This is a genomic window from Nonomuraea sp. NPDC050786 (genome assembly GCF_040654115.1).
Taxonomy (GTDB): Bacteria; Actinomycetota; Actinomycetes; order Streptosporangiales; family Streptosporangiaceae; genus Nonomuraea.
Genome location: NZ_JBFAHJ010000001.1, coordinates 386028 through 441052, shown reverse-complemented (window position 1 = coordinate 441052; position 55025 = coordinate 386028). Strand labels below are relative to the sequence as shown.

Below are 55025 nucleotides of genomic sequence, written 5' to 3'. Positions count from 1 at the left end.
CTCCACCCAGGCACGCCAGCCGATGCCACGCCTGTACATCTCCCCGACGGTCCAGCCGAACGCCTTCGCGACCGGCAGAAGCCCTCGCCAGGCCGCGGTGTGCGTGACGTACGGTCTGACGCGGCTGCTCGACGAGGCGGAGCTGCGCGGAGTGATCGGGCATGAGCTGTCGCACGTGTACAACCGGGACATCCTCGTCTCCTCCGTGGCCGGAGCCCTGGCCACGATGATCACCTGGCTCAGCTATGTGGCCGTGTTCTTCGGCGGCTCGGACGACGACGAGGGGCCGGGCTTCCTGGGCGCGCTGCTGATGATGGTGCTCGGACCGGTGGCGGCCGGGATGGTGCAGATGGCGATCTCCCGTACGAGAGAGTTCCAGGCCGACGAATCGGGCGCCAGGCTCACAGGAGACCCGCTCGCCCTCGCCTCGGCACTCCGCAAGATCGAGATGGGCGCCCGCAGGCTTCCGCTCCCCGAGAACAGCCGCCTGACCTCCGCCTCCCACATGATGATCGCGAACCCGTTCAGCGGCTCCGGGTTCGGCCGCCTGTTCTCCACGCACCCGCCCACGTCCGAGCGGGTCGCCCGCCTCGAGCGCATGGCCGGCTACCGACGCTGACCACATGCGCCGATTGACCAAGGCGGAGCGGAGGCTCTGGAACGCGTTCCCCACCGGCGAGACCGTCGAGCTGGGCCCCTTCACGATCGGGACCAGCCGCGCGGCCGGGGCGAACGCGCCCACAAACGGTCACATGTGGGGCCGCGAACGTTCGATCAGGGCCGAGGTGATCGCCCAGCTGCTGCTCGGCGCCCACGACGCCGGCACCGGCTCCGTCCCGGCGGTTCGCTTACGCGGCGCCAGGATCATCGGCCAGCTCGCGATCGTCGGCGGCACGATCCCGCACCAACTCATCCTGAGCGGCTGCCATCTGGACGAACCCATCCGTTTCACCGACTCCACCACCCGCACCGTACGCCTGACCGACTGCCATCTCCCAGGGCTCAGCGGCGGCGGCATGCGGGTGGCCGGGCACCTCAGCCTGTCCGGCTCGAACATCACCGGCACCGTCCGCCTGAACCGGGCCCAGTTCGAGAGCGGCCTCTGGCTCGGCGGCACCAAAGTGGTCGCCGACGACGACGAAGACTGGGCGCTCTATGCGAACGCCGCCGTCGTGGACTCCGGCACCTATCTGCGCAACGCCGACTTCACCGGAGGAATCGGCCTGGCCGGCTCCCGCCTCAACGGCGGACTCTTCCTGCAAGGCGCGACTCTCCGCAATCCCGGCAAGAACGCACTCGCCGCCGACAACATGGTCGTCGAGGACATCATGCGCTGCACCGACGGATTCGAGGCAGCGGGCTGCGTACGGTTACGCGGCGCCCGAATCAACGGCACGCTCTCGCTCGGCGGAACCATCCGAAGTCCGGACACCCGCTACGCCCTCCACGCGAGTCACATGGAAGTTCGCGAGCTCTACCTCAAGCCCGCAGAGCCCATCGAAGGCGTGGTCACCCTCGCCCACACCACACTCGGCACGCTGCACGACGATCCAGCCACGTGGCCCGAGAAGCTACGCCTCAACGGCCTGACCTATCACCGTCTGCGCGGTTCAGGCGTGACCCGACGAATCGATTGGGTAAGGCGCGATCCGGAGGGGTTCAGACCGCAGCCGTACGAGCAACTGGCCGCCTGGTACCTCAGCGACGGCAACGACGCCCTCGCCCGCCGCACCCAACTCGCCAAACTCCGCGCCAGGCGGCAGACGCAGGGCCTTAGGGGCCGGGCATGGGGGCGGCTGCTCGACGTCACCGTCGGGTACGGCTACCGTCCCTGGCTCGCGGGCATGTGGTTCACGCTGCTGCTGGCACTCGGGACCATCGTCTTCACCGTCAACCCTCCCAGAGCGCTCAAACTCACCGAGAGCCCCGATTTCAATGCCTTCGCCTACACCTTTGACCTTCTGCTCCCGATCCCCGCATTCGGGCAACGAGAGCTGTTCGACCCGGGTGGGTGGACGCAGTGGCTCGCGTACGGACTGGTCGTTTCCGGCTGGATCCTGGCAACGGCCCTCATAGCAGGCGCTACACGGATCCTCCGCCCTCAGTGACCGGCGAACCGGCAGTGATCTTACGCATGATGGACACAAGATCTTCGGGATAGAAGACCTCGTCGGTGCTCTCGAGCTCCTCCGCGCTCCACCACCGATAGGCCGTCGTCGTATCCTTCTCGATCTGCTCCATGTGATCAAACGACACGACCGCGTCGTCGCCCACCCGGATCGCGAAGAACGTCTGATCCTGTGTGATGGCGTACTCGGCCCAGCAGAACTCGATCACGCTGCTGCCGTACGGACCGCTGAACTCGTCCGCATTCGCCCGGATCCCGACCTCCTCGAACAGCTCACGCGCCGCCGCCTCCTGCAGCGTCTCGCCGTCCTCCGCGGCCCCACCGATCGTGAACCAGAACGGCTGATCCGGCTGCGCCGGATCAAAGCCATAAAGCAGGAGAACTCGATCTTGGCCGTCAATGGGCAGGGCACGCGCCGTAAAGCGACGCAGGGGGATCTTCGTCACGATTACCGAGCTTACGGCCGAGACGGACGAGGCCCTGCGGCCGAGACGGCTCACGGTCGAGCGGCGGCACATCGAGGCACCACGCACCTCGGACGTGCCACCCGCCCGGCTCCGGCTCCACGCCGATCAGCGGTAGTTCACAAACTGCAGGGCGATGTCCAGATCCTTGCCCTTCAGCAGCGAAATGACCTCTTGGAGATCGTCCTTCTTCTTCGAGCTGACCCGAAGCTCCTCGCCCTGAATCTGCGCCTTGACCCCCTTCGGCCCTTCGTCGCGGATCAGCTTGGAGATCTTCTTGGCGTGCTCCTGGTCGATGCCCTCCTTCAGGCTGACCAGCATGCGGTATTCCTTGCCCGACAGCTTGGGCTCGCCCGCGTCCAGGATCTTCAGCGACAGACCCCTCTTGACCACCTTCTCCTTGAACACGTCGAGCGCGGCACTCGCCCGCTCCTCACTGTTCGCCTTGATCTCGATGTTGTCCTGCCCAGACCAACTGATCGCGGCCCCGGTCCCCTTGAAGTCGAAGCGGTGCCCGATCTCCTTCACCGTCTGGTTCAGGGCGTTGTCGACCTCTTGGCGGTCGATCTTGCTGACGATGTCGAAAGATGAATCGGCCAAAACACCCATCCTCTCAGCTGCGAAAGCACTACCCGGATCCTGCTTCGCCGCCGTACGCGAAACGCGAGGGATCCAGCGCACGAGCCTAGCCAGCATCGGCCCGCCGCGCAGGACGCCGCCCCCTTGCACGGCAGACCATCCCCCTTCGCCCCTCCCACACCCGCACCGTTTCGGCGCACCACGTAGCGGCCATCCGGCTGGGGACAAACTGGTGTCACGTCCACCCCTGAAGTCCGCTATTCTTCTGTGTGTCGCCGCGAGAGCGGAAGACAAGGCAGGTTGCCCGAGTGGCCAAAGGGAGCGGTCTGTAAAACCGTCGGCTCAGCCTACGCAAGTTCGAACCTTGCACCTGCCACACCAGCAGAAAGAGGCCCTTCATCAGCGGAAACGCGGTGAGGGGCCTCTCTCGTTGATCGCCCGTATGTGCCCGCGATTCCCCCTGTGTTCCCGTGGCATCTGGCACGGATCTGGCACGGCGATCACGGGTTCCCCCGTGCGGACGCACGCACCCCTCCCGCGGGAAGAGCCGGTCCGCCTCAGCCACTGACTACGTTCGGCTTGTCGAGATCATCTCGGAGCCTGAGGCCCCCGCCGGAGGCGTCTTTGGCTAGGGGGCGTTCCAAGGGGGCTGAACAGGCCGGCGCCGACCGAGGGACGCCACTGGTGCTACGACGAGGCGAGGTCGGGTGGTGGAAGCGGCCGTTTTGCTGTGGTGGCGCGGTGGTGCTGGGTATGCCGTTGCAGGAGATTCCTCCGCCTGTGGGGTCCCTACAATCCGGATGATCCGTTCTGGCGGGAAGTCTGGTCGGTGCTGGAGCGGGCGCGGGTTGCTTCTGGGGCTGGGCCAAGGGGTGAGTTCACTCGTGAGGAGTACGAGCGGGCTTGTGCTGAGCTGGAGCTGATCCCGTTGAGTGACGAGAAGTGTTTCAGCCCGGAGATCAAGGATCGTCGTGCCGGCCCGCCTGAGCACACCTTCGTTGAGACGGTCTTTCGGCGGCTGGCTCATGATCGTGGGTGGGGGATCCTGGCTCAGCTTCGTGAGGAGCGTAAGGAACTGCGCTGGGAGTTCGAGCGGCGGTTCCCGCGTGGGATGTCGAGGCAAGAGTATGAGCAGGTGTGCGTAGAGCTTGGGCTACAGCCTGCGCCGGATGAGTCCATTCGGGCCATGGCAGCCACCTACCTTGCACGGGAGGAGATCGAGGACCTCCCCGACATCAACCTATTCGTGGCGAACCGCCGGGACATGGGTTTTCGCAGCGAGAGACGCCGCGGAGATTCGGGAGCGTAATCGCAAACGGGTTGACATCCTGCTTGCAAAGACGTACGACGATCTTACTCGGCCTGCTGTAGCGCAGCTCAGCACACTGATCGCACTCCACGTGGCTCCCCGCTGTTCCCTCTGATCTCCCGCCTTGTCGGGGACGCAACGGGCACGCTGAATGGGACAGCGATCACGGCTCTGAGCTGTGGGGTCGCTTTGACTCGCGTTCTCGGTGGCACCTGAGTACGACTTGTGGTTATCGTCTCGCCAGGCGATGGGGTCGATCGCACGGTAACGGGCGGGGCCTCTGGGTGCACGGACTGAGCCTCCGAACCTCATCGCCGTTCAGCGTTACGGTCACCCACTACGATCAGGCCATGGGTATCCAGCTCGCGCAGTTTCGTCTATATCGGTACACGAGCGCCGAAGAATGTCAGCACCAATTGCTGGTCCGAGTGAATCGGCCAAGCTACCCGAACTACGATCAGTCGGCCGAAGACGCGGCTGAGGATTTCGCGGATTCCGCGGCCCATCACCTTCGGACCTGGTGGCAGCGCTGGCTGTTGCCCCGTGACTGCCGCCGTGAACACGAGTCCCGGCTGATGAACGTCTTACACGAGGCCATTTCGGAAGAACTCGACGGCCCTGGCTTGAGAGAAATGTTGGTATGGGAGACGGCGATCGATGACGATCCGGTCATCGGCGCGGCCTCTACGGAAGAAGAGTTCTGGCGCCAGCTGAACGACTACTACGGGCCGGACGATCTACCCACATCCGCGCGGCAGGTTGTCTGCCACTCCGTCTATTTCCTGACCGAACAGGACGGAGCAGGTGATCTCCGCGACGCCTGACACCCAAGCCAGCATCAGACTCCCGAGCGGGATTACGCGGTCGACCAAGGAGCGCGCCGTCGGTTCTACCCCGCCCCCACCGCGGCACGCGGGGAGCAGCCGTAAGACGTGCAAGCCGCGCCACTCCTCATCAGCCAGATCATGACCACTCGACATATGGACACCAACAACAAGACCGCAGAGACAGCCCCTAATACCCGCTCATGGCACAGCGCTCAGGCGGCTCTCCTCTCGCGCGACGCGCACCCCGCGTGCACATTCGCCCGCTGCGACGCCCTGGCCGAAGACTCCTTGTGACCTATGGGCGTACTCTCACCAGCACGGCGTTCAGCCACGTTTCCGGTGATCCAGGGTGAGGAACGAACCCTGGATCGTCGATCGCCCCCAAGCACATGCGTTGGCCAGCCATGCCGTGGCGATCGTAAGGGCCGCATCTGTGTGGCGGCGCGGCAACCACGCCAGCTGCCTCCGGTTCGTGCGGCGGGCGGCCCGGTGTCCCGCCGCCGTTCGGGACCGGCCCCCAGGCCGCACGCCCGGACGGCGGGCGGGCGGAGGGCCGGGGGTGCGGCGGCGCGCCGCGCCGCCGCCTTGATCCCTATGAGATCAATTCGGCAAGTTCTGTGAGTGCGCGTTTCCAGGGGTAGGCGTCGATGCGGTCGGCTCCCGAGTTCGGCGGATGCGGCTCGAATTGGCCTGGGCCGAACAGGACGCGCACGCCATCGGCGCGTAGGTCTTCGATGCTGCGGCGGAAGGGTGTGCGAGAGGCGAGGGCGCTGTTGACGAAGGGTAGGACGACAACAGGGATGCCCAAGCCTGGCGCTTCCGAGAGGACGCCTAGGGCGTAGGTGTCGGCGATGCCCTGGGCGAATTTGTTGATCGTGTTGTAGGTCGCCGGGGCAACAATGATCGCGTCGGCACGGGGTGACTTCGGTTCGTCCGGCTTGCGGTACTGGCTGCGGACGGGGTGGCCGGTCTGCTTCTCCAGGGCGGGGATGTCGATGAAGTCGAGGGCCGGCGGGGTGGCGATGATCTGGACGGTCCAGCGGCCCGGCGCTGGCCGGCCGCGGCGCCGAAGCCGTGAGGGACGCGATCACCAAAGAGATCACCGGGTTGCCCGAGCAGCTACGCCGCTCGCTGACCTGGGACCGTGGAACAGAGCTGGCCCAGCATGATCAACTACGCATCGACACCGGCCTGAAAATCTATTTCGCCGATCCTCATAGCCCCTGGCAGCGTGGCACCAACGAAAACACCAACGGCCTGCTGCGCCAGTACTTTCCCAAGGGCACTGACCTGTCACGATGGAACGCCGAGGAGTTGGCGGCCGTCGCGCTCGCGCTCAACACCAGGCCCCGAAAGAGCCTCGGGTGGAAGACGCCGGCAGAAGCCTTCAGCGATCATCTAAACTTGCTGCTGAGCAGCAGTGTTGCGACGACTCCTTGAACCCAAGCAATACCTGTCAATTCGCTATACCGAGCGCCTGGCCCAGGCCGGCGCCCTCAGCTCGGTGGGAAGCCGCGGCGATTCCTATGACAACGCGCTGGCCGAGTCCTTCAACGGCATGTTCAAGGCCGAGCTGATCCGCCGCCACGGCCCGTGGACCGGGCTCGACGCCGTGGAACTGGCAACGCTGGAATACGTCGACTGGTACAACCACCGCCGGCTGCACACAGCCTGTGGCTACCGCCCGCCTGCAGAGTTCGAAGCCATCTACTACCGTCACAACTACAACGCCGTCACGACAGCAGAAACCCAGTAGGCAGCTGTCCATCAAACCCGGACGGGTTCAACTGATGTCATCACAGTGATCCTTTCGAGAAGTACTTGCTGCTGAAGACCGTAGAAGCTCAAGCAGAGTTGAGGTCAAGTGGAGGATTTTTGGCGTCTTTCAGCGCATCCGCCGCTGAGCCTGGTCGTGAGTGCGACAGCCGGCGCAGTTGACCTCAACTCTGCTTGAGCTTCTAGCGTGGTCTGCAATTCCGATCCGAACGCTTAGGAGGATCATGATGCGGATCAGCACCACCCTGCCCATGACACAGGCCGGCGTGCCTGACATCGCGATGGCGCGTCACCTTGAAGACCTTGGCTATGACGCGGTCAGCATGGCCGATTTCATCGTCGGAGATGGGACGCCGGCCTTTGACGCCACGCTTGTTCTGGCGGCCGCCGCAACCGTGACCGACAGGATCGGACTGGAGTTCGGAGTGCTCAGCCTCCCGCTGCGCCCTACCGCTTGGGTCGCTACGCAGATGCAGACCCTTCAGCACCTGTCAGGCAACCGAGTTGTCCTTGGCGTCGGGATCGGGGGCTTCCCGGGCTCGCCGTTCTGGCGTGCGGTTGGGGCGCCACTTCAGGGTCGAGGGCGCTGGACCGACGAAGCGTTGCAAGCGTTGCCGGGCCTTATCCGTGGTGAGGCAACCAAGCTGGGCGAGGGTGAGGTCACCCTCGGCCCCGCCGCTCCGGTCCCGCCCATCCTCATCGGGGGGAACTCCGAGGCGGCGATGCACCGTGCCGTCCTTCATGGTGACGGTTGGGTACCCTCCTTGATCAGCCCTGCGGCTCTGGCCAAGAAGGTGGTACGGCTACGTGAGGTCGCCCATGAGCTCGGACGCCCGGTCCCATCGATCTCCGTGGGAGGTCATGCGATCCTCGTCGACAGCCCGACTGCCATCGAGTCCTTCATCCGCGTGCTGGTGGACGTGCATCGCATGGCGCCGGAGGAAGCAGAGGCTGTCCCGGTCACTGGCGGCCCGGAGCAGGTGGCGGAACGCCTCCACGCCTACTCGGAGGCCGGAGCCGACATGGTTGGACTCAGCCTTGACGGCGGGGACTGGACTCGGCAGGTAGAAACACTCGCAGAAGCCAGAGCACAGCTGAGCCGTGCCCGGACGGAGGAAGCAGATGAAGGATGATCGTCTGTGGGCACGTGAGGACAGCGGCGACGGTTTGACGTCTGTTCGCTTTGTTGAGCGGCGGCTCCGCGAGGCCTCGGAGTGGTCGCGCGCGTCTCCCACTTCAGATGCCGAACGGCCCGTAGATCACCCCGTCACTCGTCCACCAGCTGTGGCGTCCACTTCCAGGGGGCGCGTCGGCATACCCGGCCAAACGCCTTCGGCAAGCCATTCCTCGTGACGCAACAGCGCTGTCCCAGCCACCAGATGCAGGCTCGTCACCGACTCATGCTTCATGACCTTCCGCCACTTCGCTTGTCTTTCAAGTGCGCCACGAGGTTATGGTCCTTTGGGGGATGATCATCCCCATGGGGCGACGACTCGCCCGATCCGCGTCTCCCGAATCCGCCTGATGATCAGTTTGTACACGGGCACTTACCGGGCGCCGCCGAGGAGCAAGAGCAACTACCGGTGACGTGACTCGGCGCGGCGCCAGGGACCGGCGAAGGTGTGCTCTGGAGTGTCGAGCTGCACGACCTTGTGGATCAGGTAGAGCCCGCCGTGCTCGATTAGTTCGTAGTAGACCGCCGTACACGCGCAGGTGTGTTCATGGACGCGGTACCGATCAGGCGCGAGCGAGGTCCAGTCGAGGACCTTGTGGTTGTGGCGGGCGCGAGCCGGATGTGGTGACACTCCCGGGCACTCCCATTCGGGCGGAGCGGCGAGGTCGCAGGTCTGGTCGAGCGGCTCGGAGTTCATGTATTGAATATCTGCAGACGTATCTAGGCGTTTTTGCACGTCAGAGGGCATCTATGTTGTGCAGCGTGGCCGAGGAGAGCGAGTACCCGAAGATCGACAGTGAAGGGCCTGAACTCGTCTATATGGTCGTGGCGAACCACATCGCGGCCAGGATCGAACGTGGCGAGCTCAAGCCTGGGCAGCGGATCCCCTCGGAGCTGGACCTTGCGGAGCAGTATGGCGTCGCGAGGATGACGGTTCGTCGCGAGCTGAAAGAGCTACGAGAGCGCGGCCTGATCCGCAGCGTTCACGGGAAGGGCACCTACGTACAACAGCCCAACCCTCCTGCTGACAGCACCGAGTGATGAGGCCGCGCTGTACAGCAACGCCGACTCCCCAACCGGGCGAGCAGTCAACGCGCATTTGCTCGGTGAGTCTGGCCCGTAGGTCCTGCGCAACTTGCCGAATAGCTCTCTTAAGGATCAAGGCGGCGGCGCGGCGCGCCGCCGTACCGCCGGCCCTCCGCCCGCCCGCCGTCCGGGCGTGCGGCCTGGGGGCCGGTCCCGGACGGCGGCGGGACACCGGGCCGGGCGCCGCACGCCTGACGCACCGTGCGGACCGAACGCTCCGACCCGAGTTGCCGCGCCGCCGCACAGATGCAGCCCTTACGATCGCCACAGCGTGGCCGGCCGCCGTAGGTGCTTGGGGGCGATCGACGATCCAGGGTTCGTTCCTCACCCTGGCTCACCGTGCAAGGTAGCTGATCGCCGCGTTTGACTACCTGAACGGGCGGACGCAGGGTGACGAACTATGGGCAGGAGGCGTTACGTCGCCAGAGGCATTCCCGGCGGCTATCGGATCTGGGACAACAAGACGCGTCGCTGGTGGGGCGACCTCTACGAGTTATGCCCTGACGACCTGCTCGACGAGCTGAACGGCGCGCGTGACTACGACAAAATCACGGCGCTCCTCAAGCGGTACAGAGCTATGAAGCGATAGGTGGCGCTTCCACTCCAGGTGGACGTTCTGTCACATGCCTCGCGCAGAACTGACGGTGACGGTGACGGTGACGGAAAGATCCAACCGTGGGCCGAGCAAACTGAACCTGGGCTATGTGAGAAGATCCAAGCGGGGAACGTACACCCAGTGCTCGTGGGAGCCGAGGAGTCCAGCGTGTTACTCGCGATGATCCTTATGTACGCAATACCTGTCGTTATCGTCGTGGCATCGCTCTTTGTGACGTCACGTAGCCCGCGACGCAAGATCCTCTACTTGTCCACTACTCTCGCCGCCTTCATCGTGGCGCTCGCGATCGCCTGGACAGCGGGTCGGGATGCGTGGGGTTACTGGCTCTTCTTTGTTCTTCTGGCCGCACTCGTCACAGGGATACGGCTGATAGTCGCTACCGTCCTGGCTTCCTCGGACGCCGCCGATGACCTGCCCCAGAGTTGCAGTTCGGGTTGCAATACGACGCCGTCCAAGGGCGTTCAGGATGGACCGCGCACGTCCTCTGACCTGCATTGAACTGTCTGGAAGCATGATCGGCCTAGCTTTAGTCCGCAGGTTCCAGTGGCGCTCATGGCTGGCTCTGCCTCGCGGGATATACGCGGGATGATCTTCCCTGGTAGGGGGAAGGCGAGAGCCGTACACCGAGGTCAGAGGCCTGATGCGGTCAGGAACGTCAGCCCGCTGTAAAACCGTCGGCTCAGCCTACGCAAGTTCGAACCTTGCACCTGCCACACCAGCGGGAAGAGGCCCGTCACCAGCGGAAACGCAGTGAGGGGCCTCTCGCGTTGATTGCCCGTGAGTTCCCATGATTCCCCCTGGTTTCCCGTGGCATCTGGCACGGATCTGGCACGCGATCACGGCCGTCTTGCCCTGTGCGGACGCACACTCTGTACCCGCCGGATCTTCCCGTCGCCTCCAGCCCTTGACCCGCTCGGCTTGTCCTGGGCGACGGCGATGGGAAGATCCGGCTCCCAGCCACTGACTACGATGGCGTCCCATCGAGTGGTGTAGTTCGTGACGATCAGTCACCGGGGTCTGGCAGAAGGTGAGCCATCGTGTGACGGTCAAGGGAAGCGCTCATTCTTCCCGGAAGGACACGTTCACGATGGCTCTGTCCCAGTCTGACTTAACCGAGCTGCTGGAGTCACTACGCGCGGCCGACAGCGTGGAGATGGTCCGCCGCGCCCTGCAACGCATGCTGCAGGAACTCATCGAGGCCGAAGCCACCACGGTGATCGGCGCCGCCCCCTACCAGCGCACCCCGGAACGCACCACCCAACGCAACGGCCACCGCGAGCGGCTGCTGTCCAGCACCGCCGGCGACCTGGAACTGCAGATCCCCAAACTGCGCTCCGGCTCGTTCTTCCCCAGCCTGCTCGAACGCCGCCGCCGCATCGACCGCGCCCTGTTCGCGGTCATCATGGAGGCCTACGTCCACGGCGTATATACCCGCGCGGTCGACGACCTGGTCAAAGCACTCGGCGCCGACACCGGCATCTCCAAGAGCGAGGTCTCGCGCATCTGCCAGGGCCTGGATGCGGAGATCACGGCGTTTCGGGAACGGCCGCTGGACCACATCGCCTTCCCGTATGTGTTCCTGGATGCCACCTACTGCAAGGTGCGCGTCAACCATCAGATCGTTTCCCAGGCCGTGGTGATCGCCACCGGCATCACCGCCGACGGGCACCGCGAAGTGCTCGGCCTGGCCGTCGGCGACAGCGAGGACGCGGCATTCTGGACCGAGTTCCTGCGCTCGCTACGCGCCCGCGGCCTGCATGGGGTGCGTCTGGTCATCTCCGATGCCCACACCGGCCTGGTCGCCGCCATCCGCACCGTGCTGCTCGGCGCCAGCTGGCAGCGCTGCCGCGTGCATTTCATGAGAAATGTGCTGGCCAAGACCCCAAAAGGGTCGGGCGAGATGGTCGCAGCCACCATCCGCACCATCTTCGCTCAGGCAGATGCCGAGGCCGTCCGCACCCAGCTGCACACCGTCGCCGACATGCTCGGCCGCCAGTTCCCTCAGGTCAAAGACATGCTGCTGAACGCCGCCGACGACATCACCGCGTTTGCCGCCTTCCCAGTCGCGCACTGGAAGAAGATCTGGTCGACCAACCCGCTGGAACGGCTCAACCGCGAGGTCAAACGCCGCGCCGACGTCGTCCAGGTCTTCCCCAACGCCGCCGCCCTGGAACGCCTGGCCGGCGCTGTCCTGGCCGAACTCCACGACGAATGGCAAGTCACCGACCGCCGCTACCTCTCGGAGACCTCCATGGCCGAACTCCGCACCAGCATCGCCCCTCGCGATCCCGCCGAGCTCACTACGCAATCAGAGCCACGACATTCGATCACGTAGTTACACCACTCCACGGGAGTACGCCCAGAGATCTGGAGGTGATCGCAGATGCGATCATGACCTGATCGGAAGCTCGTCGTCGCCTGCCGGTGCAAGTCCGGTCCGGGTAATCGTCAGGGAGCCCGGTAGCAGGCTGGCGGTCTGGCCTGGAAACGGGTCGGGTCGGAGTCCAGCGTCGAAGGCCCTGTCAGGGGAGGCGACTGTGCGGTCCGCAGCGTCAAGCGAAGTCTGCCGCGTCGTTAGTGTGCCCGTCGTGTGCGGGGCAAAGGGAGAGCCGAGCCCGGTCCTTCAGGGCGAAGGCCATGGACGGGGTGAAGATCCTGAACGTGCAGCCCTCAAGAACTCCCCGGCGTAGAGGACGTGGAACGCACAGACGGTGACGGCGGGAACTGGGGAGGCCCTCCCCGGCCTGGCGGAGCTGCGAGACTCCGCCGGAGAAACGACGTCTTATAACCGGTGAGGAGCCGGGAAGTGGAGGTCGGGCCGGGAGGGAGTCGGAGGCGGCCATAGTGCTGATCGAGCCGGGCGGACAACATAACCCCCGGTGAGGGAAGGGCCGCTGCTTCGTCCATGCGCGTGGTGTCGAGGAGGGGCCCGGTGAGTGCCCAGGTGGCTAGTCCCGCCGCGTCGGGATCTGTGATGGATCCGGTCCGAGCCTTGCAGCATGCGCTCTACCGGGCGGCCAAGGCCGATCCCGGACGACGGTTTCACGCGCTGCATGACAAAGTCCTCCGCAGGGACGTGATGCGGCGGGCGTGGACCAACGTGCGCCGCAACAACGGCGCGGCCGGCATCGACCGGATCACCCTGGAAATGGTCGAGGAGTACGGCGTCGTCCGGCTTCTCGATGAACTGATCGCGGACCTGAGACAGGGGCGTTGGCGGCCACTGCCGACGCGCCGGGTGTTCATCCCCAAGCCCGGCAGCGCCGAACGGCGCCCGCTGTCGATTCCCGCGGTGCGCGATCGCATCGTGCAGGCGGCCGTGAAGATCGTGCTCGAGCCGGTCTTCGAAGCCGACTTCCATCCGTGCTCGTTCGGGTTCCGGCCCAGACGCGCACCGCACGATGCGCTCCAGGTGCTGCTGGATCAGTCGTTCCAGGGGCGCCGCTGGGTGGTCGAGACGGATATCGCCAACTGCTTCGAGGCGATTCCGCAGGAGAAGTTGATGCAGGCGGTCGAGGAACGCATCTGTGATCAGTCCGTCCTGAAGCTGCTGCGCGCGATCTTGCGAGCGGGAGTGATGCAGGAAGGACAGATCCGGCGATCGGTGACCGGCACCCCGCAGGGCGGAGTCGTTTCTCCGCTGCTGGCCAACATTTACCTGCACCGACTCGATCGGGCATGGCGGCATGGGGTTGATGGGGTGCTGGTGCGTTTCGCCGATGACCTGGTCGTGATGTGCCGGACCCAGGGTGAGGCCGAACGCGCGCTGGCGCGGTTGACCGAACTGCTGTCCGACCTCGGACTGCAGCCGAAGGCGGCCAAGACCCGGATCGTGCACCTGGTGGAAGGCGGGGAAGGGTTCGACTTCCTCGGTTTCCACCATCGTCTGGTGCGCGCCCGCGGCCGCACCGGGGCCAGGCGTGTCGTCTTCCTCGCCCGTTGGCCCTCGCGCAAGGCGGCCCAGCACGCCCGCGATCGGATCCGGGAATTGTCGGACCGGTCCCGGCTGCTGGTGCCAGTCGAGACGATCGTGCAGCAGGTCAACGCCTTCCTGCGCGGCTGGGTCGGCTACTTCCGCTATGGAAACTCCGCCCGTGTCTTCGACAAGATCAGGACTTTCGCCCTCGCGAGGCTCGCGTTATTCCTCGGTAAGAAGCACAAACGGGGGCGCAAGTGGGGTTGGCTTCAGGTCGTCTACACCGACCCGACCCAGCTCGGCCTGATCAACCTCAATGGAGCCGTCGTCGCTCCCAGGCCTTTCCGGTCTTGGCGGGCAACGGCCGAACGCCGTCGGTGAAGGGCGTCGGAGAGCCGTGTGCGGGAGAACCGCATGCACGGTTCGAAGTGGCGGGAGCTGGAAACGGAGCCAAGAACCTGGTCAAGGTCACTGGGGTGGCACACCCGTCCGGGAAACCGGCGGAATCAAAGGCCCCAGGCCCTACCACCAGGAGAAACCACCGCACCAGCTCCCGACCCTACCGCCATCCCCGGCCAGCGTCATGACGTCCTCGCGCACGTGCCAGACGCCACGCCGGTCGGCGGGTTCGCCGGCGTCCCGGCCGGCGACATAGTCCACCCGGGTAGCCGCAGACAGCTTCTGACCAGCCAGGGTCTCGGCGCTGACGTAGTGCTTGGAAGCAGGCGCGATGAAGGCCACATCCGCACCCTCCATGGCGGACAGGTTCGCATACGAGATCAGCTTGGAATCACCGACCATCAGCATCTGCTGCGGGCCGGCCAGCTTCTGCAAGCCCCGCATCGCGCCGATGACCTGGCCCACCTCACCGGCCGCACCGTCATAGGAACGGTGAAAGACCGGGATCGCGCCGTCAGCGGCCACCGCGATCCCGGCCTGGACCTGCTTCAGATCCGGCCGCCGGTCCTTGGGATGACCAAAACGCGGCTGGGCGAAACCGGGCTCCGCCTCGTCGTAGTCGCCGTGCAGCGAGATCGAGGTCATGTCCCAGTGCAGGCGTGTCACCTCCAGACCGAAGGCCTCGATCGCGGCCGGCCCGACCGACCCGGCCGGCAGGTCCAGATGCGGGGGCGATGGCATCCAACGCCCGGCCGATCCGGTCATCGTTGAGCAACTCCGGCTCTACGCCGAACGCCTCGCCCACCGCCCAGGAGCGCGCCCAGTCCTGAACGTGCACCACGGGGCGGGCGAGGTCAGCCGGTTGGCCACCAGCACCTCGATCACCTGACCGTGCGTCAGCTCCGCGACATCACGCACCGGACAGGCGGCATCCACCGGCTCCGGATCCGTAACCGCGAGCAAAACCCCGCGATCACCGGCAACGCTCCGAGCATCTTCTCGACACTGGCCTGGCCCCACTTCGCACCCTGTTTCACCAGCCAGGTCATACCGTGACGACGATCATCACAGCAACCCGCAGATCTTCAAACGACTTCACCTGCGGAAAACGGGGCTAGCTGAGGGGTACGACGATTCCGCTGCCGTACTTGTTCGTCTCCGCCTCGTCCAGCAGCAGGGAGGCCAGCGTGGCTCGGGAGATCCGGGGCGGGAGCAGGGGGCGCCGCAGTTCCGCCAAAGGCACGATGCGGCCGGCGGAACTGAGGGGGCCGTCGGTGACGTCCGGGGCGTGGAAGACCGTGGCGCCGGCGGCGAGCGCGATCTGGTCGGCCTCGGCCTTCTCGGCCAGTTCCGAGCCGACGAACATCCGCATCACCCCCGCGTAGATCAGCCCGCCCGACCGGCTTGACACGCCCGAGCCCAGTGCGCCGAGCCACACCGTGCGGACGCCGGCCGCCGCGAGCACCCTGGCTCCGGCGACCAGTGCGCCCGGACCTTCGCCCTTGGCGATGCCGATGGCGGAGACGGTCACGTCGACGTCGGCCAGGTCGGGGAAGCTCCGCGGGTCGGTGACATCCGCCTTGCGGACCTCGACCTGCCGCGGCGCGGGCACGGCGAACGCGGCCGGCGTCCGGACCAGTCCCACGACGTCGTGCCCCCGCTCCAGCGCTTGACGCACGAGCGTGCCGCCGGTCCGCCCCGACGCTCCCAGTATGGCGATGCGCATGATGATCCATCCCTTGACTGAACAACTGTTGGCGACATAACTAAACAACTGTTGGTTATTACTGTCAAGGCGAGACCCGGCTGTACGGTGAACCCCTGCTGCTCAATCGTTCAGCCCGGTCAGAAGGGAGCCAAGGTGCCGCCGCAGGAGCAGTCCGCTCGCCGTCGCCGTAATCCGCGCGGGCAGGGACAGGTACTCAAGGCCCAACTCGTGGACGCCGCGGCAAAGCTGCTGTCCACCCTCGACCAGCCGGAGACGCTGACCCTGCGGCAGGTCGCACGCGAGGTCGGGGTGGCACCGGCCAGCATCTACAGCCACTTCCCCGACCTGAGCGCGCTGGTCCAGCACGTGCTGCGACTGCGCTACGCGGAGTTGGCGCGCCTGATGGACCAAGCCGCGCAGTCCGCCCCGAACCCGCTGGCCGACCTCGCCGCCCGGTGCGCCGCCTACGTACGCTGGGGAGTCGACCAGCCCGGCCACTACCGCACCCTTTTCGGCGGGCGCATGCCGGACGACCTGATCCTGGGGTCAGCGCACGGCGCCGGAGCCGAACCACTCAAGGCCGTCACGGCCTCCCTGGCAGCGGCCGCCGAGGAGGGGCGCAGGCCGCCCTCGACGGAGCAGCAATGGCAGGCGGGCCTCCTACTCTGGACCGGGCTGCACGGCCTGGTCAGCCTCTACAACGACCACGGAGACCTTCCCTGGCCGCCCCTGGACCACCTAATCGCCGATCTGCTCAGCCTGCACACAGCCCGCCCGGCGGCCGAGATCATGCCCCTCCTGCCTCCCGCAGGGGGATGACCCTGGTTTGTCGAGGCCGGCTGGCGGCCCACCTGCTGGGCGACGCGAAAAGGTGTCCACTTCACGGGGGCAAGGCTCGACCCGGACTTCATGGTTCCGCGCCTCACCGCGTCCATGGCAGATACCTCACGTGATCAGGCCGGCGCAGGTCAGCCAGATGTGTTCGCATGTCGCCGACGCCTCTTGGAGCTTCTCGCGGGATTCCTGTGAAGCGTGGTAGAAGGTCCGCTCGATCATCCAGCACAGGGCGCGTGCCATCGCCGAGGCCTGGTCCGGTGCAGCGCCGGCCTGGATGCCGGCGTGTTCCAGGACGGCGGTGATGGCCGCGATGAACAGGTCAGCCGTGTGCTTCCACAGTTCACCGATCTCCGGCACGGTCAACGACAGGGCAATCGCTGTGCGCATGACCGGGCCGTGTTCGTTCCACAGCTCGACCGTGCGCTGCATGGCTGCTGCGATGGCCTGGCGTGGCTCGTCGGTCTGCGCGGTGACCCGGGACCGTTCCCACAAGTGCTCGACGGTCCGGGCCACGAGTGCCGTGACCACTTCTTGCTTGGAGCCGAAGTAGAAGTACAGGGCCCCGCGTGTGATGCCGGCACCCTGGGCGATGTCGCCGACGGTCATGGCATCGTAGCCCTTGTGTGCCAGCAGGGCTTCGCAGGTGTCGAGGATGGCCCGCTCCCGGACATCCCCCTTGCGCTCGGTGGTACGACGGCTGCGCGCGGAATGGTGGCCGGGCATCAGAGCTGAGCGCCCTCGGCGAAGTCGGTCGTACGCGAGAGTGTCTCCCACGCGCGGATATCCTCGTCCACGGCCGTGCGCGCGGCGGTGACCAGCCGCAGCGCGTCCGAGCCCAGGACGAGGTGGGCCGGCGGCTGCTCGACCGTCGTGATGTGCACGACCGCTTCCCCCGCCTTGGCCGGATTGCCCAGCTGGTTCCCGCTGGCCTTCTGCCGCGCTTCGCGGATGGGGGTGAACAACTCGTCGTAGTCGTCGACGGTCCGCGCGGCACGTGTCATGGACCGTCCGGCCCAGTCGGTGCGGAAGGAGCCGGGCTCGATCGCCGTCACATGGATTCCGAACTGCGCGACTTCCTTGCCCAGCGCCTCCAGGATTCCCTCCAGGGCGAACTTGCTGCCGCAGTAGGCGGACATGCCGGGCACGGCCATGAGCCCGCCCATGGAGGTGACGGCCATCAGGTGTCCGCGGCGGCGGCGGCGCATGTGGGGCAGCGCCGCCTGGAGGGTGGCCACCGCCCCGAACACGTTCACCTCGAACTGCCGTCGCACCTCGGCCAGCGGGGTTTCCTCGAAGGTTCCCTCCAGGCCGTAGCCGGCGTTGGCGATGACGACGTCCAGAGGGCCGACGCTCCGCTCGACCTCCGCGACCGCGCCGGAGACGGCGTCACCGTCCGTCACGTCCAGGATACGGCCGTGAGCGTGCCCGGGCCTGAGCTCTTCGAAGGCCCGCAGGTCCTTCTCGGAGCGGACGGTGCCGATGACGGTGTGCCCGGCGGCCAGGGCGGCTTGGGCGAAAGCGCGCCCCAGGCCCGTGCTGACGCCGGTGATGAGCCAGTTCTGCTTCTCCATTGTTCCTCCAGAGAGGTCTCGCGAGGAGCCGGGTCGCCCTCTCCAGTAAAAGTCTACACCGTGTCGATTTTTATCGTTACTGCGTCGATTCTGGCAGCGCTCACGGAATGGAACCCCCAGGCCATCCGCGTGCCGCGCGCCCCGAAGGTGCCGCTGTGGCCGGGCCCCATCCCCTCACTCGGCGACCGGTCACGTGCCGGCGCTGACTCCCCGTGCCCATTTCTGAGAGGTGCCCATGACCCCGAGCCAGCCTCCCCAGGCGCCAGCCGCTGCCGCGAGCGGGCCATCGGCATCGCGCTGACCGGTGTCGGCCTGGCCCTGATGGCGCTGTTCGTCTCCGTCCTCAACGACGTCACCCGCGAGTTCGGCACCGCACTGGGCGTCGCGCTGCTGGGCGCGCTGCTGTCGGCCGGCTACCGCAGCTCCATCGACGGCAAGCTTCAGGGCATCCCGCGGGGTACCGCGGACACCGCGCGCGACGGCATCGCCAGCGCCCTGGAGGCCGCACCCAGCGCAGGCCCGCGCGCGCAGGACCTGGTCCACGCCGCCCAGCAGTCCTTCGTTGACGGATGGCAGCAGGCCATGTGGGTGGGCACCGCCGTCATGGGTGCCCTGTTCGTCTACATCGCCCTGCGCGGACCGAAGAAACCGGCCCCCGTGGCCGCGGACGAGGCAGAGGTCGCCGAGAGCGTCGCCGCCCGATGATCCCGTAGAGGATCGGACAGACGGGCGCGCAGACCGTGCATGCCGTGGAAGGGCGCCAAGCCGCGCGGCGCCTGCCACCACGGCGACCAGCTAGGGGCGGTCCAGGTGCCGAGGGGGCCGTGCAGGCAGGGCCGTCGGCGCCGAGCCGGAGGGCTGCGCCCTTGTGCTGGTGCGGTCCGGGGATCACCAGGGGCCGCCGTCGAGCTGGGCGGGGACGCGGCCGGTCCGCAGTTCCTGTAGGTCGGGGATGCCGTTGTCGAGGGTGCCGGGGCTGACGCCGAGGAGCTTGGCGCCTTGCTCGGTCACTCGTCTCTGGACACCTCAGCGCGGTACTTCCGAGCCGGAACCGCCGGGACCGCCGCCGTCGTCGAGCGAGTCTTCGACCAGTAGGAGGCACCGCGACCTACCTTGCGGCTGGGGTCACGTTCGGGAGAACACCGCCAAGCCAGTGTCATCTACGATCAACTGCCTGCACCTCGAGTTCGGCCCTGCGGGCTTTGACCAGCTCACGAAGGTCGGGTTCCGCATCCTGGGCCACCTGACGCACCTCCCGCCCGGATCGTACGGACAGGCATCCCGCGCACGCCGGGGAACCGGTGTCCGCGGTCACCGAAACGGCAGGCGATCTTGAGTTCCGACAACCGCCCGCAACCAGCACGAATGCACGATCAACGACTCACACCAGCCCAGTGACCAGCGACTTCAATATGGTGGATCTTCAATGAGACGCGGCCTGGGGCGGTGCGCAGTCGGGCAGGTTTGACTGGTGTCAGTCGCCGTCGAGGATGAAATCGGCTATAGCGGCAGCGACGGCTTCGGGCTGCTCATCGGGGATGAAGTGTCCAGCGTCGGGCACGACGACTCCGGTGACGTCGTCGGCCCATGGGCTGATGGAGGCCGCCATGTCCGGGATGGAGCCATGGCTGCTGGAGATTCCGAGGATGGGCACAGTCAGGTGCTGCCGCTTGAGCGCCTCGTGGTTCTTGCGCGCCGACTCGGCGGCGTCTCGGTAGTAGGCGAGGAAAGCGCGGAGGCCACCGTCGACGGCGACGGCCGCCGCGTAGTGGTCGAGCTCGGCGTCGTCGAACGTGTCGGGAGAGAGGGCCTTCATTTTCAGGAACCAGCCGACGTAGTCCCGTTCGCGGCCGGCAAGCAGCGTCTCGGGCAGGTCGGGCACAAGGTGGAACGCGAAATGCCAGGTCTTCCACGCCCGATCGGGGTCGGTGGGAATCGCTTCGGGGAGGGTGATGCCGGGAATTCCGGCGTCGAGCAAAGCGACCCCGCGCAGTTGGCTCTCGAATTTGAGCGCGAGGGAGAAAGCGACCCAGGCACCGATGTCGTGGGCGACCAGCCAGTAAGTCGACACTCCGAGAGCCTTCACGGCGGCGTGGACGTGCGCTGCGACCGTGTGCGTGTCGTAGCTGCGCTCTGGACGCTCGGAGTGGCCCTGACCCGGCAGGTCGATCGCGATGACGTGGAACTGGCCGGCGAGGCTGGGCATGACCTTTCGCCATGCCCACCAGGTTTGCGGGAATCCGGCGAGCAGGACAACGGCCGGGCCGGTCGGCTGTCCGCCTTCGACGGCATGAAGGCGGACGCCGTCCGCGTCGACCCAGCGGTGAGTGAATCCCGCCAGGTCGTGCAGGGGCAGGTCGCGGACAGGGTTGCTTTCGCAGACCTGCCCAGCGCTGGTCGCAGGGTCAGTCACCGAGATCCTCCATCGGTGTTAGGTGTGCTGTTCGGAGCTTCGCCCGAGGGTTAGGCCCACGAGCGCAGTGCAGATGACCAGAGCGGTCAGCGTGGTGCTCGACATCCGGGCCCTACGGCGATCGATGATGCGGGCGGGCCATGGCGGCCGGGTTGGCGATGCGGTCGAAGTCCTCGGCGCTGATAGAGCCGGAGTCCAGTGCGGCCTCACGCAGGGTGGTGCCCTCCTCGTCGGCCTTGTGCGCGATGGCCGAGGCCTTGTCGTAGCCGATGACTGGGGAGAGGGCGGTGACCAGCATGAGGGACCGGTCGACATAGGAGTCGATTTGGTCGCGGTGGAGCTGGGCGCCCTCGATGCAGTACTGGCGCAGGTTGGCGCAGGCGTCGGTGAGGATGGTGGCCGCGTGCAGGAAGTTGTTGATGATGACCGGGCGCATGGCGTTGAGCTCGAAGTTGCCCTGCGAGGCGGCGAAGGCGACGGCAGCGTCCTCGGAGAGAACCTGGAGGCAGACCATGACCATCGCCTCGCACTGGGTCGGATTGACCTTGCCCGGCATGATCGAGGATCCCGGCTCGTTGGCCGGGAGGATCAGTTCGCCCAGGCCGCAGCGGGGCCCTGAGGCCAGCCACCGGATGTCATTGGCGATCTTCATCAGCGGCACGGCAAGGGCACGCAGGCCGGAGGAGGCACTGGCCATGGCATCCAGGCCGCCCTGGGCGGCGAACTTATTCTCCGCGGTGCGGAAGGGATAGCCGGTCGCGGCGGCGATCTCGCTGGCGATCTGCTCCCCGAAACCGGGTGGGGCGTTCAGTCCGGTGCCGACTGCGGTGCCGCCCGCGGCGAGCTCGTACAGGCCCTCGGCGGAGGCGGTGACTCGGTCGACCGCTTGCGTCAGTTGGTGGGCGTAGCCGGACCACTCCTGCCCGACGGTGAGCGGGACCGCGTCCTCCAGATGGGTGCGGCCGATTTTCACCACGTCGCGCCACTGCTCCGCCTTGACCTCGATCGCCCGCTGAAGCGCCTGCACGCTGGGCAGCAGGTGCTCGTGGACCGCCTTGACCGCGGCGACGTGCATGGCGGTGGGGAAGGTGTCGTTGGAGGACTGCCCCATGTTGACGTGGTCGTTGGGGTGGATCGGGGACTTGCTGCCCAGCTCGCCGCCGACCAGCTGGATCGCTCGGTTGCTGATCACCTCGTTGGTGTTCATGTTGGACTGCGTCCCGGACCCGGTCTGCCACACATACAGCGGGAAGTGGTCGTCGAGCTTGCCCGCGATGACCTCGTCAGCGACCTTTTCGATCAGGTCGGCCTTCCAAGCAGGCAGCCGCCCGGCCCGCCCGTTGAGGATCGCGGCCGCCTTCTTCACGTAGCCGTAGGCGTGGTAGACCGCTTTGGGCATCCGGTCGTCCCCGATGGAGAAGTGGATCAGGGACCGCTGTGTCTGGGCACCCCAGTACCGGTCCGCCGGTACGTCGATCGCGCCCATCGAGTCCGTCTCCCGCCGGGTTCCGGTCGCGTCCAGACCAATGGGCACGTCGAGAACCTCCGGGGTGTCCTCGTCCTTACCCGACTGCCGCGCGGTCATGCCGTCGCTCCGTTGCCGTAGACGGGCTCCCACATGGCCTGGCGGACGGCTTGGCCGGGATCGGCCGGCTCGCTGGTGGCGACGCCCTCGCTGACCGCCGTTTCGACCACCGCCGCTGCGGTGATCGCGGAGGAGTTGCGCAGGTTCTCCACCGGCGGCAGCAGGGAGGCGCCCGGTGCGCTGACGTCGACCTGGTCGGCCACCGCCCGGGCAGCTGCGAGCAGCATCCCATCGGTCACCCTCGATGCGCCGGAAACGATCGTTCCCAGGCCCAGCCCGGGATACAGCAGCGCGTTGTTGGCCTGCGCGATCTCGTAGGTCACCCCGTCGTGCTCGACGGGTGGGACGGGGATGCCGACGGCGACCAGGGCCTTGCCCTTCGACCAGGCGATGACGTCGGCCGGCATGGCCTCGATACGCGAGGTCGGGTTGGACAGCGGGAGGATGATCGGACGCTCGGTGCCTTCGGCCATGGCCTCGACGACCTCGCGGGTGAACGCCCCGTGCACGGTGGAGGTGCCCAGCAGGATCGTCGGCTTGACCTGCTTGACGGTTTCCAGCAGGGAGATCCCGCCGTCGTCCTTCCTCCAGTCGGCGACCTCCGAAGGATCGCGCGCGTAGGACTGCTGGAAGTCACGCAGGTCACTTGTGCCGCGGGTGAGCAGGCCCGGCTTGTCGATCAGCCAGACCTGGGCCGTGGCCTGCTGGCGGCTCCTACCGTCACGAACCATGGCATCGCGCAGTTGGTCGGCGATGCCCACCCCGGCGGTGCCCGCGCCGAAGACCACCACCTTCTGCTCTCGCATCGGCACATCGCTGACCTTGATGGCCGACAGGGCTGCGGCCAGGGTGATCGCACCGGTGCCCTGCATGTCGTCGTTGAAGATTCGGTAGCCGCCGTACGTCTCCAGGATCCGCCGGGCATTGCTGGGGCCGAAGTCCTCGAAGTGCAGCAGCGTATGTGGGAACATCGCCGAAGCCGTCCGCAGATACGTCTCGATGAACGCGTCGTAGTCGGCGCCCCGGACCCGGGGGTGCCGGTTGCCCAGGTACAGCGGATCCTTCAGCAGCGCCTCGCGGTCCGTTCCCACATCCAGTGACACGGGGATGACGCGGGCCGGGTCGATGCCGGCTGCCGCGGAGTAGACCGCCAGCTTGCCGACCGCGATCTGAATGCCGCCCACGCCCCAGTCGCCGATGCCCAGGATCTGCTCCGCGTCGCTGCACACGATCAGGTCCACGTCCTCGGGCCCGAGTTGGAGCGTGGCGAAGGCCTTCTCGATGTCCTCGGGCCGGTCGATGGACAAGAAGACGCCGCGCGGGCGGCGGTACTCATGGGAGTACTTCTCGATCGCCTCGCCCACCGTGGGGTCGTACACGACCGGCAACAACTCCACCAGGTGATCGGTGAGCACCTTGTAGTACAGGGTCTCGTTGCGGTCGTGCAGCTGCTCCAGATACACGTTCTTGCCTAGGTCACCGTCCTGAGCTTGCAGCTGCCGGTACGCGCGCTGCGCCTGCTGCTCCAGCGTCAGCACCGCGGACGGCAGGCGCCCGGTCAGACCCAGCTCGTCCCGGTCCGCTTGCGTGAACCCCACGCCCCGGTTGCGGAGTGGATCAGTCAGGACGCGTGGAGTAGCCGGAGTCCGCGCGGTGTGCTTGGCCATCATGGCTCTCCTCATGTGGAGCGTCATCTAGTTACCACCGTACGCAGGCACCTATCCCGGCCCTACGCTCGGGTCGCCGCAACCCGGGGAAGGTAACCCGAGGGCCGACTCGCCCAACCGCACGAGCAGTCAACTCACATCTGCTCGGAGAGTCTGGCCCATAGGTCCCGTGCAACTTGCCAAATAGCTCTCTTGAGGATCAAGGCGACGGCGCTCCGCGCCGCCGCCCGGCCCGCCACCCGCTCCGCCCGGCCGGATGGTGATCTATTGCGCACGACGGGGCTGCGAGGTGAGGCCATGTCGGTTCGGAAGACGAGAGGCGGCCAGCGGTTGGATCAGCGGAACTCGACCTCGACACCACGCTCGGAGAAGATCTCCAGGAGGTCGTCCAGTTCGACATTCGGTCCCCAATACCGCAGGTCGTGGGTGGGCCGGTCGTAACCCGGGACGAGATGCCGGCGAGCCACGTCGGAGTGGTGCCAGACCAGCCGGAACGGACTGGCGGCACCCCATCCGCCGTAGAGGCAGTCGTGCAGGGCGTGGAGGTTCCAGCCGAAGTAGCCGCCGGGACCGTTGATCGCTTCTCCGATGGCGCAGTAGAAGGCGTCGATGTCGGTGACGAAACGGCCGTCGAGGTGATACGTCGTTCCCGCCGGTTTGTCGGGCAGGCCCCGAGGACGGTGACTGCCCGCCAGGCCGGCCCATTCGTGCCGCAGCAGCCGACCGTAGCGTGCCCACAGGTTGGGCTCGGCCGGGCCGCCGTCGTACCACATCTGGAAGATCTCGCGGGCGCCGCTCGGCAGCGGCTCCTCCACCCCGCCGTCCAAGGCGATGTCCAGCAGACCGTCGCCCAACCTCGACGGATGGGCGGAAACGATGGCGGCCGACAGCACCCCGGCACCCCCAACGGTGCATCCGTCGCGTTGGATAGCCATGAGGGACGCCGTGATCCTGCGTCCCTCAATAACCCCCGGCAGCGGCGCTTCGGGGCGGAAGCCGATCAGCGTCACCGGCGGGACGGGCGCGGCGGGGCGCACGCGGAAGACTCCGGCGACGTCCAGGCACTCGCCGAGCTTCTCGTTATCAAGCGCGGACAGGCGAAACCCCGTCCCGTCGGGCTTCTCCTCCGGCATCCCACACTCCGGAAGCAGCCGGACATATCCGCGTAAGTCGAGGTCCACCAGGCCGTCCCGCGCCGCCGACGGTCGTCGGCTGACCACGGTGACGTCGATAAGCTCCTCCTCGCACGTGCACCCGTGCTCGTACTCCCAGCACCGGGCGGGTCGCTGCTGTGGCCGATGGACGGGCGTCAGGGCGATGCTGCGCAGCCACGCCCGCTCGATCCCCAGATACCGCAGCGCCTCCAGCAGCGAACCCGCCGGATCGCAGCCGAGCAGGGTGAAGGTCTCGGGCGGAGGGACGGGCTCGGGGTCCACGAAGAGCCCGTCGATGTCGTGGCACACGCCCAGCGTGACGTCCGGCTCACCCACCTCACCGGTGTACTCGTCCAGCAGCAACCACCGCGCGCCCGATAAAGCAGAAGTCGTCATCACGACAGACCCTAACGTCTGGAGAACCGATGGACAGGCCTCAGCGGCACCGGCGCGGGAGGCACTGACAGCCGCGTTCGGGAGAATAACCGGATGCAGCGATTCGATGCCGCGGGGGCTGGACTTGCCCCCGGGCAAGCGGTGCGAGTCCAGGTGACCAGCCATGAGCCGTGGGGTGACATGGTGGTTATCTCCGGTCATGAGGACATCGGCGCATCCGTGGACGGAGCGATGATCGACAGCCCCTCAGGGAGCTCGCGTGCCCTCTCCTGCGAATACCCTCGTATAGGGTCCGAGGTCGACGCCGTCGTACAGGAAGTCAGCCGACACTTCCCCGCCCGCCTGGGTGCGGTTGACGATGCGCAGAGAGGACCTGGCGTGCTTCCGATGGCGGTGCGACTTTTGCGGAACGCACGCCATCTTGAGCCCGGGCGGCGATGGAGCGGTCATGGAGGTCCGAAGCGCCGACGGCCCCGGCAGCACCGCTATCGTCTCCCACCGCGAATGCCTGGTCACACGACTTCACCCTCAAAGCCTTGAACCCGACTGGGTCCGCTCGGTCGGCCGGAAGCAGTAGGCCCCTTACTCCCAAGATCCGGAATATGCGCAGAACGCTTTTCCCAACCTGGGAGGGAGCAACCACCTCGGCCACAGGTCAGCAAGCCATCATCCGCGGGAAGAGCGATCCACCTTTATCCGTAGGTTCCGGGTTCGAGTCCCTGGGCGCCCTACCATCCTCCACCTCGAATCATGCTTCTGACCTGGTGTTTCGCATTGGGCGGCTTGCCCCGTAGGCAGTCGCAGGTCGCTGGAAGCCGTCCGCCGTACGCAGCACTCGTCGCACTGACACGTACTTACTGTCCCAAGGCGCACTGTCGCCGACCATGCGGCCTCGCTACGATCCGCGGGTGCGCCGGCGCACTAGCGATCTTTGGTCTCGCGTTTCTGGACGTTTGTGTCAAGTTTCACGACGCCCGAGGGAGTCGAGCTTGGGTGGCGTAGTCGTCGATGTGCCGGGTGATGGTCTTGAGCGCGGCTCGGAGTTCGGGCGGCGCTTGGGCTTGATCGGCAGCGGTCAGCGGGACGAGTAACCGGTTGTAGATCTTGGTGTAGAAGACGGCGATGCGCACGCCGTCTTCGGTCAGGACGTAGCGGTTGGACCGGGGTAGCCGGCGGATCAGTCCGTTGAGACGGAGTCTCGGCAGGTCGTAAGTCATCTGGCCCGTGCTGTAGCTGGTGGTGCCGAGCAGTCCGGTCATCAAGACACGAAGGTTCTTGTTGGTGAAGCCGGTCGCGGCGAGCAGGGTGTGGCACAGGGCGCCGGCCAGGGCCATGACCCGAGGATCGCCGAAGCGTAGCGCCGGGGTCCTGCGCCCCACCTCGTCGGTGGTGGGGTGCGCGATCCGCTCAAAGGCTGGACTCGCAAGGAGGCAACCCTGGCCGGCACGTTCGACCTCCAGTATGCGCTGATTGGCGGCGCGGGCCTTGGCCTGAAGCTCTTCCAGGTTGTGCAGGCGGGCCTGGCAGCCCAGATCACGAGGGGCGTTGACGACGGTCTCGATGCGCATCGCCCGGCCGTCCTTGAGGTACTGCTTGATCCGGGAATGCTTGTAGAACACGTTGACCAGCACCCCACCGTTGTCACGGCGATCGATCGCGGTGCGGAAGGTTCCCGCGGTGTCACGGCGTACCCGGCGGCCGAAGATGACCTCGACGTTGTGCGGGCGGCCGATATCGAGGTTGTCGGCGATGAGGGCTTCGAAGAAGCCGCGGGCGTGGCGGGGAGCGTCGAAGACGAGGGTGCGGGAGATCTCGATCTGCCGCATCGAGGTCTCCCACCAGTAGCCGGCGTCGTGGTCGTGCTCGGTGAAGGGCAGTGGCAGCCGGTGCAGCCAGCGCTGGACGAACACGTTGATGGTGCCCGAGCTGAGCCGGTTGCAGATCTCCTGCAAGGCGGCGGGGTCGGCGCAGGTGGCGAACCCGTTGGACAGTTCGGTGAAGCCGAGGCCGGCCTTGACCGCTTGGCGTTTGGCCCACTCGTGGCCGTTGATCCAGATCTTGCCCGGGTAGGGGAAGTAGGCGCAGATCTTGATGAAGGCCGGGCCGAAGTCGGCGTCCCAGAGATAGAAGTAGTAGCAGGTCACTCGCCGGTCGGCCTTGACGACCGACCAGCGCGGGGTGCCGGTGGAGGTCTTGCCCTCGTAGGCGGTCCACACGCGTTGGAACTCCTGGGCTACCCCGATCGCCGCGACGCCCGAGCGTCCGGTGGCGGCCTGCCGGGCCAGGTACGGGGTCATCGTCTCCAGCTTGGCCTGGTCCTTGGAGAACTTGACCCAGGGGATGTGGTTGGCCTCGGCGAAGGCGGCCACCGCGCGCCGGAACCGATCGCCCAGCTGCTTGAACAGCACCGGCGAGGGAAACGGGAAGCCCAGATGCCCGGAAAGGAACGCCACCACTTGCGAGCTGGTCTGCAGGATCGGCACGTAGGCGTTGAGGTAGATCCGGTCCAGACACTCGATGTCCAGCTTCACGTGCCCCTCGAGCACCTCGTTCACCGTCACGACCCGCGCCATGATGACCACCCACCGCAACCGTTTCTATGGTCATGACGATGAACCCACCCAGGCAAAATCGCCAGGGGAACCGGCACTCTCGGCGGTCCGAGGCGAAGCCTCAGTAGTACTCCAGCCGCACTTAGCTGTTGAGGAGGCGTTGTTGTCGCTGGTAGTGGCAGCGGCGGGCGCGGGCTTGGTGGCGGCGTCTCCATCGTGACCAGTGCAAACAATGCCAGGCTGGGTGCTGGGGCTGGTGGAGGCGGGCATGGAGACGGCGGATCTCGTTGACAGTGAGCGGGACCAGCTCTTGTGCCGTCTCCGGCTTGTAGGGGTCGGTGGGCTCGGGTGGTGATTGTCCAGCGCAGGGCCCCCTGTGTGGTGGGCGGGGCCGACTGCTGGGCGGCGAGGAAGGCCAGGTGGGCGTGGGCGACCAGGACCAAGGTGATGTAGCGGTACCAGGAGATGGCGCGGCGGACCTGATAGTGGTCGAGCCCGACCTCGTTCTTGGTGGCCTGGAAACACTCCTCGATGCTCCATCGGGCGCCGGCAACCCGGGCCAGGATGGGCAGCGGGACCGGGCCGGTGGCCCAGCAGCGATAGAACGCCACCTTGGTCGGGTCGCTGATCGAGCGGCGGGCCAGCAGCCAATCGTGTGCGCCGTGTTCTGCCAAGGGAATCCACGCCCAGTCGTAGAAGCGGTGGCCCTTGGCGCCGTGACCGCAGGAGTAGCGTTGCCAGGCCGTCCGGTCCAGGGCGGCGATGGCGTGGTCGGCGCGGACCCGACCTGCCCGGCTGTCCCACCTGTCGGCGCCGAGGGTCGGTTATCCACCTCGGGCACTCCAGGCCCGCGCGTACGCTCGTCCGCGCCCTGTCCCACCTGCTCCGGTACTTCGGCATAGATCGGTATGGCTTGACCGATGATTTTTCCGCGCCGTGCTGGTCTGTACGCCGAATACCGACTTACAGGAAGCTGACGACATGCGGAAATTGACCTTCGGCATGAACCTGAGCCTGGACGGCTACATCGCCGCACCCGGCGACGACCTTGGCTGGAGCGTGCCGAGCGACGAGCTGTTCCAGTGGTGGTCTGACCGGGTGGGCGCGACGGGCCTGGCGCTGTACGGGCGCAAACTGTGGGAGACGATGAGCTCCCATTGGCCGACCGCCGACCAGCAGCCTGGCGCCACACCGGCGGAGATCGAGTACGCCCGCCGCTGGCGAGACATGCCGAAGGTGGTGTTCTCCTCGACGATCAGCACGGTCGAGTGGAACACCCGCCTGGTCAACGGCGACGCGGTCACCGAGATCACCCGGCTCAAGGCCGAGGACGGTGGCCCCATGGACATCGGCGGCGCCACACTTGCCGCAGCGGCCATACGGGCCGGGCTGATCGACGAGTACGTGCTGGTCACCGCACCGGTCTTGCTGGGCAGCGGCACGCCGTTCTTTACGGCCCTGGACAACTGGGTGAACCTGACCCTGATGGAGACCCGGACGTTCCCCGACGGCGTACTCCTGACCAGGTACGAGACCAGGCGCTGAGTACCCAACCGCGGATCGGCCCGGGCTTCGGGCCACCCAAGGAAGGGGCGCACGGTACAGCCGAGAAGTACAGCAACCGGCGGGATCGTCAGCGAACTCCGGCGAACACCGACGATCCCGCAGCCTTGAGCCGTTTGAATGATCGCTCGCTTGCCGAGGTCTGGGGGTCACGGGGCCGCAGGTCCAAACCCGGCCAGTGTGAGTACGCCCGCCTCTAGAGCATCATCCGGGCCAGTACGGGCTTGGTGGCGAACTGCACATCTTCGCCGATGCCGGCCTGGGCGCATCGGGCTCGACCATCGGGCCAGGATTTCGGCGGATGCAGTTCGGCATCGATCAGCGCCCGACCCGACGGGGAGGCGTAGGAGAGCAACACGCCCAGCTGGCAGTTCTCCATCCGGCCCGCGGTAGCGGAATACTGACGCTGCACCCCGGCCGACTTATCGCCCTTCTTCAGCAACCCGGTCTCATCCACGATCAGCACGTCATCGCGGTGGCCGAGGTGGTCCATCACATAATCGCGCAGGTCAGCACGTACTTGGCGAGGGTCCCAGCGTGCGCTGTCCAACAAGCGCCGCATGCGATCCGGCGCCGCATCCCCGGCCGCCTCGGCCAACTGCCAGCCGTTCTTACGCTCGATCGGAGCCAGCAATCCCAGCAGGTACGCCCGCGCTGACGGCACGGCTCCACCCGCCCGAACCGGCCGGGCTGCTAATGCGGTTCGGGTTGCGTCATCGGCACTGCTGCGTTTGCGATGGAACGACAGCAAGGTGCCTCAGTACTCGAAAACGCCATGGGCGGCCACCACGTCACTTGACGCGTTCGGCCGCACCTCGGTGATGCGCTCGGCCAGCAGCAGCGCAGCGGCGAGCCCGCCCTCCGACTTGTCGCCGGCCAGCCCGAGCTCGATCCGGTCGGCCAGGTAGTCCTCCGGGATGCCGTCCTCATCGCCGCCGAACAGCGGATCGAAGGTCAGGATGATGCGACCGTCTGCGTAATGGTCGAAGGACGCGACTCTGTTCACGTTGACGAAGACACTCGCCGTGACCGTCCCAGCCGACAAGCGCCGCAGCACCTCGGGCAGCGTGCCGGCGAAGCCGTTCGACTCGCTCAGGATGGTCCCGCCCTCGGCCGACCGGGCGCAGATGAGCCCTTCCTCGAAATCGCCTTCCTCGTCATCCCCGTCGAACGCGTTAATGCCAAGGCGGGCCAGCGCCTCGCGCGGGGTGAGACCGCGGACGAAGGTTGCACAGAAGGCGTCGTCATCGAGCCAGTCGTAGCCACTCACAGGGATCCTGTTCTCCCGGGACAGATCATGAAGAGGATGGCATGCGAGTCCGACGAAAAGCTGGCCCGTCTTTGAGAGACGGCACCGGGCTCCCTACTCAGAGATATGCGGGTCCGTAACGTGTGAGTCGTGCGGGACATGCTCTGGAGATTTACGTCGACAGATACCCGTACGGAATATCAGGCAGGTTCGAGGTGGTCGGCGAGGCGGCGGAGGGTGATCGCGAACCGGCCGCGGAGGCGCAGAAGGACAGGCCGGCGCGAGCGCGGCGGGATCATGCGTAACCGTGCGGCTTCGGCTCGCTGCTCAGCGAGGTAGGCGCGGGCCAGCTCCTCATGCATGGCATACATGGAAAGCTTCTCAGGGTGCTTCGGGGAATGCGTGGTAGAAGACGAAGATCGGGCAAGTATCCGGCGGAGCCTCGCTCGATTCGACACGCGACCTGGTCAGCTCGCGCCACGGCTGCAACACGGCATCGAGCTGGTCGGCGAGCTGCGCCAGCTCATCCTTGGTGAGCCTTAGGTGGCGGCTGCTCCCGAAACCAGCGCCGCGCCAGTCCTCGGGAAGCGTCATGTGAGTGCGTTGGAAGTCGCGCAGCCGCTCGAACTGGTCGATCACCCACTGTGAAGTCCACGCCTGTACCACGGCTGCGGCTTCCGGGGCTTCGATGTCCGTGTCCAATACCCACCCGACCATAGCTGTCCGCACCCAGCGTTCCCGGCTGTCCCGGGCGAGCTCCGGCACGTCCTCGATCAAGCCATGTTTCTGCATTTGCCGCAGGTGATAGCTCACCTGGCCGGGGTCGGCACCCATTCGTCTGGCGAGCTCGCTTACCGTGACCGGGCCAATCCGGAAGAGGAGGCTGAAGAGCTTCATCCGAAACCGGCTGGTCAAGACCCTGAGCATGTCCAGGTCATCGATCTGTCGCATGGCCACGACGGTAAGACCAGCAGGTGAAGATGCTCAAGATGTCTACTGGATCTTGAAATCACGCGTTGATGGCGTCGAGGCTGGTGGCGTGAAGGGATGATCCGGCCCGCCGCTGCCTCGCGGCGGTCATCGGCTGTATCCGCCGGAGACCGTGGTGACGCTTCGGGTGATAAAGGCGGCGCAACGGCTGGGCTTCACCCTCGACGAAGTCGCAGACCTGGTTGAGCTTGGTGGCCATCGTCATGGGGGGCCGGACCGAGGTATGCAAGCGCGGGCGACGGCGAAGCTCGCCGAAGTAGAGCAGAAGATCGCAGATCTGCAGGCGATTCGGGAGACGCTGATCGAGGCCGTGGATGCCGGGTGCGACGATCTGGTGGCGTGCGCCGCGAGCCCGCGTTGCCCGTTGCCGTTATCCGATCTGGCGGGTCCCCTACAGTCGCAAACGTGACTGTCGCGCGTTCCCTACTGCTGTTCGTGGTCGCCGCGCTCGCTGAGATCGGCGGAGCCTGGCTGGTCTGGCAGGGGGTGAGGGAGAATCGTGGGTTGTTGTGGGTCGGGGCGGGTGTGATCGCTCTCGGCTTGTACGGGTTCGTCGCCACGTTCCAGCCGGATGCCCACTTTGGTCGCATCCTCGCCGCTTACGGAGGCGTGTTCGTCGCGGGTTCGCTGATCTGGGGCGTGGTGGTGGACAAGTTCCAGCCCGACCGGTGGGACATCATCGGATCGGCCATCTGCCTCATCGGCGTGCTCGTCATTATGTACGCCCCACGCGGGTGACCAGGGTCCGGCAGCTGCCGAGCAGGACATTCACAGGGTGTGGATGACCGATGAGCTCAAGCGGCACGGCTATGCGACCAGCCCTGGCACGCTGTATACCGACGCCGCATCGGCTGGAGGCGGATGGGCTGCTGTCCTCGCGGCAGGAGGCGGTCGAGGGCCGGGTGCGGCGGATCCACCGGGCCACCGAGGCGGGTGTGGCAGCGTTGGTGGAGGACCGCAAGGCGTTGCTGGAGTTGGCACATGAGGTGCTGCCCGAGGCGGAACCGGAACGGCCACCGGGGCTGTTTGAGCCCTGAACGGGGTAGCTGCCTCAGCGCCTGTGCCCGAGAGCCTCGGGCTCGCCTCCGAGGTCCGGCCGGGGAGCCGTCATACGCGCGGTGTGAACTGGCTCAGGTCGTAGATGCGGAGCGTCTTTTCGATGTCGGCGACCTGCGTGACGATGCCGGTGAAGCCGGCCGCGCCGAAGCGGCGGTGCTCCTCGTCCTCGAAGGTCTCGGCCATCCGGACGAATTCCTTGGGCGGGATGACGTCCCGCATGGCGGGGAAGACGACAGTGTCCTCGCGGGCCTCGTGTGGCTCGTACATGCGGATGAAGGCGGCCATGTTCGCAACCAGGTCGCGACGGGCCTGCCGGGGTGTGGGTTTGGCGGTGGCGTTCAGGATGCGGCCGGTCAGGACGCGTCCGCGCTGGTGCTGCTGGAGCAGCACCGAGACGGTGTCGGTAAGCTTGCCGGCCTTGACCAGGCGCGGGAAGACGTACCGTTCTTCGAGTCGCTCGTGGTACTCCTCGATGAAAGTCTGGATGATGCCTGCCCCGGCGTGCAGGGCCGGTTGGGGGACCTGTTCGCCGGCGTTGATCCGGCGGATTCCCTCCCGGTAGATCAACAGTACGCGTTTGAGTACCCCGTGTTCCCGCATGAGGTCCTCCGGTGGTGTGACCGGCACCTCTTGCGCCTGCTCCTGGTCGGGGGGAGGGGTGGACGTTGCGGCGCTGCCGGCTTGTTGTGCGGTGCCGCACCCGGTCAGCATCGCTGAGCCGCAGGCCAAGGCGACAGGCAGGCTGAGCATTTCGCGGCGGCGCACAATCGGCGTTTCGCAGGTAGCACTTGCTTCGTCCGTCACCTTCAGCCCTCGTCCCCTGGCCAGCCCGACGCGGTCCGGCTGGACGGCATCACGCCGGAGGACTGCCCGGTCGCTGGTGATCCGATGCGAAGACAGGGGTAATGCTTGCCCCAGCTCGGCTGGTCGCGCGTCGACCGCCGGGCATTTGCGATGCGATCGGCCAAAGGGCAGGGGTTCGGCCAGATCGGGGCGGCGTCCGGCCATGCCGCCCTCCGTCCATGCCCCTCCTGGGATACATCCAGCCGAAGATCGGCCGCCGTACGGTCGTCTTCACCATGGTGGTCACCAGGTGACGGGCAGGGCGGTGAGGCCGCCGGTGAGCACGTTCGGGTTGAAGGTCAGCTCCTCCACCGCGCAGCCGAGCTTCAGGGTGGGGAAGCGGGCGACGAGCTGGGAGAAGACGGCCTGCAGCTCAATGCGGGCCAGTGGCGCGCCGATGCAGTAGCGGGCGCCGTGGCCGAAGGTCAGGTGCGGCGCCGGCGGCCGGTCGAGGTCGAAGCGGTCGGGGTCGGCGAAGACGGCGGCGTCGTGGTTGGCCGCGCCGGTGTCCAGCAGCACGAGGTCCCCTGCCCGTACGTGCACGTCGGCGATCTCCAGGTCGGTGCGGGCGTAGCGGGGGATGCCGCTGCCGCCCAGACCAGGCGCGCGCAGAATCTCTTCCACGGCGGCGTCGATCCGGGACGGGTCGTCCACGAGGGCCTGCCACTGGCCAGGGGTGGTCAGCAGCCACAGCGCGCCGTTGCCGATCACGGTGACCGTGGTCTCGTGCCCGGCGAACAGCAGAGTCATGCCCATCGCGGCGGCATCGTCGTCGCTGACGCCGTCGGTGGCGGCCAGCCGGGAGATCACATCGGCGTCGGTATCGCCGGTAGCGCGCTTGCGGGCCACCAGCTGCTGTCCATAGCTGAACAGTTCGGCCAGTCCCTGCTCGGAGCGGACCCGGTCGGTGATGTCGGCGGCGGCCTGCGTCCAGGCGCGGAACTGTGCCCGGTCCTCGAACGGGACGCCGAGCAGCTCGCAGATGACCGCGATCGGCAGCGGCAGGGCGAGCGCGGCGTGCAGGTCGGCGGGCGGACCGGCGGCGGCCATCTCGTCCAGCAGGTTCGCTGTGAGCGTCTCGACACGGGTGCGCAGCGCGCGCATGCGCTTGGGCGAGAAGTGCGGCTGCAGCAGCGAGCGCATCCGCCGGTGGTCGGCCTGCTCGGTGTCGAAGTCGCCCAGCGGGCCGCCGAACAGCGCTGACTCGCCGGTGCGGGAGGCGCGGTCGGGTTCGCGGTGGGCGCGGCCGAGCCGGTCGTCATCCAGCAGAGCGCGTACCTGCTCATAGCCGGTCACCAGCCAGGCCGGATCGCCGACGGCGGTGCGGATGGCGTGGATCGGGCCTTGGCCCTGCAGCCGGCGCAGCAGCGGCGCCGGCTGCATCGGGCCGGGCTGCTGGAACGGCAGCCGGACGGGTTCGGACACGACTCCTCCAAGATGTAGACGCTGCTTTGTATACTTCGATGTCTAAAAAGCTACATGTATACTTCTGCTTCTACAAGTGGAGGTGGGATGAGCAATCCCGACGCAGGCGGCACTGGTCTTGAGGCCGTCCCGGCTTCGCCGGTGCGGCGGTTGCGGCGCCCCGAGCGGCGTGAGCAGATCCTGGACGCCGCCACCCGCGCCTTCGCTCGCGCCGGTTACGCCCCCACCGGCCTTGACGACATCGCCGCCGAGGCTGGGCTGACCCGGGCGATGCTGTACCGGCACTTCGACTCCAAGGCCGACCTGTACCGAGCCGTGCTCGACCGGGCATGCGTGCGGCTGGCCGAGGCCACCGGCACCGACGACTTCGACGAGCGCGCCCTCCCTGCCCTTGTGCGCGCTGCTGCCGCCGACCCCGACGGCTTCAGGCTGCTGTTCCGCTATGCGGCCCGCGAGCCCGACTTCCGCGAGCTGATCGACTCCATGACCGCCGCCTCCCGCGAGGTCGCCCACCGCAACCTGGCCAGGAGGATCCCTGCAGGCCCTTGGCTGGACTGGGCCGCGAACCTGATCCCCACCCTGACCATCGAGGCCGTCATCGCGTGGCTGGACGCCGGCCAGCCCGACCCCGACCAGGCCGCTCAGCGCATCGACCAGGCCGTTCACGGCGTCATGGCCGCCGCCCAACCTTGAGCCGCCCGGCTGCGGCCACCGCGTACGGCCATCATCGGCAGTGATCGGTTCCGACAAGGCGTCGAAACCATGATCGGAGCGGGCGGACCAGCGTTCAGGTCCGCGATGAGGCCGGATATCTGGCCCAGATGGCGGCGCACCACCAGGAGGCGGTGGCCGCGGGGCCAGACAGCTGCATGACTGGCCTTCGTTGATCACTTCAATGAGGTGGGCGCTGAGCGTGGCCGTGGACGGCCTCGGCGGCACTGCAACTGCTCTCCCCGGGCATTGCCTGCACGCGGGAGGGGCGCCAGACCTCGACGCCCTGCTGGCGCACGCGGGCGAACAGGCATTCTCCCGGGCGCTCGCGCAGCGCGATGCCGATGACGCCGTCGATCTCGGCTACGTCCTTACCGATGCGGTCGTCAAGGTCCAGATGGTCGACCGCCTTACGGGCGGCCGTCAGGTCGGGGGTCTTGGGGAGGTGCGTCTTCAGCCATTCGAAGGCGTTGTCCGGGATCGACGCGGGGGAGCGGAAGGCTCGCGGTTCGCCCGCCGGGCAGTCGACCTCGGCCACGTCGGTGTCAGAGTAGGAGACCGAGATCTCGAAGCATACGGATGTCACCGGGTGGGTGCTCGGGGACGGGCCGTGGGTCGCTTCGTAGGCGCGGGTGGCTTCGTTCACCGGTTGCGGCCGGCCGTCTGCGCCGACCCGGCTGGTGGCGCGGATCCGCAGCAGGACGCGCCCCTGGTCGGTGGTGCTGTATCTGGTGCCTGTCACGGAGTACACGTCGACATCTTCGTCACGGGAGAGCACCCAGCCGACGTCCTCGGCGTCCCAGTCGAGGCCGCGGCCGAGTTGCTCGGCGATCTGGTCGGCGTGGGCGCGGGCGGCGCGCGCGGCGGGATCCTCAGCGCAGGCGCTGAGGGCCAGAAGAAGAGCGGCCAGGAGCAACGGGAGAAGTCGGCGCACCCTTCGTCTCTATCGCCCCCGCGGCGGCAGGGCCAGTCGGCGTGCTCAAAAGGTGACCTTGTGAAATCGCAGCGCGTCCTGTGGAGGGCTGAGAGCCAGGGCGCGGGCTTCCTGCCAGACCTCGGTGGACGTCGTCCTCGCCCCGCTGCTTCAGCCCGCGCGGCTTGTGTTCGTGCGGCGTGTCAAGCGATGCTCAGTGCTCGTCCCAGTGGTCCTCGTGCTGTGCATGACGGTGGCCGTCATGGATGTAGTCCACGTGGTCCTCGTGTGGCACCGCGACATGGCCGCAGTCGGCCCCATGCCGATGATCATGGCCGGTGTGAGTGCTGTGGCCATGGGGAGTGCAGTCATCGGCGTGGTCATCGTGCAGGCGGTGCAGATGGCCGTCGTGAACGTAATCCACGTGGCCCTGGTGTGGCACGGCCACGTGCCCGCACGTCGGACCATGCTGGTGGTCCTGGTTGCTGTGGACTTGAGGGTCGGCGGCGGTTGTCATGGGTGCTGCCCTCCGTGAGGTAACCAGGCTTCGGCCATGTGCGGCTTCTTTCTCCTGGCGTATTTCTCCTGACGTAGTGGACGTACCCGGCTGATGTGGACGTCTGTGCCATTTGTGCTCTATTGACCGGATAGTGACCCAGTTGCGCGGTGCTCAAGCAAGGGGCTCCGGATCTCAGCCTTCGGGAGGCCGGCCCGGTTCGTGGCGGGCGTCCACGACGAGCGCGACGGCCAGTCCCGTGAGGGCGAGCGCGAGGGCGGGCATCATCGCGAGGCGTGGCGTGGCGACCAGCAGCGGCGTCGCCTCGCTCACCATGCCGCCCCAGTCGGTCTCGGGCGGCGGTAGCCCGATGCCGAGGAAGCTCAGCGAGGTGACGGTGATCAGCGTTCTGGCGAAGTCTGCGGTGGCGACGGTCAGGACGGGCCCGGCGATGTGCGGTCCGATGGTACGCCGGAGCAGGTAGAGAGAGGAGGCCCCGATGGCCCGCGCGGCCAGGACGTAGCCGGAGGCGGCGACCCGCCGGGTGGCCGTGTGGGCGACGAGGCCGCAGTTGACCCAGCCGAGTGGTACGAGAGCTGCCAGGACGGTGACGTACCCGGGCGGCAGCACGCCGGCCAGCGCGAGCGCCAATGTGAGGCCGGGCAGGGCGAGCGCCATGGCGGCGGCCAGGCGCAGCAGCCGGTCGGGCATGCCTCCGGCGAGCCCGGCCACGGTGCCGAACAGCGTGCCGAGGATCGTGGTGATCGCGGTGATGGCCAGCGCGAACAGCAGGGAGGTGCGGCCGGCCGCGGCGGTTCTGGTGAGGAGGTCGCGGCCGAGCTGGTCGGTGCCGAGCCAGTGTTCCGTGCTCGCCGGCAGGAGAGCGTGCCCCAGGTCGGGCAGGTGTGGATCGTACCCGGACAGCATGGGGGTGAGCAGGCAGAACAGTACGATCAGAGCGAGCAGCGCGGTGCCGGCGCGGCCGGTCATCGGCGGCGCACCCGCGGGTCGCAGGCCGCCAGGCAGAGCTCGACCAGGGCCAGGACCAGCACGGTCGCGACCGCGGTGACCAGCACGTACGCCTGCACGATGGGAAGATCCCGCTGCCTGATCGCCGACACCGCGAGCTGTCCCACGCCCGGCCAGGAGAACAGCGTCTCCACCACCACCGCGCCGGCCAGCAGCTCCACGAGCACCGTACCGGCTGCCGTGATGGCGTTCGGCGCGGCCACGCGGAGGGCGTGCACCGTGATCGCGCGCCCGGGCCGCACCCCCTTGGCGGTGGCGAGTTTGACGAACGGCAGCCGTAAGGCCTGAGCCAGGTCGGCCCGGAGCAGCCGCAGCAGCGTCGCGGCGCCCGCCAGGCCGAGAGTGAGGGCGGGGAGCACCACGGCGCCGGGGCTGTTCGCGCCGCCCGTGGGCAGTGCGCGCAGGCCGACCGCGACGACGCTGATCAGCAGGATCCCCACGATGTAGGGCGGGACGCCGGCGATCGCCACCGTCACGAGCGCGATCGCGCGGCTGTCGAGCGCCCTCGGTCTGAAGGCGGCCCTGACGGAGGCGAGCACGGCGAGTGCGACCGCGACGAGCGCCGCCGCGCCTGCCAGCCGCAGTGTCGCCGGGACCCGCGAGATGATCTCGGCGGCGACGGGGGAACGGTCGGTGTAGGAGTGCCCGAAGTCGCCGCGCAGTACGGCGAGCAGCCACCGCAGGTACTGGGTGAACAGCGGCTGGTCGAGACCGAGTTCGGCGCGCAGTGCCGCCACACTGCGCGCCGTCGGCTGGATGCCGCCGCGCCGCAGGATCTCCTCCGCCGGATCGTCCGGCGCGAGCGAGGTGAGCAGGAAGACCAGCGCGGACAGCCCCAGCAGCACCAGCAGGAGCTCGGCGGCGCGCCGTAGGACGGTGACCGTCACCTCAGGGGGGCCAGCTTGCCAAGGTCGAGCACGTACGCCACGCTCTGTGCCACCCCGCCGACCTTGCTCGTCGTCACGATGGGATTGTCCTGGTACGCGAGCGGGATCATCGGGCGGTCGGCGGCGAGCAGCCGCTGGATCCGGTGGTAGAGGTCACGCCGCCGGGCCGCGTCGGTCTGTGCGGCGGCCTGGTCGATCAGGTCGTCGAACGCGGTGTTGCGGTAGCCGAGCCGGCGCTCGACGTTCCACGAGGCGTCGGAGCGCAGGAATCGGCGGAACAAGTAGTCGGCGTCGCCGTTGGGCACGCTGTAGGCGCTGAGGAAGATGTCGTACTCCCCGGCCTCCATCACGGACTTGGTGGCCTCGGCCACGGTCACCTTGGCGGGTAGGCCCGCCTGCTGCAGCGCCGTACGCAGCACCTCGGCGATGTCGGTGTAGGGGAACTGGCCCGTCTCGGCCGAGGAGATGAGGATGGAGACGGGCTTGGCGGGCGCGCCCGCGGCGGTGACCAGCTCGCGAGCCTTGCCCGGGTCGTACCGCACGGCCGGTCCGGGCTCGGCGAGGTCGCCGAAGACCGGTGACAGGAACCCGGCGCCCGCGGCGGCCGTGCCGGCGAGGAGTCTGCCGGCGATGGCCTGCCGATCGATCGCCAGGTCGGCCGCCTCGCGCAGGCGGGGATCGGAGAACGGCTTCCGCGAGGCGTTGAAGGTCAGGTAGTGCGTCAGCACCGAGGGGCTCCGGACGACCCGGAAACCGCTGTCGCCGGCGACCGCCGTGACCTGCCCCGGCAGCAGCGCGCCCTTGCCGATCAGCCCGTCCACCTCGCCGGCACGCAGCGCCGCGACCCGCGCGTTGGCGTCCGGGATCACCCGGACCACGATCTTGTTGTAGGCGGGGGCGGGGCCGTAGTAGTACGGGTTCGCGGCAAGCTCGGCCTGCTGTCCCTTGACCCAGCTCACCAGCGTGTACGGCCCCGTCCCCACCGGCTTGCCGGCGAAGTCGCCCGAGGGCGTGAACGCCTGCGGCGACTGGACCATGCTGTAGAAGCCCGCCAGCCTGCTCGGCAGGTCGGCCACCGGCCGGTCCAGGACGAACGTCACCCTGCCGGCCTCGGCCCGGACGTCGCCGAGCCTGCCGTACGCCGCCTCCATGCCGGCGTCCAGGCTGAAGAACGCCGACTGGCGGGGCGCGATCCGCAGGAACCGCTTGATGTTGGCGACCGCCGACTCGGCGGTGAACGGTGTCCCGTCGCTGAACCGTACGCCGTCGCGCACCGTGAACGTCCAGCGCCGCCCCTGGTCCGCGCTGTCCCAGCCGGTGGCCAGCGCGGGAACGGGCCGCAGCTTGTCGTCCACGGTCACCAGGGGCTCCCACACCCGTAACGTCTGGTGCGTGTAGTACGGATCCTCGGGACCCGCGACGAGGTCGCGCGGGGCGGCCAGGGTCAGTTGCCGGCTGTTCCGCCCTGGCGGCTCCTGGCCGCCGCACCCCACGAGGAGCAACGCCGAGAGCGTCGCCAGCATGATCGCGGCTCGTCTTCGTATCCCGATCTCCGTTCCGGAGCGGGCAGGCCGTCGCCCTGGTCGATGCGGCAGGAGTCGAGCAGGCTCCAGATGCGGTCTGTTCATGCGCTGGGGCGTGAGGCGTAGGGGAGCAGGGCCATCTCGCGGGCGTTCTTGATGGCCCTGGCGATCAGGCGCTGCTGCTGCACGGTGACGCCGGTCACGCGGCGGCTGCGGATCTTGCCCCGATCGGAGATGAACTTGCGCAGCAGGGCGGTGTCCTTGTAGTCGATGCGGTCCACATGCAGGAGCGGGTTGGGCTTCTTGCGCGGGGTGCGGCGGGTCTTCATGCGCTCTCCTTGATGGCGAGGATGGGGGCGAACGGGTCGTCGTAGCGGGCCCAGGCATCCGAGCCCTCTCGTTCCTCCTCCTCCGTGAGGAGGCAGGAACCGAGCAGTGCCCGGAAGCGGGCGGCGTCGAGGTCGGGTCCGGTGAAGACCAGGTGCTGGACGCGGTCGCCGCGCTCGGGGTCCCAGTCCAGGTCGGCGGCCAGACGGCGGGCCGGAGGCACCAGGTCCCAGGCGGCTCGGGGCAGCGCGGCCAGCCAGGGGCCCGCGGCCTCGACCGAGACGATGCCGGCCACGGCGTCCCAGGCCAGCAGCTCGTCCGGGCGGTTGGCCAGCCAGAAGCGGCCGCGTGAGCGTACCGACTCGGTAACCAGCTCGTCGACGGCCTCGAAGAGGCGGGCCGGGTGCAGCGGGCGGTGGGTGCGCCAGACGGCGGTGACGATCTCGCCGGTCTGGAGGTCGCCGGGCAGCTGGGCGGTGGCAGGGTCCACGCGTTCCGCCAGTTCGGCGGCGCATACCCGGGCGTCGGCGAGCGGAGGGAGGGCCTCGACGGTGTGGACCGGGGTGAAGGGGGCGAGGTGGGTGAGTATCGTGCGGGACAGCTCCCGGTCGTCCTCGTCGCCGCCGTGCAGCACCAGGGCGGTCGGATATTCGAGCTGCCTGGCCAGCACCTCGGCCAGATAACGCCGGTCACCGGCGGCCGCGGGCCTGCCGACCTCGCTCAGGCGTTCGCCGCGGGTGAGGTCATCGGGCAAGGCCGCGGCGTCCAGCGCGGTGAGTACGGCGGTGAGCCGCAGGGTCTCCCGGGCCTCGTCGCAGTCGATCGCCTCGGCCACCGAGCGGGGCTCCACCGCGTCCCACAGGTCCACGATCAGCAGGGCCGCGCCGGTCGCCAGCAGGACGAGCTGGGGGAGCAGGTCCTCGCGCACGGTGCAGGTGACGCAGCCGTGCGCGAGCCGTACCTCGGCCGTGTCGAGCACGCCGGTCCTGTCCCGAACGCTGCGGCGGACGCGTCCGTGGGTGATCTGGCTCAGGTCGTGGTGGATGACGAGCGAGCCGGGATGTTCGGCGAGCAGTTGTTCGACGGCGGCGGTGCGAGCGGTGGCGTGCAGGCCCGCGATGAGGACGACCGGGGTGGGCACGGAGCCTCCAGTTGCGAGAATGAAAACAGTTTTCGTTATCATGGCACACCGCGGCAAGTGGAAAGGAACCGTTTTGGCCAGAAATGAGATGCGCCCCGTGATCAAGCTCAGATCGACGGCGGGCACGGGCTACACCTACGTGTCCAGGAAGAACCGCCGGAACACACCCGACAGGCTCACCCTTCGCAAGTACGACCCGACCATCCGTCAGCACGTGCCCTTCCGGGAGGAGCGATGAGGAAGGGCATCCACCCCGACTACCGCCCGGTCGTCTTCCGCGATCCCGGCGCGGGCTTCGCGTTCCTCACGCGTTCCACGATCACGAGCGACAAGACGATCGAGTGGACCGACGGCAACACCTATCCGGTGGTGGACGTCGACGTGTCCTCGGCCAGTCATCCCTTCTACACCGGGCGCAGCCGCGTCCTGGACACCGCCGGTCGCGTCGAGCGGTTCAACCAGCGTTACGGGAGGGCCTGATGTCCGCGCACTGCCAGCTCACCGGGGTTGAGCCGGTCTTCGGCAACAACGTCTCCCACTCCCACCGGCGCACCCGGCGGCGCTGGGACCCCAACATCCAGCGGCGCCGCTACTGGCTTGAGAGCGAGGGCCGCTACGTCCGGCTCACCCTCAGCGCCCGTGCGATCAAGACCATCGACAGGATCGGCATCGACCAGGCCGTCGCCCAGATCCGGGCAAGAGGAGAGAAGGTCTGATGGCCAAGAAGAGCAAGATCGCCGCGAACGAGCGGCGCAAGGTCGTGGTCCAGCGCTACGCCGCGCGGCGGGCCGAGCTGAAGCAGATCATCCGCACGGGCACGCCGCAGGAGCAGGCCGAAGCGCTCCGGGCACTGGCCCGCCAGCCGCGCGACGCCAGCGCCGCCCGCGTCCGCAACCGCGACTCCGTCGACGGCCGTCCTCGCGGACACCTCACCAGGTTCGGCCTGTCCCGGGTGCGGTTCCGGGAGATGGCCCACCGCGGCGAGCTGCCGGGTGTCACGAAGGCGAGCTGGTAGCCGTGGCCGTGCCCAAGCGTAGGACCTCCCGCAGTAACACCCGGCACCGCCGCAGCCAGTGGAAGGCGAGCGTGCCGGATCTCGTCCCGGTCACCGTGAACGGGCGGCAGCTGCTCGTGCCGCGGCGCCTCGTCCGCGCCTACCGGCGGGGTTTGATCACCGTGGATTGAGCTGACCCGGCCACTGGGCTCCTGCCGTGCGTGGAAGGCCGGGTGCGGTGGCACGGCAGGATTCCCGGTGTCCGACACCGATCGGCGCCGCGGGGTCCTCCGCTGAGCGTCTGACATGGCCATGGCACGGCGCGCACGAGACGGGGACGCCGTCCTCTGCCCGACGGGCGTCGCGTAGCACCGGCGCCTCCTCGCCGGCGAGGTTCTGGGGGCTGGAGAGGCGAGGTCTTACAGTTCTTGGGCCGATTACGGAGTCCACTGAGTGGAGCGAGCCCAGGCTTCTGCGTGTTCCGTGATTTCGGCGATGAGCGGGCTCTTGGTCGCCGCGTAGGCGTTCATGTCGGGCCAGTCGCGAGCGGCGAGTCGCTGTTTGAGTTCCCCGTAGAGCTCGCGGTCGACGGTGTCGTGGCGGAGCCAGTCACGAAAGAGGAGATGGCGGCGTTCCCAGTCGCTGCCTGTGGTGCAGATGTGCACATGGACAGCGAGGTCCTGGGTGCGCACCATGCGGTGGCCGGGCTGGCGGACGCGCAGGTGATAGCCGGCGGCGACGAGCTGTGGAAGGTAGGCGTCCTCGTCGTCGGCGTCGGGCACACTCAGGTCGATGTCGACGATCGGCTTGGCCGCCAGGCCGGGGACCGCGGTCGAGCCGATGTGGTCCACCCGGCGGGCGAGCGGGCCGAGAGCGACGATGACGCGTTCTCGCTCCAGTGCGAAGCGCCTTGGCCACGCCTCGTCGTACGGGACGACTGTGATGTCGCGCCTCTCCTGCCCGCCGATCAACTCGATGCCTTCCGCCATGATGGGCATCATCCCATCAGGCGACATCGCCAGTCAGACCCTTTCCAGCCGGGGAGGGTGCAGATTGATCCCTGGCTGGATCTCCGGCAGCGTGCGCGCCCCAGCTCGGTGGCGAGATCGAGGCTCGCCGTCACCGACCTGAGGAGGCTCCCGTCAGGGAGCCTCCGCCCGTTTTACCGGTGCGTAGGCGCGCCGCCTGTGGCTGTGGCTGGGACTGGTCGGTGTGGTTCGTCCAGGTCGTCCGGATGGTCGGTGAAGGGATCGGGGGTCGTGGGCGCCGGGGCGAAGCGGCGTAGGCGCAGGCTGTTGGAGACCACGAACACCGAGGACAGTGCCATGGCGGCTCCGGCGATGAGGGGGTTGAGCAGCCCGGCGGCGGCCAGCGGAAGTGCCGCGAGGTTGTAGCCGAAGGCCCAGACGAGGTTGCCGCGGATCGTGGCCAGGGTGCCTCGGGCCAGGGTGATGGCCGTGGGCACGACGTCGAGGTCATCACGGATGAGGATGAGGTCGGCGGCGGCCAGGGCCACGTCGGTGCCTTCCACCACGGCCAGTCCGAGATCGGCGCGGGCCAGGGCCGGGGCGTCGTTGATGCCGTCGCCGACCATGGCGACGCGGTGCCCCTCACCCTGGAGCCGCGCGATGGTGGCCTCCTTGTCGGCCGGCAGCACTTCGGCGATGACCTCGGTGATGCCGACCTGGGCGGCGACGGCGTGGGCGGTGGCGGCGTTGTCGCCGGTGAGCAGCAGCGTACGCAGGCCCATGGCATGCAGCCGGGCGATCGCGTCCACGGCTGAGGGCTTGATGGTGTCGGCAAGGGCGAGCGCTCCCAGGACGGCACCGTCGGCCGCGACGAGGACGACGGTGCGGCCTTGGCCTTCCCAGTCGGTCCGAGCACGATCGAGCAGCGGTGGGACGGTGATGCCCTCCTGGCGCAGCAGCCGCGCCGAGCCGACCAGGACCTTCCTGTCCCCGACCGTCCCCCTGGCGCCCAGCCCGGCCAGGGCGGTGAAGGCGTCCACCGGGGGCAGCTCGTCGAGCTCGGCGCGCGCCTTGTCGGCGATGGCTGCCGCGATGGCGTGTTCGGAGGCGTTCTCGACGGCGCCCGCGTAGCGCAGCACGTCATCCGGTCGAACGCCCTCGGCGGTGGTCAGATCGACCACGCTCATGCGGCCGTGGGTGAGGGTGCCGGTCTTGTCCAGGACGACCGTGTCGATGGTGCGGGCGGACTCCATGGCCTGGTGGCTCTTGATGAAGACACCGAGCCGGGCGCCGGTGCCGGAGGCGACCTGGAGGGCGGTGGGGATGGCCAGGCCGAGCGCGCACGGGCAGGCGATGATGAGGACGGCCAGCGCGGCGGTGACCGCCTGGTGCACCTGCCCTCCGGCGATCAGCCACCCGCCCAGGGTCAGCGCCGACAGGGCGAACACCGCCGGGACGAACCAGCCGCAGATCCGGTCCGCGAGTCGCTGCACGGCGGCCTTGTCGGCCTGGGCGTGCTCCACGAGGCGGATCAGGGCGGCGAGCTGGGTGTCGGCGCCTACCCGGGTGGCCCGTACGACGAGTCGCCCGCTGAGGTTGACGGTCGCGCCGGTCACCGTGTCGCCCTCGGTCACCTCGGCGGGCACCGGCTCGCCGGTCATGGCGCTGGTGTCGATCGTGCTCTGCCCGGACTCGATCCGGCCGTCGGCGGCGATGCTCTCGCCCGGGCGGACCACGAACAGGTCGCCGGCCCGCAGGTCGGCGACGTCGATGCGGTACTCGTTGCCGTCGGCGCGCAGGACGCTGACGTCCTTGGCGCCGAGTTCGGCCAGCCGGCGCAGGACGGCTCCGGAGGAGCGCCGTGCCCGGGCCTCCAGGAACCGGCCGGTCAGCGCGAACATGGTCACCCCGCCGGCGACGTCGAGATAGAGGGCGCTGTTCGGCGCGGACAGCAGCGCCCACATGCCCGAGCCGGTCGGGGCGGCGTCGATCGGGAACAGGATGACGTACAACGACCAACAGGTGGACGTGATGACCCCGGTCGAGATCAGGGTGTCCATCGAGGTGGTGCCGTGCCTGGCGGCCCTGAACGCGTTGCGGTGGAACGGCCAGGCGCACCAGGTCACCATCGGCAGGGTCAGGCCGATCAGCACCCACTGCCATCCGTCGAACCGCCAGGCCGGCGCGAACGCCATCCCCATGGACAGGTCCATCAGCAGCACGGCCAGTCCGATCGCGACCACCATGCGGCGGCCGAGCATCCGTACCCGCCGGTCGTCGGCGTCGTCCGGTGCGGCGGTGGTGTGCGGGAGGTACGGTTCGGCGCTGTAACCGGCACGCTCGACCTGCCGGATCAGCTCCTCGACCGGGACATCGGCGGCCTGGATGGTGGCTTTCTCGGTGGCGTAGTTGACGCTGGCGCTCACCCCTTCCATGCGGTTGAGCTTGCGCTCCACCCGCGCCGCGCACGCCGCGCACGTCATCCCGCCGATGACGAGCTGGACGGACGTGCCGCTGCCGTCTTGTGGTTGTGTGACTGTCATTTTGGCTCCATGTCTGCGGTGATCTGTGGATCGGGGCTGTCGCGCTGAAGAACTCACGCCGTTCGGGAGCGCAGCCCGAGCAGAACGTCGATCACCAGGAACGCCGCCAATGAGATGCCCATGAGTGGCAGGAAGATCCCGGCGGCGGCGGCGAGCAGAGCGAGCGGTGCCAGCAGGGCCCGGTGCACGTTCCGCCAGCCGCCTCGGGCGTACGGCTTGCCGAAGCCGCGGGTGGGTTGGCGGCGCCACCACATGCGGTAGCCCAGCACGATGAGGGTGATGAGGCCGACGGCCAGGAGAGCCAGGAGGATCTGGTTGGCCAGGCCGAACAGCAGGCCCATGTGCCCGTCGATGCCCCACCGGGCGAGCTTGGCGGCGAGGGAGTAGTCCGCGAAGCGGAGCTCGGCTGTCACCTCGCCGGTGGCGGCGTCGACGGCGATCTGGTCCAGGCGGGTGGGCGCGGTCTTGTCGATCTCCTTCACCAGGTACGGCCGGCCGGGTTCGGCGGGCCACGAGATCTCCAGCGGGCCGGACAGGCCCTTGGCGGCGGCAGTCTGGGCGACGCGGTCCACCCCGACGTCGGCCGCGGTGGCATGGTGCCCGCCTGATGCCGTGTGCCCCGCGTGGTCGCTGCCGGAGACGTCGATCGACGGCGTGGTCCAGTTGAGTGCCGCGCGCAGCTCGTCGACGTTGGCTCCGGCGTACTTCGACCAGGTCAGGCCGGTGGCGGAGAGGAACAGCAGGCCGAGCACCGCCCACAGGCCGACCGAGCCGTGCCAGGACAGCGTGCGGCGCGGCCCGGACGCGGCGCGGTCGGGGACGAGGAGATGGCGGCGGTTGCGGCGCCGCCGGGCGATCCAGAGGATCAGGCCGCCGAGCGCGACGACCCAGAGCCAGCTGGCGGCCAGCTCGCTGTAGATCCGTCCGGGCTCGCCCAGGTGGAGCTGGCGGTGGAGCGTGGAGATCCAGGCGCGTACGGGGAGCGCTCCTGAGCTGCCGTAGCTCTCCAGCGTGCCGCGTATCTGGCCGTTGTGGGGATCGATGAAAACCGCCAGCTGGGTGCTTTCGGCCAGTCCCGGTTGGCTGATCAGGACTCGGGTGGTCTGGCCCGGCTCGGCGGCGGGCCGCACCGCGCTGACGGTGCCTTGGGGGTGTGCCGTGCGGGCCGTCGCGACCTGCCGGCTGAGCGGCAGGCTGGGCCCGCCGGCAGGCGCGGTGAGTTCGTGCTGGTAGACGATCTGTTCGAGCTGGTAGGAGGTGGCGTACAGCAGGCCGGTGCAGGCGGCGACGAGCAGGAAGGGGGCGATGAGGATGCCCGCGTAGAAGTGCAGGCGCAGCACCAGCGGGCGCAGTGCGGTCCAGGTCGCCGTGCGCTGTCCGGGGGATGGCGGGCCGGCGTGGCCGGCGGCGCTGCCGACGTCAGTGGTCGAGGTCATCAGGCGTTTCTCCACTCACAGGGCGACGCGCACGTTGAGGTACGCGTGCTCTCATCAGGGGATTCGAGGTACGCCGTGCCGTTCACAGGGCGCGGCGGAACGCAGGCCGACGGCATGACCGTGGCCGCGGAGGAGTCAGATGAGGGAGAAACGCACCGGCGGGCCGCGCCGGGAGATCGCCGCCGCGAACCGGGATCGCGGGAAGGGGACGTGCTCGTCCCATGGCCGGCGGCGGCTGTGCGGGCTCGTTCCGACCAGCCCGCCGGTCAGGACCAGCAGGACCTTCCACCAGCGCCGGACGGTGGTCACGGCGAGCTGGAGCAGAGCAGCCAGAGCCGATTCGCCGCGCTCCAGCCACCAGGCCGAAATGAGCGCCGTCATGGCGTGCACCAGGAACATTCCCACCCCGGTGCCGTGCTCGTGACCGGCCGTCACCGCATTGGCCGTGCCCGCGCCGAACAGCTGGTGCATGCCGTACTGCGTGGCGAAGCACGCCGCGAGCAGCGCTCCCATGCCGCGCTGGCTGCCGCCGAGCAGGTACGCGCCCGCCCAGGCCAGCACGGACGCGCCGAGCAGGATGCCCGGGCGCACCGGCTCGCCGCCGGCGAATCCGTGCAAGGCAGCCGAGACCAGCACGCACACTGCCGCGAACACCGCGGCACGCATCGCGCGCAGGACAGGCCGGCCGATATGCACCCGGTCATAGTGCCATGTGATGACGGGTACGCCTGCGGGCGGCCTGGTGCGGCTCGATCCACGGCGGGCGGGAGCGGTGCCCGCCCGGCCCTGCGGACCAAGCTCGGGCTGATGGGCGGGCGCCGCCGGCATCCGGACGTCAGGCGCCGCGGGCGGCGTCGTAACGGGCGATGACGTCGTTCCAGTTGATCAGGTCCCAGAGCTTCTCGACGTAGTCCGGGCGCACGTTGCGGTACTGCAGGTAGTAGGCGTGCTCCCAGGCGTCGAACACGAGCAGCGGGGTGGTGTTCATGCCGACGTTGCCGTGGTGGTCGTAGACCTGCTCGACCACGAGGCGGCGGCCGAGTGGCTCCCAGGCCAGCACGCCCCAGCCGGAGCCCTGCACCGTGGCGGTGGCGGTGGTGAGCTGCATCTTGAACGCGTCGAAGGAGCCGAAGTGCTCGGTGATCGCGTCACCCAGTTCGCCGTCGGGGCGGTCACCGCCGTCGGGGGACAGGTTCTGCCAGAAGATCGTGTGCAGGACGTGCCCGGACAGGTTGAACGCGAACGTCTTCTCCAGCCCGACCAGACCGCCGAACTCGCCCTTGTCGCGCGCCTCGGCCAGCCTCTCCAGCGTGTCGTTGGCGCCCTTGACGTAGGCGGCGTGGTGCTTGGCGTGGTGCAGCTCCAGGATCTCCCCGGTGATCGCGGGCTCCAGCGCCGCGTAGTCGTAGGGCATGTCCGGAAGGGTGTACTCACCCATGGGCGTCTCTCTCCTCAGAAGCTCCTAGTTGCATATATCTCGCAATAACAATAATGATGCAACTACCTCGCGCTGTGGGCGGCATGCCGACATCGACGGCAACAGCATCCAGACGCAGTCATACTGCGGTTCGTGACCCTTGAAGAGGTACGTGTCCACCACCGCAGCGGGCAATGGTGCTCCGGTGTCCGAACCGGCGACAACATCGTGGCCTACGACGTTGAGATCCTTGCCCCGTGGCGGGCTCCCGGCCGACCCACGACCGATCGCTGCTTCGTGATCGCCGACGAGGGGATACAGATCCGAAGGCCGGTCACCTTCGTCGACGCACTCGAAGGCGGTTGGTACGTCGACCTGGTCGAACTGGAGGAAACGGCCCCGAAGCGGCTGGTGGTCCACGATCTGTACGTGGACATCGTCGTGCCCCCGGTCAGCCGACGCTACGAAGTCCTGGACCTCGACGAGCTTGCTGACGCGCTGCAGGACGGCGCCATCGATGCCGCCACCACGGCCAGGGTTCTGCGGGATACTCAGCGCTTCATCGACAAGCATCTGCGCAACCTGAACCAGGACCCGGCGCCCTCGTGGCCGGACTTCCCACCGGCAGCCATTCTGGGCCTGGCTGAGCTGCCGCCCTTCGACGTTGGATGACGCTGAATCAAGGGCCGGGCGATCATGTGACTGTCCCGTTGGCTCCGCTCATGATCGCCCGGGCATAACGTGGTCGTCCGAGCCGGCAGTCGGCGGTGGTGAAGGCGTCGGTCATCGCGTGCAACGGCCTGCGCCAGAAGGTCAGGGGGTCGCTCACGTCGACCACGTGCAAAGGTCCGCGTCGTTGCCCAGCCGCCGTCTGGCCAACGCCGGCATCTCGGTGGTGGCGTCCCCGCTCGCCAAGGCCAGAGCCGAGGCCGCCCAGGCCGGTGCCCATCCCTACCCCGAGATGCGCGCGCTCCGCTGATCTCTCACCCCGCTATACGAAGGCAGTGACGCCCCCGTATGTGCCTTGGGGTGCTCGCCCGGTTACCTCGTATTCCAGGAGCAGCATGCCGTTCGGTGTGGCCTCGTGGTGGAGCAGGCGGAGGCCGGTCGTGGCGCCCATGCCGGTCAGCAGCCGTCGGCCGGTCCGGAGGACGGTGGGGGCGATCACGAGGCGAAGCGTGTCGATCAGGCCCGCCGACAGCAGTGAGTCGCCGAGGCGGGCGCTGCCGTGGATTTGGAGCTCCCGGCCTGGCTGTGCTTTGAGCTCGGTGACCGCGTGGATCGGATCGCCCTTGAGGACGATCGTGGGGCTCCAGGTTCCTTCGGTGAGAGTGTTCGTCACGACGTACTTCGGCAGGGTGTTCATCCGCTCGGTGAACGGGTCGGCCGGGTCGGTGATCTTCGGCCAGTCGCGTGCGAACGCCTCGTAGGTTCGCCGTCCGAGCAGCAGACCGTCGGCGAGGTCGAGCCAGTCGGAGGCGCGCTGGACGAAGGTGCCGTCCAGATGGGGAACGAGCCAGCCGCCACGGGTGAATCCGTCGCTGGTGTCCTCCTCCGGCGAGCCGGGTCCCTGGCTGACCCCGTCGAGGGTGAGGAACTCGGTGAGAGTGATCTTCATTGCTCTCCCTCGGTGAGAGCGGCCAGCTGGGCGGTGGCCGTCCCCCAGCCCTCGGCGAAGCCGAGCTTCTCGTGATGAGTGCGGGCCTCCGGGTCGCCGTGTTGGACGACAACCCGGTAGTCCGTGCCGTCCGGGTGATCGTTCAGCGTGATCGTGGCGGTCATCGCGACCGGGGCGGCGCTCGCGGGACGCCACGCGCTGTCGATCGCGTTCGTGAACACGATCCGCTCAAGCTCGTCCACGGCGAGAAAGCACGCGTCCAGGTGGGGGAGGAACTCGGTCCCGTCGTCGCTCAGCCGCGTCACGAACGCCCCGCCGGGCCGCAGGTCGAGGCGGTCCACCCGGCATCGGGTCGGAGCCGGGAGCCACCACTGCTCAAGCCGGGACGGGTCCGTCCAGGCCCGCCACACGGTCGCGCGCGGGGCACGGATGATCCGCTCCAGAGCAAGGTCGAGTTCGGGGTTCACTGCCGTTTCTCCTCCGGGTCGGTGACGAACTGTTCGAGGCGGTCGGTGCGTTCCTCCCAGATCCGGCGCTGCTCGGCGAGCCAATCGCCCACCAAGGCGAGCCGCTCGCGGTTGAGCACGCAGGTGCGTACCCGGCCGGATTTGACGGTGCGGATGAGCCCGTTCGCTTCGAGCGTCCGTACATGCTTCATGAACGAGGGGAGGGTCATCGGGAACTCGCGGGCGAGGTCGCCGACGCTCATGGGCCCGTGGCCGAGGCGCCGGACGACGGCGCGCCGGGTCGGGTCGGCGAGGGCGACGAACACCCCGTCGAGCTGCACCGAATACTGTGCCATGTGGCTAAGTATTGCCATCTTGCAATAGTTAGCGCAAGGGCTAAGTGTTGAGACTCGGACAGATGATCAGGAAGCGTCATCGGATGGTGCAGAGAAGCGCCGGTTTCGCGGGGCCGCCGGCCGCTCATCCTTCGGCCAAGGGCGCGCCCCGGTAGGCGCGCCAGAGGGCGAGGTCGTAGCCCAGGCCCAGGGCCGCGCCGAGCAGCAGCGGAGCCCCCAGCGCGGCGAGAGTGCCGGTCAGCAGGGTGGTGGCGGCGATGGGAGCGGCGGAGACGGCGATGCTGCGGGCCAGGCTGGTCATGCTGGCGGCGGCCGTGCGGTGCGCGGAGGGAACGACCGCGGCCGTGAAGGCCTGCCGCGCCGGTACGTCGATCTTGGAGACCGTCTGGCGGAGCAGCAGCAGGGTGACGGCGGTGGCGAGGTCCGGGGCGAACGGGATGCAGGCGAGCAGCAGATTGGCCACCGTGTGCGGAACGAGCATCGTGGCCAGCAGGCCGCGCCGGGCGGCCAGCAGCGGCGCGGTGAGCTGGGCCAGGGCCGGTAGCAGGTTGGCGGCGAAGAACACCAGGCCCAGTTGCGTGGTGGTGGCGCCGTAGCGATGGGCGAACCACCAGGCCAGCACCGCCTGGACGGCCAGCCCGCCGGACAGGGCGTCCAGGGCGGACAGCCCGGCCAGCAGGCGGACCTGCCTCGGCACCCGTACGCGGGAGCCGCCCTTGTCCTGTCGTGCGATCTCGGGCGCCTCGATCTCCGGCGTCAGGTGCCAGAACATCGTCACGGTGCCGGCTGACAGGACCGCGTACAGGGCGAAGGCGGCGTCGGGGGCCGATGTCCACGGTTGGAGCCCGAGGGCGGCGGCGGCCAGCGCGCCCAGTGCGCCGGATGCCATGGCGGCGACGTTGTAGCAGGTGAAGACGGACGTATGGCGGGCCTTGGGGCAGGTCTGGGCGAGGATCGTCTGCTCCACACCGGAGAACGGCGTGTTGTCGTTGGTGGAGGGCGAGATCGTCCCGATGAAGGCGGCGGCGACCAGGACGGGGTACGACTCGCTGAGCGCGAACACGGCGCCGGTCACCGCCATCAGGCAGCCGCACGCGATCAGCGTTCGCCGCCGTCCCCACACGTCGGCGAACAGGCCCAGCAGCAGGCTCGCGAACACCGAGCCGGCGGAGGCCACGGCCAGCAGCAGGCCGGTCTGCCAGGGGGCGTCGCCGTCCTCGGCGAGCAGCTCGGCCAGGAGCACGCTGGTGCATCCGTACCCGAAGGTCCGCAGCGCCCGTGCCGCGATGACCAGCAGCCCGTTGCGTCCCACTTCGGCCGGAAAATGGCCTCTGACCTGCGTATTCGACATGCGGCATGATGTCGTGGGCACTACACCGGGCACACGGCGAACGCGCGAAGACGCGCGAAGATCTTCCTGTGGATGCCCTGATGTGGCGCGGCGCCCGCGAACTGAGCGCGCCTACTTCGCCAGGGATTCGGCGACGAGCCGCCAGATCTCCGCGGCCAGGTCCATGTTGCCGCTCTGCTGGGCCTGCTCGGCGAGCTTCCGCAGCCCGGCGAGCGCCGGATCCTGCTCGCCCTCCAGGAGCAGCACGCGGTTGCGCAGCACGTCGAGCCTGATCCGCTCCTGGTACGGCAGCAGGTCGTCGAAGCCGGTCAGCCGGTCCAGCAGCGCGCGCGCCTCGTCGGCGCGGCCGGTGATGACGGCGATACGGGCGCGCACCGCCAGCAGTTGCTGCTCGATGGCCGGCGCGCCCGCGAACGGCAAGGCCCCTTGGACCTCTTCGACGCGCCGCTTCGCGGTCTCCGTTCGCGGGGGATCGGCCATGAGATCGAGCCGGGCCGAACTGATGCGCAGGCGCATCCACATCGTCAGGTCATCTCGACCGTCGAAGCCGTGGACGGCCTGGTCCATCAGCTCTGCGGCGGCGTCGAGATCGCCCTGACGGGTCCGGATGTTGGCCGCGGTCCACAGGGCCTGCGCCCATTGCGATCCGGAGCCCTTCTCCGCCACGGCGAGCAGCTCGTCGGTGTAACGGGCGGCGTCGGGGATCCGCCCGGCCTCGCCCAGCGCCGACACCAGGGCGAGCAGCGTCGGGGTCTGTACGCGGGCGGGCAGCGCCTCGCTTTTCGCCAGCTCGTAGGCGTGTGTCGCGGTGTCGACGGCGCCGTTGATCTCACCGGTATCCCGCATGCAGCGGGCCAGCTCGGCCAGCACCCTGGCCTGCAGTTCGGGCAGGCCGATCTCCGCGCTGAGCGCGACCAGCTCGTCGAGGCACGACCGCTGCTCGGCGTACTCCTGCCGCTGCCGGCGCCACTCGGCGACCCGCCAGAGCGCCTGCCAGCGCAGCAGCGGATCCTCGCCCCCCGAAGCCTTCAGGGCTTCGCTGAGCGTCTGGCCGGCTTCGTCCTGGCCCAGGCCGGTGGCCAGCGTCAGGCTCTGGGCAAGGGAGCTCGCCGTGGATCGGGTGAGCTCGGCCGGGCTGATGCCCAGCTGTGCGGCCAAATGCGCGATGGCCCGCTCGGTGGGCTGACGCGCACCGGACTCCAGCCGGGACAGGTATCCCGCGGACATGCCCGTGCCGGCGAGCGCGGCGAGTGTCAGGCCGCGTTCGGTCCTCAGCTGCCTGAGTCGGCGGCCGAAGACTGGCTGCTCGAGCATGTCGAACTCCCGGGTCGTGGTGACGTCGTACGACGTCCGGTGGGGTGCATTGAGCCCGAGCCTAGCTCACTTGCCTGGGCCACGACAATTCCTTGCCAATTCTGGACCGGAGCCGCCGATGATATATGGCAATTGTTTGCCACGGCGGAAGCCCGACGAGGTCGCTCTGGACCTGCTGCGGTTCATCGCCGAGACGGCATGGCCGGAGGGCCCCGAAGATCGACTGATGCCGGCCGCAGGCCCGCGCCGCGCGGGCCTGCGGCCACGCC

60 protein-coding genes, 1 tRNA gene and 3 pseudogenes (1 of these 64 only partly in view) are annotated in these 55025 nt (G+C 68.1%); 28 read left to right on the top strand and 36 right to left on the bottom strand.

Annotation, left to right across the window (positions count from 1 at the left end; translation table 11 throughout):
* Both htpX and AB0H84_RS02370 read left to right on the top strand, forming a co-directional pair.
* Positions 1-619: the 3' portion of a zinc metalloprotease HtpX gene (gene htpX, locus AB0H84_RS02375; RefSeq protein WP_357596907.1), read on the top strand. It extends 233 nt beyond the left edge of the window; the window shows 619 of its 852 coding nt (coding positions 234-852); the start codon falls outside the window, past its left edge; its stop codon occupies positions 617-619.
* A gap of 4 nt (positions 620-623) precedes the next feature.
* Complete coding sequence (locus AB0H84_RS02370; RefSeq protein WP_357596904.1) at positions 624-2108, top strand: hypothetical protein; 1485 nt, start codon at positions 624-626, stop codon at positions 2106-2108.
* On the opposite strand, the gene AB0H84_RS02365 is transcribed toward AB0H84_RS02370, so the two are convergent.
* Positions 2083-2574 carry an NUDIX domain-containing protein gene (locus AB0H84_RS02365; protein ID WP_357596901.1) on the bottom strand — a complete coding sequence of 164 codons (492 nt, stop codon included), beginning with the start codon at positions 2572-2574 and terminating at the stop codon, positions 2083-2085. The genes AB0H84_RS02370 and AB0H84_RS02365 overlap by 26 nt on opposite strands.
* 126 nt (positions 2575-2700) lie before the next feature.
* Positions 2701-3201 carry a YajQ family cyclic di-GMP-binding protein gene (locus AB0H84_RS02360; protein WP_357597891.1) on the bottom strand — a complete coding sequence of 167 codons (501 nt, stop codon included), beginning with the start codon at positions 3199-3201 and terminating at the stop codon, positions 2701-2703.
* A gap of 264 nt (positions 3202-3465) precedes the next feature.
* On the opposite strand from AB0H84_RS02360, the gene AB0H84_RS02355 reads away from it, so the two are divergent.
* The 3 genes from AB0H84_RS02355 to AB0H84_RS02345 all read left to right on the top strand — a co-directional run bounded on the left by AB0H84_RS02355 (position 3466) and on the right by AB0H84_RS02345 (position 5304).
* Positions 3466-3547 (top strand) — tRNA-Tyr (locus AB0H84_RS02355).
* 453 nt (positions 3548-4000) lie between these two features.
* On the top strand, positions 4001-4480 hold the full coding sequence (locus AB0H84_RS02350; protein WP_357596898.1) for a hypothetical protein: 480 nt from the start codon (positions 4001-4003) through the stop codon (positions 4478-4480).
* A 350-nt stretch (positions 4481-4830) separates the two neighbouring features.
* Positions 4831-5304, top strand: coding sequence for a hypothetical protein (locus tag AB0H84_RS02345; RefSeq protein WP_357596896.1), 474 nt, complete (start codon positions 4831-4833; stop codon positions 5302-5304).
* 595 nt (positions 5305-5899) lie between these two features.
* Here the strand turns inward: AB0H84_RS02345 and AB0H84_RS02340 are convergent.
* Positions 5900-6289: a flavoprotein gene (locus AB0H84_RS02340; RefSeq protein ID WP_357597888.1), complete on the bottom strand. Its 390-nt coding sequence runs from the start codon at positions 6287-6289 to the stop codon at positions 5900-5902.
* Between the two features lie 56 nt (positions 6290-6345).
* Between AB0H84_RS02340 and AB0H84_RS02335 the strand changes: the two are divergent.
* The 3 genes and pseudogenes from AB0H84_RS02335 to AB0H84_RS02325 form a co-directional block, all read left to right on the top strand.
* Positions 6346-6747 (top strand): annotated as a pseudogene (locus tag AB0H84_RS02335) (IS30 family transposase); the annotation flags it as partial.
* A gap of 7 nt (positions 6748-6754) precedes the next feature.
* Positions 6755-7063: pseudogene (locus tag AB0H84_RS02330) on the top strand (integrase core domain-containing protein); the annotation flags it as partial.
* Between the two features lie 244 nt (positions 7064-7307).
* A complete protein-coding gene (locus AB0H84_RS02325; protein ID WP_357596893.1) occupies positions 7308-8216 on the top strand; it encodes an LLM class flavin-dependent oxidoreductase in 909 nt (302 codons plus the stop codon).
* A gap of 444 nt (positions 8217-8660) precedes the next feature.
* Here the strand turns inward: AB0H84_RS02325 and AB0H84_RS02320 are convergent, their stop codons facing one another.
* Positions 8661-8954: a hypothetical protein gene (locus AB0H84_RS02320; protein ID WP_357596890.1), complete on the bottom strand. Its 294-nt coding sequence runs from the start codon at positions 8952-8954 to the stop codon at positions 8661-8663.
* Between the two features lie 65 nt (positions 8955-9019).
* Here AB0H84_RS02320 and AB0H84_RS02315 point away from each other — a divergent pair, with 65 nt between their 5' ends.
* The 5 genes from AB0H84_RS02315 to ltrA all read left to right on the top strand — a co-directional run bounded on the left by AB0H84_RS02315 (position 9020) and on the right by ltrA (position 14256).
* Positions 9020-9298, top strand: coding sequence for a GntR family transcriptional regulator (locus tag AB0H84_RS02315; protein WP_357596888.1), 279 nt, complete (start codon positions 9020-9022; stop codon positions 9296-9298).
* 445 nt (positions 9299-9743) lie between these two features.
* Positions 9744-9932, top strand: coding sequence for a hypothetical protein (locus AB0H84_RS02310; RefSeq protein ID WP_357596885.1), 189 nt, complete (start codon positions 9744-9746; stop codon positions 9930-9932).
* Positions 9933-10106: 174 nt separating this feature from the next.
* Positions 10107-10457, top strand: a complete 351-nt coding sequence (locus AB0H84_RS02305; protein WP_357596883.1) for a hypothetical protein — start codon at positions 10107-10109, stop codon at positions 10455-10457.
* 589 nt (positions 10458-11046) lie between these two features.
* Positions 11047-12294: an IS256 family transposase gene (locus AB0H84_RS02300; protein ID WP_357597885.1), complete on the top strand. Its 1248-nt coding sequence runs from the start codon at positions 11047-11049 to the stop codon at positions 12292-12294.
* Between the two features lie 639 nt (positions 12295-12933).
* Positions 12934-14256, top strand: a complete 1323-nt coding sequence (gene ltrA, locus AB0H84_RS02295) for a group II intron reverse transcriptase/maturase (protein ID WP_357596880.1) — start codon at positions 12934-12936, stop codon at positions 14254-14256.
* Between the two features lie 141 nt (positions 14257-14397).
* Here ltrA and AB0H84_RS02290 read toward each other — a convergent pair whose 3' ends face one another.
* A complete protein-coding gene (locus tag AB0H84_RS02290) occupies positions 14398-15039 on the bottom strand; it encodes a hypothetical protein (RefSeq protein WP_357596877.1) in 642 nt (213 codons plus the stop codon).
* 349 nt (positions 15040-15388) lie between these two features.
* Entirely contained in the window at positions 15389-16000 is a 612-nt protein-coding gene (locus AB0H84_RS02285; RefSeq protein ID WP_357596874.1) for an NAD(P)H-binding protein, read from the bottom strand.
* A gap of 135 nt (positions 16001-16135) precedes the next feature.
* On the opposite strand from AB0H84_RS02285, the gene AB0H84_RS02280 reads away from it, so the two are divergent.
* Positions 16136-16801 carry a TetR/AcrR family transcriptional regulator gene (locus AB0H84_RS02280; protein WP_357596871.1) on the top strand — a complete coding sequence of 222 codons (666 nt, stop codon included), beginning with the start codon at positions 16136-16138 and terminating at the stop codon, positions 16799-16801.
* Positions 16802-16927: 126 nt separating this feature from the next.
* Here AB0H84_RS02280 and AB0H84_RS02275 read toward each other — a convergent pair whose 3' ends face one another.
* Positions 16928-17542: a TetR/AcrR family transcriptional regulator gene (locus AB0H84_RS02275; protein WP_357596868.1), complete on the bottom strand. Its 615-nt coding sequence runs from the start codon at positions 17540-17542 to the stop codon at positions 16928-16930.
* Positions 17542-18390, bottom strand: a complete 849-nt coding sequence (locus AB0H84_RS02270) for an oxidoreductase (RefSeq protein WP_357596865.1) — start codon at positions 18388-18390, stop codon at positions 17542-17544. The genes AB0H84_RS02275 and AB0H84_RS02270 overlap by 1 nt, the downstream gene beginning before the upstream one ends.
* Positions 18391-18519: 129 nt before the next feature.
* Between AB0H84_RS02270 and AB0H84_RS02265 the strand changes: the two genes are divergently transcribed.
* Positions 18520-19095: a hypothetical protein gene (locus tag AB0H84_RS02265; protein ID WP_357596863.1), complete on the top strand. Its 576-nt coding sequence runs from the start codon at positions 18520-18522 to the stop codon at positions 19093-19095.
* Positions 19096-19278: 183 nt separating this feature from the next.
* On the opposite strand, the gene AB0H84_RS02260 is transcribed toward AB0H84_RS02265, so the two are convergent.
* From AB0H84_RS02260 to AB0H84_RS02235, 6 genes are all read right to left on the bottom strand, one after another.
* Positions 19279-19401: a hypothetical protein gene (locus AB0H84_RS02260; protein ID WP_357596860.1), complete on the bottom strand. Its 123-nt coding sequence runs from the start codon at positions 19399-19401 to the stop codon at positions 19279-19281.
* A gap of 463 nt (positions 19402-19864) precedes the next feature.
* Complete coding sequence (locus AB0H84_RS02255) at positions 19865-20803, bottom strand: alpha/beta hydrolase (RefSeq protein WP_357596857.1); 939 nt, start codon at positions 20801-20803, stop codon at positions 19865-19867.
* Positions 20804-20915: 112 nt separating this feature from the next.
* The gene (gene fumC / locus AB0H84_RS02250; protein ID WP_357596854.1) at positions 20916-22388 is read right to left on the bottom strand and encodes a class II fumarate hydratase; all 1473 of its coding nucleotides are present in this window, start codon (positions 22386-22388) and stop codon (positions 20916-20918) included.
* Entirely contained in the window at positions 22385-24082 is a 1698-nt protein-coding gene (locus tag AB0H84_RS02245; protein ID WP_357596851.1) for an NAD-dependent malic enzyme, read from the bottom strand. Before AB0H84_RS02245 ends, fumC begins: the two co-directional genes overlap by 4 nt.
* 308 nt (positions 24083-24390) lie before the next feature.
* On the bottom strand, positions 24391-25605 hold the full coding sequence (locus AB0H84_RS02240; protein ID WP_357596847.1) for a barstar family protein: 1215 nt from the start codon (positions 25603-25605) through the stop codon (positions 24391-24393).
* A 965-nt stretch (positions 25606-26570) separates the two neighbouring features.
* Positions 26571-28178 carry a hypothetical protein gene (locus AB0H84_RS02235; RefSeq protein WP_357596844.1) on the bottom strand — a complete coding sequence of 536 codons (1608 nt, stop codon included), beginning with the start codon at positions 28176-28178 and terminating at the stop codon, positions 26571-26573.
* Positions 28179-29138: 960 nt separating this feature from the next.
* Between AB0H84_RS02235 and AB0H84_RS02230 the strand changes: the two genes are divergently transcribed.
* Positions 29139-29702, top strand: coding sequence for a dihydrofolate reductase family protein (locus tag AB0H84_RS02230; RefSeq protein ID WP_357596841.1), 564 nt, complete (start codon positions 29139-29141; stop codon positions 29700-29702).
* Between the two features lie 217 nt (positions 29703-29919).
* Here AB0H84_RS02230 and AB0H84_RS02225 read toward each other — a convergent pair.
* The 4 genes and pseudogenes from AB0H84_RS02225 to AB0H84_RS02210 all read right to left on the bottom strand — a co-directional run.
* Positions 29920-30372, bottom strand: a pseudogene (locus AB0H84_RS02225) (transposase); the annotation flags it as partial.
* A 105-nt stretch (positions 30373-30477) separates the two neighbouring features.
* Entirely contained in the window at positions 30478-30990 is a 513-nt protein-coding gene (locus tag AB0H84_RS02220; protein WP_357596838.1) for a DUF6461 domain-containing protein, read from the bottom strand.
* A gap of 179 nt (positions 30991-31169) precedes the next feature.
* Positions 31170-31340, bottom strand: a complete 171-nt coding sequence (locus AB0H84_RS02215) for a hypothetical protein (protein WP_192789578.1) — start codon at positions 31338-31340, stop codon at positions 31170-31172.
* Between the two features lie 10 nt (positions 31341-31350).
* A complete protein-coding gene (locus AB0H84_RS02210; RefSeq protein WP_357596835.1) occupies positions 31351-31920 on the bottom strand; it encodes a helix-turn-helix domain-containing protein in 570 nt (189 codons plus the stop codon).
* A gap of 112 nt (positions 31921-32032) precedes the next feature.
* Here AB0H84_RS02210 and AB0H84_RS02205 point away from each other — a divergent pair, with 112 nt between their 5' ends.
* The 3 genes from AB0H84_RS02205 to AB0H84_RS02195 all read left to right on the top strand — a co-directional run bounded on the left by AB0H84_RS02205 (position 32033) and on the right by AB0H84_RS02195 (position 32996).
* Positions 32033-32368, top strand: coding sequence for a MerR family DNA-binding protein (locus AB0H84_RS02205; RefSeq protein WP_357597882.1), 336 nt, complete (start codon positions 32033-32035; stop codon positions 32366-32368).
* Positions 32365-32697 (top strand): YnfA family protein, encoded by a 333-nt coding sequence (locus tag AB0H84_RS02200; RefSeq protein ID WP_357596832.1) that lies wholly within the window; start codon positions 32365-32367, stop codon positions 32695-32697. The genes AB0H84_RS02205 and AB0H84_RS02200 overlap by 4 nt, the downstream gene beginning before the upstream one ends.
* Positions 32698-32768: 71 nt before the next feature.
* Entirely contained in the window at positions 32769-32996 is a 228-nt protein-coding gene (locus tag AB0H84_RS02195) for a hypothetical protein (protein WP_357596830.1), read from the top strand.
* A gap of 70 nt (positions 32997-33066) precedes the next feature.
* Here the strand turns inward: AB0H84_RS02195 and AB0H84_RS02190 are convergent, their stop codons facing one another.
* Together AB0H84_RS02190 and AB0H84_RS02185 are read right to left on the bottom strand one after the other, a co-directional pair.
* Positions 33067-34026, bottom strand: coding sequence for a hemerythrin domain-containing protein (locus tag AB0H84_RS02190; protein WP_357596827.1), 960 nt, complete (start codon positions 34024-34026; stop codon positions 33067-33069).
* 78 nt (positions 34027-34104) lie between these two features.
* Complete coding sequence (locus tag AB0H84_RS02185) at positions 34105-35286, bottom strand: cytochrome P450 (RefSeq protein WP_357596824.1); 1182 nt, start codon at positions 35284-35286, stop codon at positions 34105-34107.
* A gap of 87 nt (positions 35287-35373) precedes the next feature.
* Between AB0H84_RS02185 and AB0H84_RS02180 the strand changes: the two genes are divergently transcribed.
* Entirely contained in the window at positions 35374-35979 is a 606-nt protein-coding gene (locus AB0H84_RS02180) for a helix-turn-helix domain-containing protein (RefSeq protein ID WP_357596821.1), read from the top strand.
* A gap of 199 nt (positions 35980-36178) precedes the next feature.
* Here the strand turns inward: AB0H84_RS02180 and AB0H84_RS02175 are convergent, their stop codons facing one another.
* Positions 36179-36931, bottom strand: coding sequence for a hypothetical protein (locus AB0H84_RS02175; protein WP_357596819.1), 753 nt, complete (start codon positions 36929-36931; stop codon positions 36179-36181).
* Positions 36932-37055: 124 nt separating this feature from the next.
* On the opposite strand from AB0H84_RS02175, the gene AB0H84_RS02170 reads away from it, so the two are divergent.
* Positions 37056-37445, top strand: coding sequence for a hypothetical protein (locus AB0H84_RS02170; protein ID WP_357596816.1), 390 nt, complete (start codon positions 37056-37058; stop codon positions 37443-37445).
* A 156-nt stretch (positions 37446-37601) separates the two neighbouring features.
* Here AB0H84_RS02170 and AB0H84_RS02165 read toward each other — a convergent pair whose 3' ends face one another.
* The 5 genes from AB0H84_RS02165 to AB0H84_RS02145 all read right to left on the bottom strand — a co-directional run bounded on the left by AB0H84_RS02165 (position 37602) and on the right by AB0H84_RS02145 (position 42313).
* Positions 37602-38396 carry an ABC transporter permease gene (locus AB0H84_RS02165; protein ID WP_357596813.1) on the bottom strand — a complete coding sequence of 265 codons (795 nt, stop codon included), beginning with the start codon at positions 38394-38396 and terminating at the stop codon, positions 37602-37604.
* Positions 38393-39322 (bottom strand): ABC transporter permease, encoded by a 930-nt coding sequence (locus AB0H84_RS02160; RefSeq protein WP_357596810.1) that lies wholly within the window; start codon positions 39320-39322, stop codon positions 38393-38395. The genes AB0H84_RS02165 and AB0H84_RS02160 overlap by 4 nt, the downstream gene beginning before the upstream one ends.
* Complete coding sequence (locus AB0H84_RS02155) at positions 39319-40845, bottom strand: ABC transporter substrate-binding protein (protein ID WP_357596807.1); 1527 nt, start codon at positions 40843-40845, stop codon at positions 39319-39321. Before AB0H84_RS02155 ends, AB0H84_RS02160 begins: the two co-directional genes overlap by 4 nt.
* A 101-nt stretch (positions 40846-40946) precedes the next feature.
* Positions 40947-41174, bottom strand: coding sequence for a 30S ribosomal protein S18 (rpsR, locus tag AB0H84_RS02150; RefSeq protein WP_357596804.1), 228 nt, complete (start codon positions 41172-41174; stop codon positions 40947-40949).
* Entirely contained in the window at positions 41171-42313 is a 1143-nt protein-coding gene (locus AB0H84_RS02145) for a GTP-binding protein (RefSeq protein WP_357596802.1), read from the bottom strand. Before AB0H84_RS02145 ends, rpsR begins: the two co-directional genes overlap by 4 nt.
* Positions 42314-42386: 73 nt before the next feature.
* On the opposite strand from AB0H84_RS02145, the gene rpmG reads away from it, so the two are divergent.
* The 5 genes from rpmG to rpmF are packed head-to-tail and all read left to right on the top strand — an operon-like array spanning position 42387 to position 43498.
* A complete protein-coding gene (rpmG, locus tag AB0H84_RS02140; RefSeq protein WP_357596799.1) occupies positions 42387-42551 on the top strand; it encodes a 50S ribosomal protein L33 in 165 nt (54 codons plus the stop codon).
* Positions 42548-42793, top strand: a complete 246-nt coding sequence (locus AB0H84_RS02135) for a type B 50S ribosomal protein L31 (RefSeq protein WP_357596796.1) — start codon at positions 42548-42550, stop codon at positions 42791-42793. Before rpmG ends, AB0H84_RS02135 begins: the two co-directional genes overlap by 4 nt.
* The gene (gene rpmB / locus AB0H84_RS02130; protein WP_357596793.1) at positions 42793-43029 is read left to right on the top strand and encodes a 50S ribosomal protein L28; all 237 of its coding nucleotides are present in this window, start codon (positions 42793-42795) and stop codon (positions 43027-43029) included. The genes AB0H84_RS02135 and rpmB overlap by 1 nt, the downstream gene beginning before the upstream one ends.
* On the top strand, positions 43029-43328 hold the full coding sequence (gene rpsN, locus AB0H84_RS02125; protein ID WP_357596790.1) for a 30S ribosomal protein S14: 300 nt from the start codon (positions 43029-43031) through the stop codon (positions 43326-43328). The genes rpmB and rpsN overlap by 1 nt, the downstream gene beginning before the upstream one ends.
* A gap of 2 nt (positions 43329-43330) precedes the next feature.
* A complete protein-coding gene (rpmF, locus tag AB0H84_RS02120; protein WP_357596787.1) occupies positions 43331-43498 on the top strand; it encodes a 50S ribosomal protein L32 in 168 nt (55 codons plus the stop codon).
* Positions 43499-43744: 246 nt separating this feature from the next.
* On the opposite strand, the gene AB0H84_RS02115 is transcribed toward rpmF, so the two are convergent.
* The 5 genes from AB0H84_RS02115 to AB0H84_RS02095 all read right to left on the bottom strand — a co-directional run bounded on the left by AB0H84_RS02115 (position 43745) and on the right by AB0H84_RS02095 (position 49692).
* Positions 43745-44296 carry a GrpB family protein gene (locus tag AB0H84_RS02115; protein ID WP_357596783.1) on the bottom strand — a complete coding sequence of 184 codons (552 nt, stop codon included), beginning with the start codon at positions 44294-44296 and terminating at the stop codon, positions 43745-43747.
* Between the two features lie 173 nt (positions 44297-44469).
* The gene (locus AB0H84_RS02110; protein ID WP_357596780.1) at positions 44470-46818 is read right to left on the bottom strand and encodes a heavy metal translocating P-type ATPase; all 2349 of its coding nucleotides are present in this window, start codon (positions 46816-46818) and stop codon (positions 44470-44472) included.
* Positions 46819-46871: 53 nt separating this feature from the next.
* Entirely contained in the window at positions 46872-48254 is a 1383-nt protein-coding gene (locus tag AB0H84_RS02105) for a PepSY domain-containing protein (RefSeq protein ID WP_357596778.1), read from the bottom strand.
* Between the two features lie 135 nt (positions 48255-48389).
* Positions 48390-48950 (bottom strand): hypothetical protein, encoded by a 561-nt coding sequence (locus AB0H84_RS02100; protein WP_357596775.1) that lies wholly within the window; start codon positions 48948-48950, stop codon positions 48390-48392.
* A gap of 139 nt (positions 48951-49089) precedes the next feature.
* Positions 49090-49692: a superoxide dismutase gene (locus AB0H84_RS02095; RefSeq protein WP_357596773.1), complete on the bottom strand. Its 603-nt coding sequence runs from the start codon at positions 49690-49692 to the stop codon at positions 49090-49092.
* A gap of 132 nt (positions 49693-49824) precedes the next feature.
* On the opposite strand from AB0H84_RS02095, the gene AB0H84_RS02090 reads away from it, so the two are divergent.
* Positions 49825-50343, top strand: a complete 519-nt coding sequence (locus AB0H84_RS02090) for a DUF402 domain-containing protein (protein WP_357596770.1) — start codon at positions 49825-49827, stop codon at positions 50341-50343.
* A 184-nt stretch (positions 50344-50527) separates the two neighbouring features.
* Positions 50528-50650 (top strand): hypothetical protein, encoded by a 123-nt coding sequence (locus AB0H84_RS02085; protein ID WP_357596767.1) that lies wholly within the window; start codon positions 50528-50530, stop codon positions 50648-50650.
* Positions 50651-50662: 12 nt separating this feature from the next.
* Here the strand turns inward: AB0H84_RS02085 and AB0H84_RS02080 are convergent, their stop codons facing one another.
* From AB0H84_RS02080 to AB0H84_RS02060, 5 genes are all read right to left on the bottom strand, one after another.
* The gene (locus AB0H84_RS02080; protein ID WP_357596765.1) at positions 50663-51289 is read right to left on the bottom strand and encodes a dihydrofolate reductase family protein; all 627 of its coding nucleotides are present in this window, start codon (positions 51287-51289) and stop codon (positions 50663-50665) included.
* Positions 51286-51756, bottom strand: coding sequence for an SRPBCC domain-containing protein (locus tag AB0H84_RS02075; protein ID WP_357596762.1), 471 nt, complete (start codon positions 51754-51756; stop codon positions 51286-51288). The genes AB0H84_RS02080 and AB0H84_RS02075 overlap by 4 nt, the downstream gene beginning before the upstream one ends.
* Positions 51753-52091, bottom strand: coding sequence for a metalloregulator ArsR/SmtB family transcription factor (locus AB0H84_RS02070; RefSeq protein WP_357596759.1), 339 nt, complete (start codon positions 52089-52091; stop codon positions 51753-51755). Before AB0H84_RS02070 ends, AB0H84_RS02075 begins: the two co-directional genes overlap by 4 nt.
* Positions 52092-52215: 124 nt before the next feature.
* On the bottom strand, positions 52216-53403 hold the full coding sequence (locus tag AB0H84_RS02065; RefSeq protein ID WP_357596756.1) for an MFS transporter: 1188 nt from the start codon (positions 53401-53403) through the stop codon (positions 52216-52218).
* Between the two features lie 150 nt (positions 53404-53553).
* On the bottom strand, positions 53554-54756 hold the full coding sequence (locus AB0H84_RS02060) for a helix-turn-helix domain-containing protein (RefSeq protein WP_357596753.1): 1203 nt from the start codon (positions 54754-54756) through the stop codon (positions 53554-53556).
* Positions 54757-55025: the final 269 nt, after the last annotated feature.

Bases quoted from the DNA above. Each gene is read 5' to 3' on its own strand.
- AB0H84_RS02155 (WP_357596807.1), bottom strand. From the start codon at position 40,845: ATGCTGGCGACGCTCTCGGCGTTGCTCCTCGTGGGGTGCGGCGGCCAG.
- AB0H84_RS02325 (WP_357596893.1), top strand. From the start codon at position 7,308: ATGATGCGGATCAGCACCACCCTGCCCATGACACAGGCCGGCGTGCCT.
- AB0H84_RS02190 (WP_357596827.1), bottom strand. From the start codon at position 34,026: ATGGCCGGACGCCGCCCCGATCTGGCCGAACCCCTGCCCTTTGGCCGA.
- AB0H84_RS02370 (WP_357596904.1), top strand. From the start codon at position 624: ATGCGCCGATTGACCAAGGCGGAGCGGAGGCTCTGGAACGCGTTCCCC.
- AB0H84_RS02165 (WP_357596813.1), bottom strand. From the start codon at position 38,396: ATGACCGGCCGCGCCGGCACCGCGCTGCTCGCTCTGATCGTACTGTTC.
- AB0H84_RS02080 (WP_357596765.1), bottom strand. From the start codon at position 51,289: ATGAAGATCACTCTCACCGAGTTCCTCACCCTCGACGGGGTCAGCCAG.
- ltrA (WP_357596880.1), top strand. From the start codon at position 12,934: ATGGATCCGGTCCGAGCCTTGCAGCATGCGCTCTACCGGGCGGCCAAG.
- AB0H84_RS02115 (WP_357596783.1), bottom strand. From the start codon at position 44,296: ATGGCGGAAGGCATCGAGTTGATCGGCGGGCAGGAGAGGCGCGACATC.
- AB0H84_RS02300 (WP_357597885.1), top strand. From the start codon at position 11,047: ATGGCTCTGTCCCAGTCTGACTTAACCGAGCTGCTGGAGTCACTACGC.
- AB0H84_RS02345 (WP_357596896.1), top strand. From the start codon at position 4,831: ATGGGTATCCAGCTCGCGCAGTTTCGTCTATATCGGTACACGAGCGCC.
- AB0H84_RS02135 (WP_357596796.1), top strand. From the start codon at position 42,548: ATGAGGAAGGGCATCCACCCCGACTACCGCCCGGTCGTCTTCCGCGAT.
- AB0H84_RS02180 (WP_357596821.1), top strand. From the start codon at position 35,374: ATGAGCAATCCCGACGCAGGCGGCACTGGTCTTGAGGCCGTCCCGGCT.
- AB0H84_RS02110 (WP_357596780.1), bottom strand. From the start codon at position 46,818: ATGACAGTCACACAACCACAAGACGGCAGCGGCACGTCCGTCCAGCTC.
- rpsR (WP_357596804.1), bottom strand. From the start codon at position 41,174: ATGAAGACCCGCCGCACCCCGCGCAAGAAGCCCAACCCGCTCCTGCAT.
- AB0H84_RS02070 (WP_357596759.1), bottom strand. From the start codon at position 52,091: ATGGCACAGTATTCGGTGCAGCTCGACGGGGTGTTCGTCGCCCTCGCC.
- AB0H84_RS02245 (WP_357596851.1), bottom strand. From the start codon at position 24,082: ATGACGCTCCACATGAGGAGAGCCATGATGGCCAAGCACACCGCGCGG.
- AB0H84_RS02275 (WP_357596868.1), bottom strand. From the start codon at position 17,542: ATGCCCGGCCACCATTCCGCGCGCAGCCGTCGTACCACCGAGCGCAAG.
- AB0H84_RS02195 (WP_357596830.1), top strand. From the start codon at position 32,769: ATGCGACCAGCCCTGGCACGCTGTATACCGACGCCGCATCGGCTGGAG.
- AB0H84_RS02310 (WP_357596885.1), top strand. From the start codon at position 9,744: ATGGGCAGGAGGCGTTACGTCGCCAGAGGCATTCCCGGCGGCTATCGG.
- AB0H84_RS02360 (WP_357597891.1), bottom strand. From the start codon at position 3,201: ATGGGTGTTTTGGCCGATTCATCTTTCGACATCGTCAGCAAGATCGAC.
- rpmB (WP_357596793.1), top strand. From the start codon at position 42,793: ATGTCCGCGCACTGCCAGCTCACCGGGGTTGAGCCGGTCTTCGGCAAC.
- AB0H84_RS02270 (WP_357596865.1), bottom strand. From the start codon at position 18,390: ATGGAGAAGCAGAACTGGCTCATCACCGGCGTCAGCACGGGCCTGGGG.
- AB0H84_RS02290 (WP_357596877.1), bottom strand. From the start codon at position 15,039: ATGACCGGATCGGCCGGGCGTTGGATGCCATCGCCCCCGCATCTGGAC.
- AB0H84_RS02105 (WP_357596778.1), bottom strand. From the start codon at position 48,254: ATGACCTCGACCACTGACGTCGGCAGCGCCGCCGGCCACGCCGGCCCG.
- rpsN (WP_357596790.1), top strand. From the start codon at position 43,029: ATGGCCAAGAAGAGCAAGATCGCCGCGAACGAGCGGCGCAAGGTCGTG.
- AB0H84_RS02060 (WP_357596753.1), bottom strand. From the start codon at position 54,756: ATGCTCGAGCAGCCAGTCTTCGGCCGCCGACTCAGGCAGCTGAGGACC.
- AB0H84_RS02240 (WP_357596847.1), bottom strand. From the start codon at position 25,605: ATGACGACTTCTGCTTTATCGGGCGCGCGGTGGTTGCTGCTGGACGAG.
- AB0H84_RS02235 (WP_357596844.1), bottom strand. From the start codon at position 28,178: ATGGCGCGGGTCGTGACGGTGAACGAGGTGCTCGAGGGGCACGTGAAG.
- AB0H84_RS02230 (WP_357596841.1), top strand. From the start codon at position 29,139: ATGCGGAAATTGACCTTCGGCATGAACCTGAGCCTGGACGGCTACATC.
- AB0H84_RS02215 (WP_192789578.1), bottom strand. From the start codon at position 31,340: ATGTATGCCATGCATGAGGAGCTGGCCCGCGCCTACCTCGCTGAGCAG.
- AB0H84_RS02320 (WP_357596890.1), bottom strand. From the start codon at position 8,954: ATGAACTCCGAGCCGCTCGACCAGACCTGCGACCTCGCCGCTCCGCCC.
- AB0H84_RS02285 (WP_357596874.1), bottom strand. From the start codon at position 16,000: ATGCGCATCGCCATACTGGGAGCGTCGGGGCGGACCGGCGGCACGCTC.
- fumC (WP_357596854.1), bottom strand. From the start codon at position 22,388: ATGACCGCGCGGCAGTCGGGTAAGGACGAGGACACCCCGGAGGTTCTC.
- AB0H84_RS02095 (WP_357596773.1), bottom strand. From the start codon at position 49,692: ATGGGTGAGTACACCCTTCCGGACATGCCCTACGACTACGCGGCGCTG.
- AB0H84_RS02210 (WP_357596835.1), bottom strand. From the start codon at position 31,920: ATGCGACAGATCGATGACCTGGACATGCTCAGGGTCTTGACCAGCCGG.